The organism is Pseudomonas sp. UBA6276, from assembly GCF_002438365.1.
Lineage (GTDB): Bacteria > Pseudomonadota > Gammaproteobacteria > Pseudomonadales > Pseudomonadaceae > Aquipseudomonas > Aquipseudomonas coleopterorum.
In genome coordinates, this window is sequence record NZ_DJUS01000051.1 from 388 (window position 1) to 41,507 (window position 41,120).

A 41,120-nucleotide genomic window follows, 5' to 3' on the forward strand; every position below is an offset into this window, starting at 1 on the left:
GCGGGCTCTGCCCGCGAAGGGGGCGCCGCCGATCGTGATGTCTGCTAGCGCACCGGCAGGATCGGGTTGCTCAGACGTTCCAGCAGGGTGTCCTGTGCACTGCGGGCATTCTGGTTTCCGGTCGGCGTGTTGCGCACGTAGCGCCCGTCGGCCTGCAGGATCCAGGAATGGGTGTTGTCGGTCAGGTAGCTCTCCAGCTCCTTCTTGACCCGCATGATCAGCTTCTTGCCTTCAACCGGGAAACAGGTCTCCACACGCTTGTCGAGGTTGCGCTCCATCCAGTCGGCGCTGGACAGGAACATCTGCTCCTCGCCACCGTTGAGGAAGTAGAACACCCGCGTGTGCTCCAGGAAGCGCCCGATGATCGAGCGCACATGGATATTGTGCGACACCCCGGGAATGCCCGGCCGCAGGCAGCACATGCCGCGCACCACCAGATCGATGCGCACGCCGGACTGGCTGGCCTTGTACAGGGCGCGGATGATCTTCGGATCGGTCAGCGAGTTGAACTTGGCGATGATGTGCGCCGGCTTGCCATCAAGCGCGTACTGAGTTTCGCGCGCGATCATGTCGAGCATGCCCTTCTTCAGCGTGAAGGGTGCATGCAGCAGCTTTTTCATGCGCAGCGTCTTGCCCATGCCGATCAACTGGCTGAACAGTTTGCCGACGTCTTCGCACAGTGCATCGTCCGAGGTCAGCAGGCTGTAGTCGGTGTACAGCTTGGCGTTGCCGGCGTGGTAGTTACCGGTACCCAGATGCGCATAGCGCACGATTTCACCGCCCTCGCGACGCAGGATGAGCATCATCTTGGCGTGGGTCTTGAACCCCACCACACCATAGATGACCACCGCGCCAGCGGCCTGCAGGCGGCTGGCCAGCTGCAGGTTGGATTCTTCATCGAAGCGCGCGCGCAATTCGACGACTGCGGTCACCTCCTTGCCGTTGCGCGCGGCATCCACCAGCGCATCGACGATCTCGGAGTTGGCACCGCTGCGGTACAGCGTCTGCCGCACGGCCAACACATGGGGATCCTTGGCGGCCTGGCGCAGCAGATCGACCACCGGCGTGAACGACTCGAACGGGTGCAACAGGAGGATGTCCTGCTTGCTGACCACGCTGAAGATGTTCTCGCTGTTCTGCAGCAATTTCGGAATCTGTGGCGTGAACGGCAGGTATTGCAGTTCTGGGTGGCTGTCCAGACCGGTGATGCTGAACAGACGCGTCAGGTTGACCGGCCCGTTGACCTGATAGAGCTCGGTCTCGGACAGGTTGAACTGCTTGAGCAGGTAGTCGGACAGATGCTTGGGGCAGGTGTCGGCCACTTCCAGGCGTACCGCATCACCGTAGCGCCGCGAGAACAACTCGCCGCGCAGGGCACGCGCCAGGTCTTCGACGTCTTCGGTGTCGACCGACAGGTCGGCGTTGCGGGTCAGGCGGAACTGGTAGCAGCCCTTCACCTTCATGCCCTGGAACAGGTCATCGGCGTGGGCATGGATCATCGAGGAGAGGAAGACGAAATTGTCGCCTGGCCCACCGACGTCCTCGGGCACCTTGATCACGCGTGGCAACAAGCGCGGCGCCGGTATGATCGCCAGGCCCGAATCACGGCCGAAGGCGTCGATGCCTTCGAGCTCGACGATGAAGTTCAGACTCTTGTTCACCAACAGCGGGAACGGGTGTGTGGGATCCAGCCCGATCGGCGTGATGATCGGGGCGATTTCATCGCGGAAATAACGACGCACCCAGGTCTTGAGCTTGGTCGTCCAGTGCCGGCGGCGAATGAAGCGAACCTGATGCTTCTCCAGCTCCGGCAACAGGATGTCGTTGAGGATCGCGTACTGGCGATCGACGTGCCCATGCACCAGCTCGCTGATTCGCGCCAGCGCCTGATGTGGCTGCAGACCATCGGCCCCGGCCTGTTCACGGGCGAAGGTGATCTGCTTCTTCAGGCCCGCCACGCGGATCTCGAAGAACTCGTCGAGGTTGCTGGAGAAGATCAGCAGAAACTTGAGCCGCTCGAGCAGCGGATAGGATTCATCCAGTGCCTGCTCCAGCACGCGGATATTGAACTGCAGCTGCGACAGCTCGCGATGGATGTACAGACTGCTGTCGTCCAACCCTGGCACGACGATGTGCGGCGCCGGCGCAAGGGCCTCGCTCGGGTGCGCGGGTTCGACGATGGCTTCTATGACCAACGGCGCTTCTACCGGGGTTTCGACCACCGGCTGGTCTTGAGTGAGAGCGACTTGCGTCTGGGCTTCGTTGTTCATCTGGCGTTCCCGGGGGCGTAACTGCCCTCTGCAATTGAGCGGCACGGATCGCGTAATGCGTCAGGATGCCATTGGCGCCTGCACGCTTGGAAGGGGGGCGCGACAGTTATAAGCATCGATTATGACGTTCGCATGACAGGCCTGGCCGCATACACATGCTGTCTACGATCTCAGGTTGACAAGCATTGTTCACGACAAGACACATTTGGACACTTTCATGTATGTCCCTGAAGGGTTAGGCTGCGCATTCACTTCGCCAGCATCGATAAAATGCTCCAACAATTCCTGAACGATTTTGGCTATTTCGCCCTGTTCCTCGGCACGTTCTTCGAAGGCGAGACCATTCTGGTCCTGGCCGGATTCCTGGCGTTCCGTGGCTACATGGATATCAACATGGTTGTGGTGGTGGCCTTCTTCGGCAGCTACGCAGGCGACCAGCTCTGGTATTTCATGGGCCGCAAGCATGGCCGCAAGCTGTTGGCGCGCAAACCCCGCTGGCAGCTGCTAGGCGACCGTGCGCTGGAGCATATCCGCCGGCATCCGGACATCTGGGTCCTCAGCTTTCGCTTCGTCTATGGCCTGCGCACCGTCATGCCGGTGGCCATCGGCCTGTCGGGCTATCCCCCGCGACGCTATTTGCTGCTCAACGGCATTGGCGCGGCGGTGTGGGCCACCGCACTGGGATTGGCGGCCTATCATTTCGGCTCGTTCCTGGAACACATGCTGGGCAACGTGAAGAAATACGAGCTGTGGGTGCTGGGTGCGCTGGTACTGATCGGCGCCTTGCTGTGGATACGCCGCCGCATCAAAGCGGCCCGCATCGCCCGCCAGGCTCGCCTGCAACCCCCTGCAGTCACGCCAGCGCCCAGCGACGAACAGCCCTGATCGCCGACTCGAACTGAACACGCGACGCCGATCGGGATCCATGCTACTGAAACAGCGGACAGAATCGGAGTTCGACATGACCAAGAAAATCGCGGTGATCCTTTCCGGCTGTGGCGTCTATGACGGCAGCGAAATTCAGGAAAGCGTGATCACCCTGTTGCGTTTGGACCAACGTGGCTGCGAAGTGCAGTGCTTCGCTCCCGACGTTGCCCAGAAGCACGTGATCAACCACCTCAGTGGCGAGGAAATGCCCGAATCACGCAACGTGCTGGTGGAATCGGCGCGGATCGCCCGTGGCGAGGTGAAGGACATCGCCCTGGCCAATGCTGACGACTTCGATGCCTTGATCGTCCCCGGCGGTTTCGGCGCGGCAAAGAACCTGTCTTCCTTCGCCAGCGACGGCGCCGCCTGTTCTGTGAACCTGCAGGTGCAGGCACTGGCCGAAGCCTTCGCCGAAGCACGCAAGCCGGTTGGCCTGATCTGCATCTCGCCGGCACTGGCCGCCAAGATCTACGGACCCGGCGTGACCTGCACCATCGGCACCGATGCCGATACCGCGCAGGCCATCGAGAAGATGGGCGGCACTCACCAGGAATGCGAAGTGACCGAGATCGTCGAGGACACCGCGCGCAAGCTGGTCAGCACGCCCGCCTACATGAGCGCAAAGACCATCAGCGAAGCCGCTGCCGGTATCAATAAACTGGTGGATCGGGTGATCGAGCTCACCCAGGCCTGAGTGCTGCTGTACAGGCAGGTCTAGGGGTCTGGGTCCGCATGGTAGTGATCGGCCATGAAATCGACAAAGGCGCGGACCTTGGCTGGCAGATGCGCGGCGCTAGGGTAGAGCGCGTAGTAGCTACGCGCTCCCAGCGTCACCTCTGGTAATACCCGCACCAGGCGCCCGGCGCGCAGATCGCGCGCAACGGTTGCCAGGGTGAAGGCGGCAATCCCCATGCCCGCGACAGCGGCCGTGTGCAACGCGGCAATGCTGTCGCTGCGCAGTTGCCGTCCGGCGTCCACACTTTGCACCGTCTGCTCACCCATGTGCAGTTGCCAGTGTGCTTCATCGGCATAGGCCAACAAACTGTGCGCCAGCAGATCGTCCACGCCTCGAGGCAATCCACGGCGATACAGGTAGGCCGGCGAGGCGACCAGCACCATGGGTGACACGGTCAGCAAGCGCGCGACCATGGTGCTGTCGGACAACGGCGGGCCACTGATGCGCAGGGCAACGTCGAAACCGTCGGCCACCAGATCCACCAAGGGATCCGAGCACGACATGTCCAGCTGGATATCCGGGAAGCGCTCCTGAAAAGCCGGCAACCAGAACGGCAGTTCCAGTGTTCCCAACACGAGCGGAACGCTGATACGCAAGCGACCGGAGGGCTGCTTGTGTACGCGCGCTTCCTCGGCTGCGGCATCGACCCGCTGCAGGATATCGACACAGGCCGTGTAGTAGCGTTTGCCCGCATCCGTAAGGCTCAGCTGCCGTGACGTCCGGTTGAGCAGCCGCGCACCCAGCTCGCTCTCCAACTGCTGCAATTGCCGGGATACCGTCGAATGAGTGGTCTCCAGGCGCTCTGCTGCGCCGGTGAAACTGCGTGTTTCCACCAGGCAACGGAAGATGCGCATTGCGAGCAGTTGATTCATTCAGGGCTCAACGTACAGGTAACGCCTGGATCTGCGCGGTGCTCAGCACATCGCCGAAGGTGTCTTCGATTTCCGCCAGCGCGGCTGCGTGCAGTGCCTTGTCATCAACGCTCTGGCCGTTGAAGCGGGTAATGCTGCGGGTCGCCGACGCATCGGACGCTACCACCACGTTATAGCCCAGCGGCACCGCGTCGCGGGCAGCGCCTGCCACACATGCATGAGTCATCAGGCCAGCGACCAGGACAGTATCGATGCCACGAGCCTTGAGCTGAGTGTCCAGATCGGTACTGGCGAAAACGCTGACCGTATTCTTGCGCAACACCTGATCAGTGGCACGGGGCTGCAGGCGTGGGTGAAACTTCACTGTTTCACCACCCTCGGCGAACAGTGCCGACCCCGCAGGTGCAACGTGTTGCACGTGGAACACCGGGATCTTGTGGCGATCGGCGTAGCCAATCAATTCCTGGGTATTGGCCAGAGCGGTGGGACCGTCGGGAATCGGCATCTTGCCGGTGAAGTACTCGTTCTGAAAATCGATTACCAGCAGCGCCGTCTTGCCGGCAGGAAGGTGCTGCACGGGCGCCGCACCGAACATTGCCCGAATGGTCGGTTGGTTAGGAGTCTCGGTGCTTGCGCCAGCAGAGCCGACGCCTGCGGCAAGCAGACCGGCACACAGCAAACGGCGGGGGAAAGCGAACATGGGCGGTATCCTGTCAGAAGTGAGCGCCCAGTCTAGGGTTGGCACTGCCCTGCTCCCAGACTGAAACCGCAACACGATCTGTGCAGCCACCGCACAGATCGGGTTCAGGCAGGCACTCGGCGCAAGGTCGCGAGCAACGTCGCAGCGGCCACGAACAGTCCCGCGAAGGTACGGTTCATGCGCCGCTGCTGACGGGGCGTGCGCAACAGGCGCAAGACCTTGGCCGCAAGCCCCGTGTAGCCGGCCATGACGATCAGGTCCACGGTTATCATGGTCGCTGCAATGGTCAGGTATTGGGCCAGCAGTGGCGCGTGTGGATTGATGAACTGTGGTAGTACCGCAAGCATGAACACCAGTGCCTTGGGGTTGCCGACGTTCACCAGAAAGCCTCGAAGAACCAGACTGGACGCTTTGCCTGTCGGCTTTTGCTGGGTTTCTTCACTGATGTCGGCGGGCAACGCACGCCACTGCTTGACGGCCAGATAGAGCAGATACAGCACACCAAACCACTTGATGGCCTGGAACGCCGTGGCGGACGCTGCCAGCACGGCCCCGACGCCCGCGGCGATGATCACGATCTGCAGGAGCAGCCCCAACTGCAGGCCAATTGCATTCCAGTAACCGCGCAGGAAACCGTGCTGCAGGCCGCTGGACATTGACGCAATGGCCCCGGCACCCGGTGAAAGGCTGATGATCCAGCACGCAGCAAAAAAGGCCAACCAGGTTTCCAGCAACATACGGACCTCGACGCTTGAATAGGGACAGCCTAAGGTAAAGCGGCGCAGCGAATTTGGCTATGGGCCTGTGACGGCGGCCCGGCATCGCGCCGCAGCGTCAGCCCAATGCCTCGAGTTGTGCCTGCATGTCTTCGAGCAGCTCCAGCGCTTCCATCCACTGCTCCTCCAGCTCGCTCTCGCGAACCTTGAGCTTGGCCTGCTGAGCAAGCTGATCGCGCAATTCATCCTTGCGCGCGGCCTCGTAGAGCGCGCTGTCGGACAAGGCCGCTTCTATCTTCGCCAGCTTCTCGTGCACCTCACCCAGATCGCGCTCCAGCTTGTCGGCCTGGCGTTTGTGCGGGGCCAACTGCTGACGCAAGGCAGCGGCAGCCTGGCGCTGGGCTTTCTTGTCGGTCTTGTCGGGATTGACCGGGGTGTTGCTGGCCGGGGCATGCCGTTGACGATAATCAACCAGCCAGCGCGCGTAGTCGTCCAGATCGCCATCAAACGTCTCGACCTTGCCATCGGCCACCAGCAGGAAGTCGTCCGTGGTGCTCTTGAGCAAATGCCTATCGTGGGACACCACCAGTACCGCGCCACTGAATTCCTGCAGGGCCATGGTCAGGGCCAGGCGCATCTCCAGGTCCAGGTGGTTGGTCGGTTCATCGAGCAGCAACAGGTTGGGCCGCTCCCAGGCGATCAAGGCCAGCGCCAGGCGCGCTTTTTCACCGCCGGAGAAATTCAGCACTGGCTCGTCGATGCGCGCACCGCGGAAATCGAAGCCGCCGAGGAAATCGCGCAGCACCTGTTCCCGCTCGGTAGGCGCCAGGCGTTGCAGATGCAGCAACGGGCTGGCCTTGCTGTCCAGAGAATCAAGCTGGTGCTGGGCGAAATAGCCCACCACCAGATTCTCGCCACGCACCAGGCGCCCGCCGATGGGCGTCAGCTCACCGGCGAGGTTCTTGATGAGGGTCGACTTGCCGGCGCCGTTGGGGCCCAGCAAACCAATGCGCGCACCGGGTGCCAGTTGCAGCTTGACCTTCTCCAGCACAGCCTTGTCGCCATAGCCGAGGCGACCTTCGGAGAGGTCGAGCAACGGGCTGGAAATCTTCACCGACTCGCGGAAGACGAAATCGAAGGGCGAGTCGACGTGCGCCGCCGACAGCTCCTCCATGCGCTCCAGGGCCTTGATCCGGCTCTGAGCCTGGCGCGCCTTGGTGGCCTGGGCCTTGAAACGGGCGATGTACTTCTCCATGTGCGCCCGCTGCGCCTGCTGCTTCTCGTACGCTTGCTGCTGCTGCGCCAGGCGTTCGGCGCGGGCACGTTCGAAGGCGCTGTAGCCACCGCGATACAGGGTCAGCTTCTGTTGTTCGACGTGCGCAACATGATCGACCACCTCGTCGAGGAAGTCGCGGTCGTGGGAAATCAACAGCAAGGTGCCGGGATAGCCTTTCAGCCAGTCTTCGAGCCACAGGATGGCATCAAGGTCCAGGTGGTTGGTCGGCTCATCGAGCAGCAACAGGTCGGAGGGGCACATCAAGGCCTGCGCCAGGCTCAGACGCATCCGCCAGCCACCGGAAAAATCACCGACCTGACGGTCCATCTGCTCGTTGCTGAAGCCCAGCCCGGCCAGCAGCTTGCGTGCACGCGCATCGGCGGTATAGCCATCGGCGCTGTCGAGCTCGGCATGCAAACGAGCCTGGGCGGCGCCATCCTGCCGAGCTTCGGCGTCGGCCAGGGCATGCTGCACTTCGCGCAGACGTACATCGCCGTCGAGCACATAGTCGACCGCAATGCGTTCGAGGGTATCGACTTCCTGGCGCATATGGGCGATGCGCCAGTCGGCAGGCAGGTAGCAATCGCCCGAGTCGGGCGCAAGCTCGCCGCGCAACAGGGCGAACAGGCTGGATTTGCCGGCACCGTTGGCACCGATGAGACCGGCTTTCTGACCGGCGTGCAGAGTCAGCTCGGCATCTTCTAGCAGACGCTGCGGGCCACGCTGTAAAGTGAGGTTCTGAAGTCGGATCATAATGGCGGCGAAGTCTACCAGCTTCCTTGCCCACTGGCGCGAGTAGCACGATGCACGATGAATTATGGGAGTTTGCCTTGAAGCTCTATGCCCGACCGGGCATCGAGGCCGCCTGCCTGCAGTTGCAGGCAGAAGGCGCCAATGTGTGCCTGCTGCTGTGCGGCGCCTGGCTGGGTGCCAGAGGCGTGGCCTGTTCGCATGAGCGTGTGATGCTGCTGCAGGCGATCGCCACGCCCTGGCACGATGAGGTCGTGCGACCACTGCGCGAGCTTCGCCAGCAGTGGCGCGCAAAGGCCATGCATGATCCCGAGCTGATGCCGCTGCGTGAATCGATCAAGGCGCTGGAACTCAATGCCGAGCGCCAGTTGCTGCAGCGCCTGCACCGCCAAGCCGCTCCGTGGCTCCTTGCCGCGGAACAGTCCAACATGACTTGGCTGCCCGCCCTGCTACCGGCGCCGGCTGCAGGCGTCAGCGATGCATTGCGGACACTGAGCGTGGCAGCCCGCGACACTCAGGCCTCGCTGGACGACGCGCCACCTTTGTCTGGCTGACCGGCCACGGCTTGAGCATCTGACTCGGTTGCGCTCGTATGAACGGCTGCCGCCAGCGACTTGGCGGCGGCAGGCTTCCTTGCAGGCCGGGCGGCAGGCTTGGCAGGCGCCTTCGCTTCGGGCTTGACCGCTGCGCCTGGCGCGGCGAGGGCCTTGCGCGTGGTGCTGCGCGAAACAGCAGGTTTGCTTGCAGTGGCGGCGGCAGCGGCTCGGGTGGTCTTGCTCGCTGCCGGCTTGGCTGCGGCACGCGCGGTCGAAGCTGTCGGACTGGTTTTGGCTGGGGTACGAGCAGCAGGCTTGGTCGCCGAGCTGGCAGGCTGAGTGACGGATGCCGTGGTCACCTTGGGCTTGGCCGAACGGGTTTCGATGGCCTTGCTGGCCGCTTCGCGGACACGACCCACGCCGGCTGCCAGCTTCAGGCTCTCCTGGGCATCGCGCTTGAGCTCGACGATGTAGGCGCGGGTTTCGGCCTGGCGTTCCTTGAGATCGTCGAGCAGCTCCTCGAGTTCGCTCACCGAATCATGCGCCTTGGCCTGTTTCTTTTTCTTGCCGGCGGCAGCGGCGTCCTGCACTTTGGTGCGCGACTTGTGCAGTTTTTCCTGAGCCTTGCCGCGTTGCTTCTCGAGCTTGGCGAGCAGTTTTTCAGCATCGGCCAAGGCTTGGGAACATGCACTTTCAAGGTGCTCGAGCAAACTGCCGGACAGCTGTTGCAGCAAATGCAGCGGGGTGTTTACAGGCTTCTTGTTAGCCGACATAGCTTACCTCCGGGCCGATGGGTTGAGGCTCATACTAGACCTGAGACCGTAGAGCCGCCAGAACATGTTGACCGTACCTGCCAGCCCCCGTTGCGCACTCGGTGGCATAATCGCTCGATGCTCGGTCTGTCTTGTTCTGGAGAACCCCCATGTTGTCTCGCCTGCTGCTGTCGTTGTCCCTGGTGCCGTTGTCGCTGGTGTGGTCGCAAGCGCACGCTGCGCAGGGTACACCGGATGATGGCCACGACCTGGCCTATAGTGTGGGTGCCAGCTTGGGCGAACGCCTGCGTCAGGACGCCCCCGGCCTTCAACTGGACGCCTTGGTCAAGGGCTTGCAGCAAGCCTACCGGCAGGAGCCGCTGGCCTTGAGCGATGAGCGCATGGGCCAGCTACTGGCTCAATACCAGGCGCAGGCGGACAAGGCTGACACCGGCCCGGACACGGAAAAGGCGCAGGCGGCCGAGCGTCGCTTCATGGCCGGCGAGCGGGCCAAGGCTGGTGTGCGGGAGATCTCGGACGGGGTGCTGATAACCGTACTCGAACCTGGGGCAGGCAGCCCTGCCACGGCCGATGAGCGCGTGCAGGTTCAATACATGGGGAGGTTGCCTGACGGCAGCGTGTTCGACCAAAGCAACCAGCCGCAGTGGTTTCGCTTGAACAGCGTCATCGAAGGCTGGCGTACGGCACTGCAACAGATGCCTACGGGTGCGAAATGGCGCGTGGTGATTGCCTCTGCCCACGCCTATGGTGCCGAGGGCGCAGGGGATCTGATCCCCCCCTACACGCCACTCACTTTTGATATCCAACTGTTGGCCACGGCCCCATAGGGCCGCGTCTGACGCCCATCACGCCTGAGCGACGGATTCTTCCTTGTGAGCGTTGTGCAGCACTTCGATCAGGCAATCCTCGAGCTCGAAGCGCTCGTGCAGCAAGCGCCCCAGTTCCTTCAGCTTTTCCAGGATGACGGCGGCATCGGAGCAGTCGCCCTTGTCGCAGTAGTCGTTGAAGTCGAGGGCTTTCTGGGTGATCTCGTCGATGCGTGGCCAGATCGTATCGGCCAGCTCCAGACCACGCTTGTCGTTGAATGCCTTGGCTTCGTCGGTCAGTTGCTCGTAGATCTCGAAATGGCCTGCCGAGGTGTAGTCGACCAGCAAACCGCAGAAATCCTGAAGCCTCTTGCGATCCTCGACCAGCGCCTGGGGCGTATCGCCCAGTGCATCGAAGGCCTTGATCAGCTCGTTGCGTTCCTGCAGCCAGCGATCGATCAGCAGGTGAACTCCGCCCCAGCGTTCCTGGGCATTCTTGCAGCTTTCCAACATGATGAGTGCTTCCCTTGTGGGTCATGCCCGGCGTCGCACTCCTGTATCACAGGAAGCAGGGCTCGGACCGATTCGCGGTCTGTGACGGCGAATGTCGATGTACGTGCAGGGGGAGATTATGCCCGTGCGCCAGTGGCATCAAGGTACGCATCGGATAAAGTTCATACAAGTGTTTAATCGTGGCAATACCGGAACGAATGCCGGATTTGCGGGCCTCGCCCCCTGTTCCACGAACATGTCGCGGAACAGGGGTGCATCACCCTGAGCACTTAGGCCTGAAAGTGCGTTAGAGCGGGCGAACCGTGGTCGGCAGCGGCGCGGCCAACAGGCGCTCGTCGAGCAGCCCGAGACCTTCCTGGAACAGCAGGTTGCTGCGCTCGGTATCGCCGAGCTGGGCCAGCAGGCGGGCCAGCTCCGCACAGGTTTCCGGGCTGCGCTGCAGACGCAGGCTGCTTTCCAGGTAATCGCGTGCCTTGCCCCACAGACGGTTCTGCAGACACAGGCGGCCGAGTGTCAGCAACAGCCCGGCGTCATCGGTGTGTTGCTTGAGCCAACCTTCGGCGGTCTGCAACTGGCGCGCCGGATCGTTGCCGATGACCAGGCCGTACAGGCGAGCCAGGTGCGTGTCGTATTGACGCTTCTGCGCGGTACGCAGGACCTCTTCGGCCTGGGTCTGCGCACCTACCTGCCGCAACTGCTCGGCATAGGCAAGGACCAATGCAGGCTCCTTACGCTGCGCCGAACTCAGTGCCTGCCATGCGCGCTCGAGTGCAGCCAGGCCCGCTTCGCCCTGACCTTGATCCGGTGCCGATACATGCGCGGCCACGCTGAGGTTCTCGCCCCAGGCACGCCGTTCCAGTTCGGCCAGCTCGGCCGCTGGCAAGGCTTTGTCCTTGCGCAGTTGTGGCAGTAGCTTCACCACGGCAGCCCAGTCTCCACGTTGCTGATGCACGCGTTGCAATTGACGCAACACCTGCACATTGCGCGGATGACGCTCGTGCATGGCCTGCAGGGTTTGCAGGGAGCCGTCGCTGTCGCCGCGATCGCTCTGCAGTTGGGCATGGCTCAAGGCAATCGCCAATTCGGCTTGTGGCTGACGTGCCAGGGCCTGTTCGAGCAGGCTGTCGCTGTCTTCGTAGCGGCCCAGCTCGTTGGCTGCGCGGGCTGCGCCCAGGTAATACAGCAGGGGCTGACGTTCGTGTTCGGCGGCGTGCTGCAGGTGCTTCTGAGCGCTGGCCCAGCGTCCTTCGGCCAGGTCCAACTGGCCCTTTTCGATGGCAGCCTGCACGCGGCGACTGCGGTTGCGGCCCGACCATGGATTGACCACGCGGCCGGAGGTAACCACCACGCTGATCAGCAGGTAGATGATGAATACCAGCAGCACCAGCACCAGCAAGGCCAGCAACGTGGTCCACAGGCCGGATTCGTAGCGCATCACATGGGGGTAGTCGATCAGCACGTAGCCTGGGTGCTTGGCCACGGCCAAGCCGAGCCCGACCATGGCGGCGATCACCAGAAACAGGATCACGTAGAACCGTTTCATGGCTGGCTCTCCGCAGCGCCTGGCGTGGCTTCGGTCGATTTCTGCAGGCCTTCGACCGGCGTATGGCGGCGTTGCAGGTAGGCCTGGATGGCATTGAGGCTGGCATCCAGATCAGGTGTGGTGACCGACACCGGCTGACTCTTGAGTGCGGTCAGCTGTTCGATCATGGCTTGGGTGTGGCCGTTTTCGCGGTTGAACCCTGCGATGAGAATGCTGCGTGCGTCATCCAGCGCTTGCGTATAGACCTTGCCCTGACCGTTGAGCGCGGCCCATTGCGCCTGTTCCAGTGCAAGGCTCAGAGCCAGGCGAACCTGGTTCAGGCTTTGCCCGGCCAGCAACGGACGGATGCTGTCATCGGGGTTGAAGTCGACGCGGAAGAACCCGGAAATCTTGTTCCACCACTGACGCCAGCGGGTCTCGCCTTCAGGCGAAGTGCCTTGCGCGGCGTCGGCGGCTGCCTGAAATTCCGGGGCCAGGGCCGTCAACTGCGTTGCCTGCTCGCGCAGTGCGCTCAACTGCAGGAACAAGCCGGTGCGGTCGGGCTGGGTTGTGCCTTGCAGCGACGCCAGGCTACGGGTCAATTGTTCGCGAGCGGCGAAGGCTTGTGGGTCATCCTGCTCGCGCAGGATTTCGTCGGCGCCCTGCACCAGTGCCTTGGCGCTGGTGACATCCTGCAGCGCAGACAGACGCAGGCTGGCCAGGCGCAGCAGATGCTCGGCCTCGGCCAGGCGCCAGTCCTTGCGGCTGGCACCCAGCACGGTTTCCAGGCGTTGGCTCAGACGCTGCTGGTCGCCCTGCAACTGCGCGACCAGACGGCGGCGATCTTCCAATTCGTTGGCATCGGGCAACTGCGCCAGGTCGGCGCTGAGTTGCCGTTCGTTGTGCTCCAGGGTCAGCGTCTGCGTGGCGAGCCCTTCGATCACTCGCGACTGCTGCTGATGACCGGCGGTGAGCGTGCGCACCTGCCACACGCCCCAACCCGCGGCAGCGAGGCCAGCGGCGGCCAGCAGCAGCGCGATGATCGCCAAGCCATTGCCATTGGCCGAGCGCTGAGGCGGCACGGCGGCTGGCTGTTCGAAAGGCGCCTTCGGGGCGCTCTGCGTCTCGTCTTTGGGCAAGGCTGTTTCGCTCACGTGTCCATCCTTTGCATTGGGGCGCGCCCGCCAGGCTGGCGGTCGCGCCTTACGATCTGGGTGCGGTCTGCGTGTGCAGCGCCGCCAGCAACGCCGAAGTGCTGGCACCTCGGCAATCCACAACATTCAAAGCGCCAACGTCACGCGCCAGCGCCGCCACCCGCGGGCTGGGCACGAACAGTGGCAGGGCGCGGATCGCCGGCCACTGCTCACCTGCCAACTGGTGCAAGTGTTGAAAACCCTGCCCACTGCTGACCACCACGGCGTTCAAGCGTTCCGATTCGATACGGGTCGCCAGCGTACCCGGCGGGTAGACCGGAATGCTGCGTCGATACAGTTGCAGATACTCCACCGCTGCGCCTTGGTCGCGCAAGTGTTCGGCCAGCGCCTCGCGTCCACCCTCGCCACGAATGATCAGCACACGTGGATGAGGGCTGATCAAGGCGGTGCGCAATTGGGCCAGATTCAGCAGGGCTTCGCTATCGTCTCCTGTTTCAGGATACGTCACGTGCAGCCCGCGCTCTTCGAGAATGGCTGCCGTGCCAGCGCCGACGCTGAACCAGGCAGTCTGGCCAAGGCTGGCAGGTGCTTGCTGCAGTGCCAGGCGCGCGGCGGGTTTGCTGACCACGATCACTGCGTCGTATTGACCAAGGTTGGCCAGCATTTGCCGCTGGCTATCACTCGACGGCAGAGGCTCGATTGCCAGAAGCGGCAAGCTTGCTGCGAACACACCCTCTTCGCGCAGCGCCTGAGTTTGCTGCGCGCACTCGTCGGTGGGCCGTGTCAGCAACACTCGCCAAGGGCTCAAGGATGACCTGCCTCGCCGTACACCGCACGCAGGATGTCGTCGGCGCCCTGCTCCAGCAACGCCTCGGCCACCTGTACGCCCAGCTGTTGCGCATCGGCCAGTGGTGCCCGTGCCTGGGCATGCAGCAAGAGCTGCCCGGCCGGATCACCCACCAGGCCGCGAAGCCAGATCTGTTCGCCTTCGAGCACCGCATAGCAGGCGATGGGCACCTGGCAGCCACCATTGAGGTGCTTGTTCAGGGCACGCTCGGCGCTGACGCGGAATTCGGTATCGCGATGATGCAACGGCCCCAGCAGCGCATGGATCTCGCTGTCGTCCGTCCTGCATTCGATACCGACCGCGCCCTGGCCGCCTGCAGGCAGGCTATCCTCGACGCTGATGCTGGTGGTGATGCGATTTTCGAAGCCTAAGCGGATCAGGCCGGCGGCGGCGAGGATGATCGCATCGTATTCACCGGCATCGAGTTTGGCCAACCGGGTATTGACGTTGCCCCGCAGGAAGCGGATCTGCAAGTCGGGGCGGCGCGCCAGCAGTTGGGTTTGACGACGCAGGCTGGAAGTGCCGACGACACTGCCGGGCGGCAACGCTTCCAGGCTGTCCCAGGCATTGGAAACGAAGGCATCGCGAGGGTCTTCCCGTTCGCAGATGCAGTACAGACCCAGCCCTTTGGGAAAGTCCATCGGCACGTCTTTCATCGAATGCACAGCGATGTCTGCCGTGCCTTCGAGCAAGGCAGTTTCCAGTTCTTTGACGAACAGCCCCTTGCCGCCGATCTTCGACAATGGCGAATCGAGCAGCTTGTCGCCGCGACTGACCATCGGGACCAGACTGACCTGAAGACCGGGATGGGCCTGCTCCAGTCGAGCCTTGACGTACTCGGCCTGCCACAGGGCAAGGGCACTTTTACGGGTGGCGATGCGGATTTCGCGAATGGGCATGAATCGATCCGTATGAAGATTAGCGGACGATGATACCAGCTGTGCGGCAGGCCGCGCCCAGTCAGCCAGACTGGGCGCGGCCACTGGAGCCCTAGAGGTGCTGCATCATCTTGCGCACGCCGGCGACATGGCGTCGGCTGACGATCAGCGCGTCACCGTTGAGGCCTTTCAGGTAGAGCTGAAAGTGGCCCAACGGTGTGCGTTGCAGGCGCTCGATGCGCTCGCGGGCCACCAAAGCATTGCGGTGAATGCGCACGAAACGATCGCCGAACTCGTCTTCCAGTGCCTTGAGCGGCTCGTCGAGCAGCACTTCGCCACCCTCGTGGCGCAGGGTCACGTACTTGTGGTCGGCGATGAAGTAAATCACCTGGTCCAGTGGAATCAGCTCGATGCCTTTACGGGTTCGCGCACTGATGTGGCTGCGCGGACCGGTACCGGCCTCGGCAGCAGGACGAGTCAGTGCAGCCAACTGCACACGGTTGGGCTTTTCAGCCTTTTTCAGTGCTTCGAGCAGGTGTTCGGAGCGCACCGGCTTGACCAGATAACCCACGGCGCTGACCTGGAATGCGTCCAGGGCGAACTCGTCATGGGCGGTGCAGAACACCACCGCTGGAGGCGTGTCGCGCTCGCACAGCTTGGCGGCGACTTGCAGCCCGTCCAGGCCCGGCATGCGAATGTCGAGCAAGACCACATCAGGCTTCTGCGCCTCGATCATGCTCAGGGCTTCTTCACCATTGCTGGCACCGGGTTCGAGCACATTATAGCCCTCGAGCTCGCCAACCAATCGGCTCAGGCGCTCGCGGGCAAGGGGTTCGTCATCAACGATCAGGACATTCATATAGCGCTGGATTCCTGCGTGAGTCTCGCACATGGATAACGTAGACAAGTGAAGTGACGACCGTCACGGCGATTCACGCTAAGACTTGCGCGCGGACCGAAAAGTGCCGCAAGTCGAGCGCCAATGTTCGCCAGTGCCTGCTGGGTTCCGCCCGAGGCGTGCCCCTCGGCGGCTTCTTGGTAGGGATTGCTGATGGTCAATATGAACTCTCCCCCTTTATAGTCGGCCTCCACGCTGACCACCCCACCCGAAATCAAAGGGGCGATGCCATGTACCAGCGCATTTTCCAACAATGGTTGCAAGGTTAGTTGAGGGATCGGCAGATCATCCGGGATTGTTTCGATCCTCCAGTGCAACTGTAGACGCTCGCCGAGACGATATTGCTCAATCGATAAATAACGTTTGGCCAATTCAACTTCGTCCCGCCACATGACCAGGCTGTTGGGCTGGGCGAGACTGGCGCGGAACAGGTCGGACAGGTTGAGCACCGCCTGCTCGGCCTTCACCGGATCGCTAACCACCAGGCTGGCGATGCTGTTCAGGCTGTTGAACAGGAAGTGCGGACGAATGCGCGCCTGCAAGGCCTGGATGCGCGACTGCAGTTCAGCCTGCTGCTGGCGCCGCCACTGGCTCTGCAAGTAGAAGTAACGCAGCAGCAGTGCCGACATGATCAGCCCGATGAGGGCATGACGCAGGTATCGGTTGACCTCCACGGTCGGCGTGTCGAGCCCGCCCAACTGGAAATAGTCGATCACCGCTGTGCCTGTCAGGGTCAGCCCCACCACCAATGCGCAGCACAGGCTACCTGCCATGCCTGGGCGCAGCCGCGCCAGCCAGGGGCGCAGGGTACAGAGCAGGCCCGCCGAGAGCAGGACGATCCACTGCACGAACAGTGACGTCAGCGCCAGGCGCACCCAGTTGAAGCCCGGATTCATGGGCTCGGCCAGCACCAGCACGAACACCAGCAACTGCGCCAGTACGATCAGCATCAGCAAGGCCTGGGGCAGGCAGAGCTCGGGCAGGAAAAAGTCCGGCTCGGGAGGGTTCGACGGCTTGCTGAACATGTACGGTTCCTGGCTGCTGTGGTGTGTTGCGGGCCTCTTCGCGGGCAGAGGGCTCGTCGCCCGCCCTGATCTCACAGGACGAAACTCATCCGCATCACTGTGGGAGCGGGTCTCTGCCCGCGAAGACGGTTTTCGATTCACCGATGAAACCGGATCTGCAACACAGAGACAGCTTCTCCCCGACAACTGTCCGCCAGCCAACACCCCTTCAACAAACTGCCCCGTCAGTCCATCCAGCAAAACCCGCAAAGCCCCGCAACTGCGGGGTGGGGCAGTCGGCATGGCTTGTGCAATCACCCCTTGTGAGCTTCAGCATCGACACAAGGCGCAGCCCGACCCATGCCAGACATTCATCCGCGTTCTTCTGCAACACCCCATGGCGGTATCGCTTGGGCCAGCCTGTTAGCCGTCAGCTTCCTGTTGAGCGGTTGTGACAACCATCCCACCGCTGCGGCACGCACCGATACCCCGGTCAGCGGCGGCACGCTCATCTATGCCACCGACCGCGAACCGACCTGCCTGGACCCGCACGTCGCCGGCGACATGCCGCAAGTGTTTCTCGCCCAGCAAGTCCTCGACTCGCTGGTGTCGATGGACGCCGAGGGGCGTATCGGACCTTGGCTGGCAAACAGCTGGGACATTTCGCCCGATGGCCTGACCTACACCTTCCACCTGCGCGATGACGTGCGCTTCACCGACGGCACGCCGTTCAACGCCGCAGCGGTCAAGGCCAACCTCGACCACATGGCCAACCCCAAGACCCAGTCGAGCACCGCCGGCGGCTACATCCGTCAGTACCAACGCACCGATGTGCTCGACACCTATACCGCTCAGGTGCACCTGGCTACACCCTACGCGGCGTTTCTGGAAGTGCTGGCGCAGGGCTTCCTCGGTATCGAATCGCCCCAGGCCCTGCTGCGTCCGCGCGACGTCAACTGCGAAAGCCCGGTCGGCACCGGCCCGTTCAAGGTGGCGCGCTGGGACCGGCAAAGCCAGGTGGTGCTCGAACGCAACCCGCACTACAACTCGGCGCCGCCCACGGCCCAGCATCAGGGGCCCGCGTACCTGGATCGCATCGTCTGGAAGTTCATCCAGGAGCCTTCCGTACGGTTCGCGTCACTGCAGGCCGGTGAAGTGGACGTGATCGAAGTGCTGCCGCCCGAGTCCCACGAAGCGGCCCGCCGCAACCCGGACCTGCAACTGATCATCGCCCAGCGCCCCGGCAACCCTACCAACGGCACGCTGAATATCCGCCGCGCGCCGTTCAACGATATCAAGGTGCGTGAAGCCTTCGTGCGCAGCGCCGACATCGACGGTGCCTTGAAAAGCGTCTACTTCGGCGAGTTTCCCCGCGCCGGTGGTCCGTTGAGCAAAGCCACCCGCTTCTACAGCCCCGACTTCGAACACGCCCAGGATTACGACCCGGCGCGCGCCGCGCAACTGCTCGACGAGGCCGGCTGGACCGGCCGTGACGAGGAGGGCTATCGCCTCAAGGACGGCAAGCGCCTGCAGGTGACGGTGGTGCTGGGCAATCGCACGCCGCCGTCGGAATTCACCCTGTGGGAGCAGGTGCAGGCCACCACGCGGCAAGCCGGCATCGAGCTGATCATGGAGCAGATGAGCGATGTGCAGGCGACCAAGCGCCAGGCCGATTGGGATTACGACATCCGCGTTGGCTACTGGAACACCAACACCGCCGACGTGCTGCGGATCATCTTCAGCAGCGCGTTCATCCAGCCTGTTGGGGTGGGCGGCTATCACCAGAACACCGCAGGCTTCAGCGATCCGCAGTTCGACGAGCTGGTGCAACAGGCTCTGGCCACCCAAGACCCCAGCCAACGCCAGGCGTTGTACCACCAGGCGCAGGCCGTCGCCTCCAGCCAGTACCTGCAACTGACCACCTACCCACAAAGCACCCGGCTGGGCATCTACAAGACGACCCAGGGGGTTCGTCTGGAAACCTCGCTGGCGGTGACCTACCTCTATGACGCCTGGGTGAACAAATGACCACGACAGCTTTAACCGTTTCGTCCCTGGACCCCCGCCGCCAGCGCTTGATTCGTCTGGGCCGCCGCGCCGCCGTGCGCCTGGGCAGTGGGCTGCTGGTGTTGTGGGCCGTCGCCACGCTGACCTTCTTCGCCCTGCGCCTGATGCCGGGCGATCCGGTACAGGCCATCCTGGGTGGACCCAGCGGCAACCCGACCCCGGAGACCGTCGCCGAGGTCACCCGCGAGTACGGCCTGGATCGGCCCCTGGCGGTCCAGTACGGGCTGTATCTGGTGCGCCTGGTGCAGGGCGACCTGGGGGTTTCCTATTCCCAGCACATGCCGGTTACGCGGGTACTGGCCGAGCAGGCCGGGCCGACCCTGCAGCTGACCTTGAGCGCACTGGTGCTGGCCTGGCTGCTGGTGCTGGCCCTGACCGTGTTCACCGCCGGCCGCCGCAGCTGGGTCGGGCGCCTGGCGTCCCTGGCTGAAACCCTGTGCGCGGCCCTTCCGCATTTCTGGCTGGGCATCGTGCTGCTGGCGGTGTTCGCCTTCGGCTTGCGCCTGTTCCCACCGGCGGGCAGCGACGGCTGGCGGACCCTGGTGCTGCCGACGATCGCGCTGGCGGTGCCGCTGGCCGGTTTCATTGGCCAGGTGACCCGCGAATCCCTGGAACTGACCCTGGATCAGCCCTTCGTGCTGACCGCGCGCACCCGTGGCCTGAGCGACGCGGCGGTACGCTTCAAGCACGCGCTGCGGCATGCCGTGCTGCCCGGCGTGTCGTTGTCCGGATGGGCGATCGGCGCGCTGATCAGCGGCGCCGTGGTGATCGAAGTGATCTTTTCCCGCAGGGGGCTGGGCCGTCAGTTGTATCAAGCGGTGCAGTTGCAGGACTTGCCATTGACCATCGGCATCAGCCTGGTGGTCGCGGCCGGTTATGTGCTGGCCAACATTCTGGTCGACCTGGTGTACCAGTGGATCGACCCACGGCAGAAGGAAACCCTGGCATGAGCGATCTGATTCTGGAAAGCCCGGCGCTGCCGCTGCGCACTCAACGTCGACCCCGTCGGATCCGTCTGGGTGCGAGCCTGGCCATCGGTTTCCTGGCGGTGGTGATCGTGGCCGCGCTGGCACCGCAGCTGTTCGCGCACGGCGACCCGCTGGCCATCGTTCCGCGCGACGCCTTTCATCCGCCCGGTTGGGCACACTGGTTCGGCACTGACCAGTCCGGTCGCGACATCTACTCACGGGTGATCCACGGCGCGCGCCTGTCGCTGTTCGTCGGTTTGGCGGCGACGGCGCTGGCGATGAGTATCGCCATTGTTCTCGGCCTGCTCGGCGGCCTGGGCGGGCTGCGCACCGACCGCGGTGTGGGCTGGTTGCTGGAAGTCCTGTTCGCCTTTCCCAGCCTGGTGCTGGCGTTGCTGTTCGTGGCCATCTTCGGCAGCGGCATCGGCCCGCTGATCATCGCCACCGGCCTGGGCGCCGCGCCGGGGTATGCGCGGATGGTCCGTGGGCAGGTGCTGGCGGTGCGCAACGCCGGTTACATCGAAGCGGCACGCGCCCTGGGCCACCCGACTCGACGCATCATCTGGCGGCAGCTGCTGCCCAACGCCATGCGCCCGCTGATCGTCACCCTGACCATGGGTGTGGGGCAGGCCATCGTCTGGGCCTCGGCGCTGAGCTTCCTCGGCCTGGGCGCGCGGCCGCCCACGCCGGAGTGGGGCACCATGCTGTCCATGGGCCGCGACTTCATTGCTAACGCCTGGTGGCTGACGTTTTTCCCTGGACTGTTCATCGTACTCACCACCTTGTCGACCACGGTTGCCGGTCGCTATCTGCAACAACGCCTGGAGGGCCGCCTGACATGAGCCACAAGACGCTGATCGTCGAAGGCCTGAGCGTGGACTTCGCCGGGCAAAACGTGGTGCGCAACCTGTCGTTCACCCTGGAACCAGGTAAGACCCTGGCCCTGGTCGGGGAATCCGGCTCGGGAAAGAGCGTTACCGCGCGCAGCCTGATCGGCCTGGCCGGAGAGGGCGCACAGGTGCGGGCGCGGCGCCTGCAATACGGTGATCTCGATTTGCTGGCCTTGAGCGACCGCCAGTGGCGTCGAGTGCGCGGCAAGGACATTGGTTTCGTGTTGCAGGATGCTCTGGTTTCGCTCGACCCGCTGCGGCCGGTCGGCAAGGAAATTCTCGAAGTGCTGCAGACCCATGGTTGTGGCGATCGTGCTTCCCGTGCCACGCGGGTGCTGCAACTGCTGGAACGGGTCGGGGTACCAGAACCGGCCCTGCGCGCCAGACAGCGCTCGGGAGAATTGTCCGGCGGACTGCGTCAGCGTGCGTTGATCGCCAGCGCCCTGGCGCTCGATCCGGGCCTGGTGATCGCTGACGAGCCGACCACCGCATTGGACGCCACCGTACAGGCGCAGATTCTCGGTGTACTGCAGGCGATCAAGGCCCAGGGCAGTTCGTTGTTGATCATCAGTCACGATCTGGCGGTGGTCGCGCAACTGGCCGACGAGGTGCTGGTGTTGCAGCACGGTGAAGTGGTGGAGCAGGGCAGCATGCACCAGGTGCTGACCGCGCCGCGCCATCCCTACACCCGCAGCCTGCTCGATGCGGTTCCGGCGGAGCATGAACGCGGTACCCGCCTCAGCCCTGGTCAACCTGCCGCCAAGCTTGCCCGCGCGCCACGGCTCGATCAGCCCGTGCTGTTGCACGCCCGTGGCCTGGGCAAGCGCTATGTCGGGCCTGACCAGCAGGTGCGCCAGGTGGTCGACGGCGTTGATTTCAATCTGCGCGCCGGCCAGACCCTGGGCATCGTCGGTGAATCCGGTTCGGGCAAGACCACCGTGGCGCGCATGGCCTTGGGACTGCTCGAAACGGACGACGGCCAGGTGCGCTTCCTCGATCAACCCTGGAACGGCAGCGCCGATGCACGCGTCGCCGAGAGCCAGCGCCGGGCGCTGCGACGTGACATCAGCGTGATCTATCAGGACCCGCTCAGTTCGTTCGACCCGCGCTGGAGCGTCGGGCAGATTCTCGCCGATGCGTTGGACGTGGCCGGCGTCGCAGCGCCTGACCAGGCACCTCGTATTCGTCACTTGCTGCAGCAGGTGCGCTTGCCTGCCGAGCTGGCAACGCGACGGCCCCTGCAACTCTCCGGTGGCCAGCGCCAGCGGGTGGCGATTGCCCGAGCCATTGCCAGCAACCCCAAGGTGATTGTCTGCGACGAGCCGGTATCGGCGCTGGACGTCTCGGTCCAGGCCCAGGTGCTGGACCTGCTCGCCGACCTGCAAGCCGAACTGGGCCTGGCCTACCTGTTCATTTCCCATGACCTGGGCGTCATCCGTCATGTCAGCGACGAGGTGCTGGTGATGCGTCATGGTCAGGTGGTCGAGCACGCGCCGGTCGAGCAGTTGTTCGAGTCGCCGCAGCACCCGTACACCCAACGCCTGCTCGGCGCCGTGCCACGCCTGCCCAGCGCTGGCGTGGCGCTGCAGGTCCCGCCACTGGAGCCGGAAAACGCCGTGCTGCTGTTCGATGAATCCCGCTTGTGGAAGATCGCCATTTGAAGGCGTCGCGCTGCTCCTTCCATCCATTTCCAGACAGGAACCCTTCATGACTCACGCTGCCAACGTCACGCCTTCCCCTTCACCCGTAGCGCCACTGAGCGTGGCGCAATTGCTGGCACGTGCCGAGCAGTTGCTGCCGGCCATCGCTGCCGGCGCCGCTGCGCGCGAGCGTGACCGGCAACTGCCCTACGAGGCCGTCGCACAGATCGCCCAAGCGTTGCTCTATACCCTGCGCATTCCCACCCGCTATGGCGGCCCCGGCGGCTCGGTGAAGGACGTCATCGGCCTGCTGGTGCGGATCGCTGCGGTGGATTCCAATGTCGCCCAAGCCTTGCGTCCCGGCTTCGCGTTCATCGAAGGGCTGCTGGTGTCTCGGGCCGAAGGCGCCGAGCAGGAGCGTCAGCTCTGGTTCGCCCGTTACCTGCAAGGCGCGGTGCTGGGCAACGCCGGTTGGGAAGTCGGCGGCGCCAACGGTGCTATCAGCGCCCGCATCGTGCGTGAAGGCGATCACTACCGGGCCAACGGCAGCAAGTTCTACAGCACCGGCTCGCTGTACGCCGACTGGATCAGCGCGGTGGCGCTGGACGAGCACGACCAGCCGCTGTCGTTCATCCTGCCCCGCGACCGCGAAGGGCTGGTGCTGCTGGACGATTTCGACGCCATGGGCCAGCGCCTGACCGCCAGTGGCACGACGCGGCTGGACAACGTGCAGGTCTATGCCCACGAGGTGCGCACGCGCACGGTGGAGGAGGGCAAGCGTACCCTGGTGACGCCATTCCTGCAGTTGTTCCTGGCGTCGGTGCAGGCCGGAATCGCCCGCAATGCGTTGAACGATGCAGTGGCGTTCGCACGCCATCATGCGCGTCCGATCAAGCACAGCAGCGCCGAGCAGTCGGTGGATGATCCTTATGTGGCGCTGAGCGTGGGCGAGATTTCGGCGCGTGCCTACACCGCGGAGGCGGTGGTGCTCAAGGCTGCCGAAGCGATCGATCGCGCCTGGGCGGCGGGGCTCGATCCGGCGGCGGTGGACGAGGCCGCGATCGAAGTGGCGCAGGCGCAATACATCGCCGCCGAATGCGCGCTCAAGGCGGCGGAACGGGTGTTCGATGTGGGCGGCGCCTCCACGACCGGGCGCGGCCATAACCTGGACCGGCACTGGCGCAACGCCCGCACCGTAGCCAATCACAACCCCCGCGACTGGAAAGCCGCAGCAGTCGGCACCTGGCAGCTCAAAGGCACACCGCCCCCGACCTCCGGGCTTTTTTGAGCGCCTTCACAACCCCCCTGTGGGAGCGGGTCTCTGCCTGCGAAGAATCCACCGCGGTGTTCCTGAACCACCGCAGCGATTTCTTCGCGGGCAGAGACCCGCTCCCACAAGTTCGCGTCTGCCCAGTCATCCACTTATCACACGGTCCCTACAAAACCCTCAGATCGACAACCGGAGAGCCCGCACCTCTGGTTGATCCGCCACCGAGCGCCTTTTGTTCACCGCCAGCTCGCCCATCTTGATCAGCCGCGTGCGGGTGACGTTGCGGCTCAGGCCGAGCAGGTTGGCGGTGTGCACCTGGTTGCAATGGCTGAACCGATAGGCCGAACGCAGCAGGGCATCCTCGACCTTCTCGTGCAGATCGCCCACCTGCTCGTCGAACAGCCGCTGGAATAGCCGATCCAGTGACGCCTCCACCGAATCGTCCACCGCCGGACTGTCATCGGCGCGCTCGATGCGCATGTTCGACAGGCGCAGGTCATCGCGCTCGATCACGCCGTTGCGGCAGATCAGCAAGGTGTGATGAATGACGTTTTCCAGTTCGCGAATGTTGCCCGGCCAGCTGTAGTGGCGCAGCTTGTGCTCGGCGTCGGCCGACAATGTGGCGCGTTCGTAACCCAGGCGTTTGCAATACACCTCGAGGAAATGCCGGGTCAGCGGAATGATATCGCCAGGCCGTTCGCGCAGCGGCACCAGTTCCAGACTGACCACATCCAGGCGGTAATAGAGGTCTTCGCGGAAGTGGCCGGCATTGATCGCCTTCTCCAGCAAGACATTGGTTGCCGCCAGTACCCGCACATTGATCGGAATGCTCTTGCGCGAACCCAGGCGTACCACTTCACGCTCCTGCAGCACGCGAAGCAGCTTCACCTGAATGGGCATCGGCAGGTCGCCGATCTCATCGAGAAACAAGGTCCCGCCGTTGGCCTCCTCGAACCATCCGGCCTTGGCCGCCAGGGCACCGGTAAATGCGCCTTTTTCGTGGCCGAACAGTTCGGCTTCCACTAGCGACTCGGAGAACGCGCCGCAGTTGACGGCCACGAACGGCTTGTTGCGTCTTGCGCTGAGGTTGTGGATATGGCGCGCGACCAACTCCTTGCCAGTACCGGTTTCGCCGATGATCAACACACTGGCTTCGCTGGGCGCGACCTGTTCGAGATGGGCCAGCAACGCCTTGGATTTCGGGTCTTCGAACACCTGGGCAGTGGCACGGATGGAGGTGGCGAGGGCGGGCGATGGGGGAAGTGTCAAAAGCTGCATGGCGGCGCCTTCAAGGTGCGGATAAAAAGAAAGGGATCGAGCGGTAAAACACGGAATGAAGGCGATACTAATGGATATAAAAAACGATCGTTAAATACCTTATGAGCATTAGCTTATGTCGTGTCGCGCAATGAGCATGCGCTGCGCATCGCCATTGATCCACCGTCCGCTGCATGATGTGAAAACTGCAACCCGATCATTTGATTGAAGAAAATCGCGATGCTTAGGCCCGTTCAGTGTTGCCTGAGCAACAGTCAAGTTGGCCAAGTGTTCATAGGCCAACAGCAATTACAAACCAGCCGATCCGTCAGTGTGCCTTATGCCGGATTGAAAGCTTGGAATAACAAACAATTACTTTTCGAACTAGCGGAGTTTGAACATCATTCGCCCGCCGAAGAGGCCGATTGGACTCGCTTCTTCACGATCACCCGTCAACAGGAGCAACTGATGAACAACCTCAAGGCCGCCCTGGAGGTGCGGTGGCATCCGGTACCCGGCGAATTGCTCGACCTGGGCCGGGTGTTCCGGGAACCCTTGGGCGAGCTGCGCCTGCAACGTGCGCCCAAGCGCATCCTCGGCCGCCGCGAGGCGCCATTGCTGGGCGTGTTCGCGCTGGTACTGCATGGTGCGGTGATCTACTGGATCAGTCAGACGCCAACACCGGTACTGCCCACAGTGCCGCCAGAAATTCCACCCATGACGATCGAATTTTCCCAGCCTGCGCCACCGCCGGTGGTAGAGACGCCACCGCCGCCGCCCGAGCCGGTCGCGCCGGTTGTCGAACCGCCACCGCCTGTCGAGGATGAACTGGCGGCCAAGCCAGCACCACCACCACCGCCCAAGCCAAAGCCTCAGCCCGTGGTCAAGAAGCCGGTACCCAAGCCGGTGGCCAAACCGGTTGTGCAACCGCCTGCACCGCAGCAACCCGTGGCCGCACCGACGCCGCCTGCACCTGCGGCACCACCTGCGCCGCAACCGCTGACACCGGCTTCGGCCAATGCCGGCTACCTGCACAATCCGGCGCCCGAATATCCCGCCCTGGCCATGCGTCGCAACTGGGAAGGGACCGTGCTGTTGCGGGTTCACGTGCTGGCCAGCGGCAAGCCCAGCGAAATCCAGGTGCAGACCAGCAGCGGTCGCAGTCAGCTCGATGACGCGGCACTGGCAGCGGTGAAGCGCTGGAGCTTCGTTCCGGCCAAACGGGGTGCCGACCCGGTCGATGGCTGGGTCAGCGTACCGATCGATTTCAAATTGCGCTGATCGACTTTTTTGCTGCATGAAGCGGGCTACCTGACAAAAGGCGCATCGCACCACCCAACGCCTTGCTACAGAGAGCCTCACCATGAATCTTCTGACAGAATCTCCCTTCACCTCCGTCGAGCACTCGGTCATCTGGCTGCTCATCCTGTTTTCCGTCGCCACCTGGGGGCTGGCATTGCTCAAGAGCCTGCAGTTCGCTCGGCTCAAGGGCCAGGATCGCAAGTTTCACAAGCAGTTCTGGGCGGCATCGAGCCTGGATTCGGCGGCCCATCTGGCTCAGGAACAACCCGGTGCAGCGGCTCGGGTCGCGCAGTCGGGCTACGCGGCCATCCAGGTCAACGAGCAGGCGCAAACCGACCTGAGCCAGTCGATCAATCATCAGGATCGCCTCGAGCGCGCCCTGCGCCAGCAGATCGTACGTGAGCGGCGCTCGTTGGAAACGGGCCTGGCGGTGCTGGCCAGTATCGGCAGTACCTCGCCGTTCATCGGCCTGTTCGGGACGGTCTGGGGGATCATGTCGGCGCTCAAGGGCATCAGCGCGGCCGGCTCGGCGAGCCTGGAGACAGTGGCGGGCCCCATAGGCGCGGCGCTGGTGGCCACTGGCGTGGGGATCGCCGTCGCGGTGCCAGCGGTGCTGGTCTACAACTATTTCCTGCGTCGCCTGAAACTGACCGCCGCCGACCTCGACGATTTCGCCCATGACTTCTACAGCCTGGCGCAGAAGCATTCCTTCCGCGTGCTGCAACATCCGGCCCTGACTCGCAGCGGTGCTGCGGCTTCGGGCCACAAAGTGAAGGAGGCGTCCTGACATGGCCTTTTCCACTCAAGACACGGACGAGGTGCTCAGCGAGATCAACGTGACGCCTTTGGTAGACGTCATGCTGGTGCTGTTGGTGGTGTTCATCGTCACCGCGCCGTTGCTGACCAATTCGATCCCGATCAACCTGCCCAAGACCGAAGCGGTGGCGCCTGCCGAACAGAAGGACCCGCTGGTGGTGAGCATCGACGGGCAGGGCAAACTGTTCATCAACAAGGACGAAATCCAGCCGGACCTGCTCCAGACCAACCTGCAGACCGCCAGGCAGAAAGACCCCGATGTGCGCGTACAACTGCAGGCCGACGACGGCGTCAACTATGGCGAAGTGGCCAGGGCCATGGCCTCCATCGAAAAGGCAGGCATCACCAAACTGGCGGTGATCACCGCCAAGTAGCAGCCGATTTGATGTGGGAGCAGGCTCTGCCCGCGAAGGCAGCGATGCGGAGTCATTTCGCGGGCAGAGACCCGCTCCCACAAGTTCACTCCCACACTGTGGGAGCGGGCTCTGCCCGCGAATGCTTCACCGCACACTACCTGAAACACTGCGGCGCTCTTCTCGCGAGTAGCCCGCAGCCAAACCTGGAAGCCAATCCAATGTGGCAGCATGGAACCCACCGCTGTGCGAGGCAGTCCAGATCTGCACCACGCACACAGGGAACCACGCCGTGAAAGTAGGCATCATTTCCGACACCCATGGCCTGCTGCGGCCCGAGGCCGTGGCAGCGCTGCAGGGTTGTGAACGGATCATTCATGCTGGCGACATCGGCAAGGGTGATATCGTCCAGCACCTGGCTGCCATCGCTCCGGTGCAGGTCGTTTCGGGCAACAACGATGTCGGCATGCCATGGGCCGATTCGGTGGCGGATGTGCTGCATTTCGACCTCGAGGGCTGGCCCACCTTGCTTATTCACGACATGGCCGACGTACCCGCCGCATTGCGCAGCGACACCCGCCTGGTCATTACTGGCCATTCGCACAAGCCGCTGATCCAGTGGCGCGGCGAGTGCCTGTACATCAACCCCGGCAGCGCCGGCCGCCGCCGCTTCAAGCTGCCGGTCACCCTGGTCGTGCTCGACGTGCAACCCCACGCCCTGCAACCGCAGCTGATCGACCTGCTGCCTTGAACCGAACGCTCAACGCACCAGCGAATCCGAGCCGATCTCGGCAATGGATTTGGCCCCGGTCAACACCATGGCCACGCGCATTTCCTTTTCGATCAGATTCAGCAGATTGCTCACGCCCGCACCGCCAGCCACCGCCAGGGCATAGATGAAGGCGCGGCCCAGCAAAACCGTATCGGCGCCCAGCGCAATCATGCGCACCACATCCAGCCCGCTGCGGATACCCGAGTCGGCCAGTATCGCCAGATCGCCCTTCACCGCATCGGCGATTGCAGGCAGGGCTCGGGCGCTGGACAGCACGCCGTCGAGCTGGCGTCCGCCGTGGTTGGAGACGACGATGCCATCGGCACCGAAACTCACGGCATCGCGGGCGTCCTCGGGGTCGAGAATGCCCTTGATGATCATCGGTCCATCCCAGAATTCGCGGATCCACTCAAGGTCCTTCCAGGAAATCGACGGATCGAAATTGCTGCCCAGCCAGCCGATGTAGTCGGCAAGCCCGGTAGGGTTGCCACGGTAGGTGGAGATATTGCCCAGGTCGTGCGGCCGGCCGTGCAGGCCCACATCCCAGGCCCAGGCCGGGTGCGTCACCGCTTGCCACATGCGCCGCATCGGCCCGTTGGCGCCGCTCATGCCCGAATGCGCGTCCCGGTAGCGTGCCCCGGGCACCGGCATGTCGACGGTGAAGACCAGCGTCTTGACCCCGGCGGCGCGAGCGCGCTCCAGGGCGTTCTTCATGAAACCGCGATCCTTGAGCACGTACAGCTGAAACCACATCGGCCGGGAAATGGCTGGCGCGACTTCCTCGATCGGGCAGACCGACACCGTCGACAGCGTGAACGGAATGCCCTTGGCATCCGCCGCCTTGGCCGCCTGCACTTCGCCACGACGGGCAAACATGCCACACAGACCGATCGGCGCGAGCGCCACCGGCATGGCTAGGGTTTCACCGAACAACTGCGTTTCCAGACTCAACTCGGACATGTTGCGCAGCACCCGCTGGCGCAGGGCGATATCGGCCAAGTCGCTGACGTTGCGCCTGAGCGTGTGCTCGGCGTAAGCGCCGCCGTCGATGTAGTGGAACAGAAAGGGCGGCAGGCGACGTTGCGCGGCGGCGCGGTAGTCGGTGGAAGCGGAAATGATCATGGGCGCGTCATCCCCCGCACAAGGAGGGCAGGCTGGGCCACAGGTGTCATTGGCATGGTTCGGGTTCCCCGATTGTTGTTGCAGGTCTGCCAGCAGTGATTCTGAATTGGTATGACCAATTTACAATCCGTTGGCTACAGATTAAGAGCGGCGCAGGGCGTCTGTCAATTTGCCCGCCTGCGGGGATGTTCGGCGAGAGGAATACACGCCACGGTGGTCTATCGGCTACCTACCTGAACACCAGGCCTTCACACCCATGAACACCCCTCGCATCGGCTTCGCCTGCCAATACCGACATTCGATTCGCGCCCTGACCCTGGCCGAATTGAAGCTCATCGAAGGCGCCTACAACCCGCGAACCACCACCCTGCGCTGGATGAACAGCGTCGCCACCCAGGTGGCCCACGAGAAACTTCAGGAAGTGATCACCCACAACCTGCAAGCACAGCTGCAATTGCTCGATTACGTGGCGCAGCTGCCCGAAGCCCTGCGCATGCTGCGCCTGAGCAGCGACCTGCTGCCGTTCTACAGCCATCCGCAGGTGGCAGCGTTCTACCAGCAGCCCGAACGTCAGGCCTGGCTGGCCGAGCGTTTCGCGCAGATGGGCGATCGCGCGCGCAGTGCCGGTATTCGCCTGTCTTTCCACCCCGGTCAGTTCTGCGTGCTGGGCTCGGACAAACCCCCGGTGGTGGAAAACAGCCTGGCGGAATTCGAGTACCACGCCGACATGATCCGCATGATGGGCTACGGCGTGCAGTTCCAGGATTTCAAGTGCAACGTGCACATCGCCGGTCGCCTCGGTGCAGAAGGCATCCGCGCCATCTGGCCGCGTTTGTCGGAGGTGGCGCGCCGCTGCATCACCTTCGAGAACGAAGAGAAAACCTACGGCGTCGACGACTGCCTGCAACTGGCCGACCTGGCACCGGTGGTGCTGGATATCCACCACTGCTGGATCAACGAGAACGACTACATCGCCGTGGACGATCCCCGCGTGGATCGCATCATTGACAGTTGGCGGGGCGTGCGGCCGGTCATGCATTACTCGCAGCCTCAGGAGCGCCTTCAGGAACTGGGCTTCACCGCCGAGCAGAAGCTGGAGATGGAGACGTTGCTGCAGGTCGTCTCCAAGCGTGACCTCTATGGCCACAGCGAACTGATGTGGAACCACTGGACCAACCGCTACGCCCTGCAGTTTCTCGAGCGCTTCGACATCATGTTCGAAGCCAAGCACAAGAATCAGGCGACCCTGGCGTTCTACCAGAGTTACATGCTGTAACCACTGCGCCCCCCCCAGGAGGCCGAACCCAGAGCGGTGGCATGGGTCTGCATTGATGACTATCGACGCCTGCACACTCGAGGAATCCTTGCATGACGCCCACGCCGGTTACCGCTGTTTCCCTGCTGCACACCCGTGGACCACGCCGATGACGGATCAAGCGACCCACTCACTGGCCTTCGACCATTTCGAACTCGACGACGAGCAACGCCGCGAAGCGCTGTTCACCTTGGCCAACGGAGTGATCTCGTGGCGCGCATGTTCGCCCGAAGCCTGCGCCGTGCCGCGTCCAGAGGGGCATTACCCCGGCCTCTACCGTGCAGGCTGGTACGACGATGCCGCGCGCCAGGTCAACGGCACCACGACCCATATTGCGGCCTTGGTCAATCTGCCCGACCCCTTTGGCCTGACCTTTTCGCTGAACGAGCAGCCATGGTTCGAGCTTGCCGAAGACACCCTGCGCAGCTATCACCAGCACGTCGACATGCAGCGCGGTGTACTGACCCGTCGGTTGTCGTTGCTGCTGGGCGGGACACCGGTCGAGCTGGTAGAGACCCGCTTCGTCAGCCTGGCCAATGCGCAACTGGCGGTGCTGCGCTGGGAGCTGCACGCGCAGACACCGCTGACTGGCCTTCGCGTGCGTGCGACGCTGGACAACAGCCGCGGCAACTACCTGATCGAGCGCGACCGCGACTACGAAGGCCGACGCCTGCGCAGCCATCGCTGGGAGCACCTGCCCGACGGCCGGGCAGGGGTGGTGGCGACCCTGGAGGACCCATCGCGCAAGGTGGCGGTGGCGGTGCAGACCGTAGCGCCGTGCCAGTGGCAGGGTCAGGTGGTGGACGATCGCCTGGTGCAGGAGGGTACGGTGGAGTGGCCCGAGCAAGGCCCGCTGGTACTGGAAAAGCGCGTGATCGTGCAGGTCGATGACGAATTCCATGGCCTGTCCAGCAGCATGGCGGCACTGCCCGACGCCCCCTATGCAGCGTTACTGACCGCCCACCAACAGGCATGGCAGGACACTTGGGAATACGGACGTATCCGCGTGGCCGATCCGGCAGTGGATCATCCACTGCAGTTCGCCGGATGGCATATCCAGCAAACGGTTTCGCCGTTGAGCATCGGCCGTGACCTGGGCTTTCCGGCGCGCGGCTGGCAGGAAGGCTATTTCGGCCAAGTGTTCTGGGACGAATTGTTCGCCTTTCCACTGTTCGCCACCCACCGTCCGGAACTGGCCAGTTCACTGCTCGACTACCGCCACGCACGCCTGCCGGCCGCGCGGCGTCGGGCGGCCCGATTGGGCTACGGCGGTGCCATGTTTCCCTGGCGCAGCGCCCACGACGGCGAAGAGCAGACCCAGCCGTTCCAGTACTACCCGCTTTCCGGCCACTGGGTGCCCGACCCCACGCACTTGCAGCGCCACATCGGCTCGGCCGTGGCCTACGACGCCTGGACGCTCTACCTGGCGACCGGCGACGAGCAGCAACTGGCCGGCAAGATCGGTGATCTGATCATCGAAGTCGCGCGTTACTGGGCCAGCGTGGCCCGCTATGACGAGTCTCGGCAACGCTATGTCATCGAAGGTGTGATCGGCCCTGACGAGTACCACAACGCTTACCCCCATGCCGAGCAACCGGGCCTGGACAACAACGCCTACACCAACCTGATGGCCGTCTGGACCCTGTGCCGCGCGCTGGACGTGCTACAGCGATTGCCCACCGTCCTGCGCGAGGACCTCGTCGAGCGCCTGGCACTGCGCCCCGACGAGGCATCGCACTGGGAGCATGTCAGCCGCAACATGTTCCTGCCGTTCACCGCCGATGGCGTACTCGACCAGTTCGAGGGCTTCGACAGGCTGCAGCCCGCGCCGGACGAGTGGAAGCGCGAAGACAATCCGCGCCTGGACTGGATGCTCGAAGCCCAGGGCGATCACTGCGACCATTATCAGGTGAGCAAACAGGCCGACACCCTGATGCTGTTCTACTTGCTGTCACAGGATCAGTTGCAGGCGCTGTTCGACCGCTTGCGCTACCCATTCGACAGCGATATCGCGCAGCGGACCATGGACTATCACCTGGGCCACGTCTTCCACGAATCCAGCCTGTCGAAAACCGTCTGCGCCGGTGCGCTGGCCCACACCGACAGCGACGCTTCGTGGACGTACTACCAGCATTGCCTGCGCACGGATCTGGACGCCAAGTCCGACAGCGGAGTCCGCGAGGGCGTGCACCTGGCGGCGATGTCCGGCGCGCTGGACGTCATGCAGCGGCATTATCTGGGCGTGTGTCCGGCGGTGGAAGGGTTGCGGGTGTTCCCGACGCCACCGCACGGCCTGGGCGACGTCAGCCTCGCCGTGCAGTTTCATGGACAATGGGTGGACGTGACGCGGGTCGATGAAGTGATCACCGTGCACCTGCGGGCGCTGTCGACCCAGGCGATTACCTTGATTCACGCGCTGGGCACGGAACAGCTCGAACCCGGTTCGTCGGTCAACCTTATCGGCTGAGTTCAGCGGGCGGCGAATACGGCTTCAGGACGCCTCATCGATCGGCGCAATCAGCTCGGCACCCTGATTGCGCACGTTGCCAACCGCCTTGCCCACCGCGTGCCATCGAAAGTCGGCCACCGGCCGGCCTTCGTGCTGGGCGATCTCGATACTGCGCTCGGCACTCAAGTCGGCTTCCAGCCACTCCTGTGCCTGCTCCGGCGCCAGCACTACCGGGCGGCGGTCGTGGATGTCGACCATGCCTTCATTGCTGGCATCGGTGATGATCACGAAACCATCGCCTTCACCAGGCTCAAGCCCCGACGTGACCTGGGCGAGGGCGGCGAAGAACATCGGCTTGTCGTCCGCAAGATGAATGAACCAGGGTTGTTTCTTCTTCGGGTCATCGGCGTCCTTGACCCACTCATACCAGCCGTTGGCGGGTATCAGCACGCGGCCGTTGGGCCACAGCTGCTTGAAGAACTTTCCCGTCGCGACCGTCTCGACCCGCGCGTTGATCGGGGCAGGGCGCTTGCCCTGGGCCCAGAACGGCGCCCAGCCCCACTTCACCGAATCGATCGACAGGCCCTGCTCGGTGCCCTGCAACACCATGGCCCGCTGCGTCGGCGCGATGTTGTAGCGCACCTGCGGCTGCGGGTCGACATAACTGATGACCTGCTGACGCGGGGCCAATTCACGCAGATAGACGTCCATCGCTTCGTACATCGAGTAGCGACCACACATGGTGTTCTCCGTCAGATTGTCGCGGTCTCTTGTTGACCTCCAAGGTCGTACAAAGTTAACTGTATATTCGTACAGTATCAATACCAGGCAATCCCATGATCACTATTCTTGGCCCGCTCGCTCCGGGCAGCACCGCGCATCCGCTGTATTCATTCAAGGTCCCGGCCGGTTTTCCTTCGCCCGCCGCCGACCATATGGAGCAGCGCATTTCGCTGGATGAACTGCTGGAGATCCGCGCACCGCACATCTACCTGGTGCGCATCCAGGGCGACAGCATGCAGGGCGCGGGGATCTTCTGCGGCGACCTGGTGATCGTGGACCGCTCGATCGAGGCCGAGCATGGCCATGTCGTCATCGCCGCGGTGAACAGCGAACCCATGTGCAAGCGTCTGCACAAGCGCGGTCGCGAGGTGATCCTCAAGTCGGCCAATCGCGAGTACCCGCCGCGCTACATCATGGAAGGCGACGAGCTGTTGATCTGGGGCGTGGTGACCTTCAGCGTACGTGCCCATGAAAAGGAATGAACCGGTCTTCGCGCTGATCGACTGCAACAGCTTCTACGCCAGTTGCGAACGGGTGTTTCGTCCGGATCTGGCCAAGACGCCGATCGTGGTGCTGTCCAACAACGATGGCTGCGTGATTGCCCGATCGGCCGAGGCCAAGGCGCTGGTGAAGATGGCGTCGCCGTATTTCCAGATCAAGGACCTGCTGCGCCAGCACGGTATCGTGGCGTTTTCTTCCAACTACGCGCTGTACGGCGACATCAGCGAACGGGTGATGTGCATCATCGAGTCCATGGTGCCGGCCCTGGAGGTCTACAGCATCGACGAAGCGTTCGCCGACCTCACCGGCATGCACCAGGACCTGGACGCACTGGGCCGCGACATTCGCGAACAGGTCTACCGGCGCACCGGCATACCGGTAGGGGTTGGAATTGCCGGCACCAAAACCTTGGCCAAACTGGCCAACCATGCCGCGAAGAAATGGCACAAACAGCTGGGCGGGGTGCTGGACCTGCGCGAAGCCGGTCGCCGTGATCGCCTGTTGAAGGTCACCCCGGTGAGCGACGTCTGGGGCATTGGCCGCAAGATGAGCGCACACCTGCAGGGCATGAACATCGCCACCGCCTGGGACCTGAGCTGCGCCGATCCGGCCTTGTTGCGCAGCCGCTTCAGCGTGGTGATCGAAAAGACCGCCCGCGAACTGGGCGGCACACCGTGCCTGGCGCTTGAAGACCCCGATCCGCCCAAGCAGGAAATCTGCTGCAGCCGGATGTTCGGCAAGCGCCTGACCGAGATCGCCCCGATCCGCGAGGCGGTGGCCAGCTATGTGATGCGGGCCTCGGAGAAGCTGCGTGCGCAACGTTCGTTGTGTCGGCAGCTGCGTGTGAGCATTCGCACCGGCATGCTCAACCCACTGGAAGCCAAGTACGCCAATGGCGTGGTGGTACAACTGCCGTACCCCACCGACGATGTACGCCTGTTGACCAAGGCAGCGGTGCAGGGCCTGGAATTCATCTTTCGCAGCGGCTTCACCTACAGCAAGGCCGAAATACTCCTGCTGGGCCTGTGCCAGCGCGGCGAGTTCACCGACGACTTGTTCGCCAGCGCCCAACCGGCCACCGCCGAACGCCTGATGCAGGTGCTCGACGCGGTCAACGGCCGCTGGGGCAGAGGGACTTTGCGTCCAGCGGCTGTGCCGACCAACCCGGACTGGGGCATGCGTCGGGAGATGATGAGCCAGAGTTATACGACGCAGATCGAGCAGTTGTGGACGATCAGGGGGTGAGTGTTCCGCCGTCGGGGTCGAGCATGGGCACATCCTCATCGGCACGATGAACAGCGAACCCATGTGCAGGCAACAACACCAACGTTGACCCACAACCAGGGACGAAAGGTGACGTGTCATGCCGGGATTAGACAACGCCCGGTTGTGGCTATCTATTCCTGCGACCCACACAGCTCCTGGCAACGACCGGAGAGTGCGCCGATAAACAGGCCTCCCTTACGATGGCCGCCGTCCGCTTTCGTGATGCGCTTATTCATATCGCCGGCTACGTGAGGCTGGGAAATGGATGCGGGTGTGAAGCCCACGTTCCTTCCTGGCATATTATCGGGCATGGCTTAGCCGCCCGGTTCGAGGGGATTGCTGGGCGACACATGGTAACCCACGGTCTGATATCTGAGCCGTATCTGACGCCTCGTCGTGTAGACACTGCCCCAAAGCAGCAGAAAGCCAAGGAGGCTGAGCCATGCTGACCAAGAACCCTTGCCCGAAGAAATGCAAGGTCCCACCTGCAGGGCCTCATTCGTGCCTACAGAGAGCTTTCAGGCCTAGTGCAGCCCTGACTGTACAGTTGGCAGAAATCAAAAGGTTTTGCAGATGTTGAAAGATGTTCGTTGCGGTAAGTGCAACAAACTACTGGCCCGAGCGGCCGGTGTAACACAGCTCCAGATCAAGTGCTCCCGGTGTGGAGCGCTGAATCATGTGAGGGCCTTGAGCTCCGAGCTATCGCCTTTGAGCGACATGCAAGCGAAATCATTCGCGAAAGTCATTTAGTTCAAAAGGTATTTTTTTATGGGTAACACAGTCGAACTACCAGCAAGCTACGTGTACGCATACGGACCGTCCGGGATTTCCAGCGGACTGAGCAATGTGCCTATGCCCTCAGGCCCATCCAAACCTGACCAACACCGATCGTTTTTGGCAAGTGGTGGGATCAGAAAAGTTTTCGCAAACGGACAAGGTTTGTTTGCAACTGCGAATCAAGGTGACAGCCAGGGGGCGCTACAGGCATGTTTTGACGGTCTTGTAGGACTGACCGAAGAGCAATTTAAAAGCCAGCTCCGCCTTCATTCTGATTGTCAGAAGTACATGCTCTCAACGTTGGTTAGTTCCAGAGGTTATGTGTCTGGAACTGGAAATGCCGGTGAAGTTGATTACTCAACTGCTTACTTTCGAATAATGTCGGGCAAAAAATATTCTCAAAAAGTTATTGATAGTCAATATTATGATTTTTACGGTACCCCACTGATGCCAATTGCCGGAATTTACTACTGGCTTTTCGGAGGTGGTAAAACCCGCTATGTGAACATTGGGTCTCTTGGGCTCGCTATGGTTCCCTCTGATTTCAAGCCTGTTATGGATGCTGTGGCAACGAAAGGGCCTGGGACGTACGCCATCAATGATCAGTTTGAGTACAATGCTTTCCGGTTCATGCTCAACCTCTATGCTGCTGGCCTGATCGGTCGCATCAGTGGTAACGTAAGCGGTACTCTTAACATCGGATCTGACGGTAGCTGGCAATTTGACGGGTATTACACGTTGAAGCCAGATGCATATGATGCAGACCATAGCAACCGAACGTACATGCAGGAAAAGCTCACGGATTTCCTTAGATTTTTGGGCGATAGATTTGGATACAATAACTATCTGATCGTCATAGAAGGCAGTCAGAAAATTAGCTTCAGTGGTCGAAAATAAAGGAGTCCTATGCGCCAAGGTATCTTCATCGGTGCTGCATTGCTAGCAGCATTAGCTGGCTGTGATGATAGCGGCGATATGTTTTGCCCTGACAAAGGTCGAGATTTTTTTGATCAGTCCGTCAAGGCTTACTTCACAAAACACCCACCTGTAGAAGGCATTGAGAACGTCAAAGTTCTGTCAGGTGCCACTTACGACACTGCGACCAATTGGTGGGTGGTCCCTGTAGACGTAGGCGAGGATAAGTGGAACGCGCTATTGAGCTGTGACGGGCATTTGGAGCTGTCTGGTCGATAGTAATTCTAAACCATGGTGTTTGATGGTACCCGCCTGAGAGTGCCTGTACTTGGATTTTAGTGCGGTATCTGCTGTGGCCAGCTTCTAGCCTTTATGGGTGGAGGCTCCTTGAAACCCATGCAGGCCGCACTATATTCACGATCAACGCACTGGCAAGAATGAGGGCAAAGCCAATGATTGTGCTGGCTGGAGGTTTTTCACCAAAATAGGTCATGGCCAACACAACAGAAATGACAGGTGAAAATAAAGTCGCGTAGCTTGCGTATTCGGCGCTCTGAAGTTTGATCAGGTAGAACCAGATATAAAAAACGATCGCGCCCCCAACGATGCCCATAAACAGAATCGCCGCAGCAGCAGATAACGACAAGCTTCCAGGAAACGCCACGATTTCGGTGGGCCAATCTAGAAATAGCGGGGACACCAGGAAGGTGCAAAAGCAACCGAAGGTGACCTGCCAGAATACTTTCACCCGAAAATCTATATCGGTCTTCAATCGCTGGGCGATGAGGGAACCGATCGACCAGGAGAGGGCGCTTGACAGGATGATCAAGTGGCTTGAAGAAAATTCAAGTTTTCCGATAATCAACCAGATGCCTATTGAGCAGAACGTCAGTGAAGCAATGGAAAAACCATCGAGTTTACGATTGAGTATCATCGCAAAAAAAGAGGTAAAACAAGGCATTGTATAGATTAGGGAAGTGGAGTCGGAAATGCTTAGGTGCTCCAATGCTATATTGTTTAAAACCGGAACGAGAAAAACATTTGGAGCTGCGATAATGAAAAGCTTTAGATAAAGCATGGCGTCTAAGGTGGTGCTGAGGGCATTCACAGGTTTCCAAAATACGGCGTAGAGGAAAAGAACACTGATAAAAGCGCATGCCAACCGGAATGGCCAAGCGCCCAAGGCCTGAACACCAATCTTTGAAACCGGCAAGCCAGCGCCCCAGATCAGCGCCATGACAGCTATAAGGAATACGCTTTTTTGAAAGGGCGACATTATCTGATCAACCATAACGAGCAATGAGGGCGATCCGGTTTTGAGCCTGGGGCGCCGTTACTATTGATGAAGGCTGCTGAATTTTTTGCTGCGCTGGTGTTTATAGGGTACGAGTCGGCGATTCGTTTTTTTGTTTTGCATCGAGTTGTTTCTCCAGGCTCCAGAATCGGTTCTCGATTTTTACTAAATCTTTGATTTGACGAGGAAGTCCTGTCAAGTTCAGTTATTGCACAGCAGTAGCATGAGTTCGCGATAGCTCGATCGATGCTCAGCAATGAGCATGGGTTGAAGCTTGTTCCTACACACGCTGAACGCTGACACCCAGCCGTGCTGCAAGCCTTGCCAGATTGGCTCGATCCAGGCCAAGGCTCCTGGCGGCGGCAGTGACATTGCCTCGATGCTGGATCAATGCGCTTTCCAGAAGCTCTCTTTTGTAATCATCCACGGCGGCCTTGTAGTCGACAGGCGTAGACCGAGTGGGGTCAGGCGACTCAGGGAGTTCTGCTTCCACTGTTTTCGCCGCCGGCAGGTCGAAGTCGTCTGCCATCAGGACGAGCATGTCTTTACGGGCTGAACCTGAAACCCGCTTTTTCGCCTTCAGCACGGCCCTGGCGATCTGGTGTTCCAACTCGCGAACATTGCCGGGCCACACGTAGTGACCGAGCGCCTGTTTGGCGGGGGCGGCGAACCTGACCGGGGGCAGTGCCATGCGGTACCGGTTTTCTTCGGCGAACGCGCCTGCCAGCAGAAGAATGTCCTCCTTGCGCTCTCGCAGCGGCGGCACGCGCAGCGGATACACGGTCAGGCGATGATAGAGGTCGGCGCGAAAGCGGCCGGTCCGAACTTCTTCAGCCAGGTCTCGGTTGCTCGCGGCCAGCAGCCGGATATCGACCACATGGGAACGGTCGGACCCTACGCGCTGTACATCACCGCCTTGCAGCACCCGGAGCAGCTTGGCCTGCACCGACAGCGGCAGCTCGCCGATCTCGTCGAGGAACAGTGTGCCCCCACTGGCCATCTCGAATTTGCCCAGGCGATTCTCGACGGCGCCTGAAAACGCGCCTTTGACGTGCCCGAACAGTTCGCTTTCGACAAGGTGTTCAGGCAAGGCGGCGCAGTTGACGCTGATCATCGGCTTGTCGGCGCGGTGAGAGTGGCTGTGGAGCCGACGCGCCACTAGCTCTTTGCCGACCCCCGTTTCACCGGTAATGAGAACGGTCAGTTCACTGGGTGCCACCAGGTCGATTTCCCCCAGCAACTGTTTGAATGCCTCGCTGGTGCCGATCATCCGCTGAGGCCCGCCCTGGTGAGCCAGTCGGTAGGCATCGGCGCGCTTGCGTTCACCCTCGAGGGCGCGCATCAATTGGTCGAAATGCCCGGCGGCCACCACGGTGGCGGCAGCCAGGCGCGCGAACGTTTCCACTGTCTGCAGATCGTCTGCGGAGAATTGACCCACCTTCAACGCGTCCAGGGTCAGGACACCCCAGATCTTTTCGTTGATGCGCAGGGCGCAGCCCATGCAGTCGTGCACCGGCAACGTGCTGGCGCCGATAAGGCCGTCGTAGGGGTCTGGATAAGGACAGTCGGGCGGAAAGAGTATCGCGCCCGGTGCCTCGATGATCGCTTTCAAGCGCGGGTGGCTGTCCACCGGGTACCGTCGGGCCATGGCATCGACCGCCAGTCCATGGGCGGCTTCGGGTATCAGCACGTGATCTTCAAGACGCAGGATGGCGACGGCATCGGTCGGCACCAGCTGCCGTAGCGCATCGAGCACACGCTGGTAACGGTGTTCTGCGCTGATCTCGGCCGTGAGGTCACCCAGCAGGGGTAGAAGCGCCCGGAGCGCGCGTGATGACTGAGTCGAAATGACCTTATCTTTCATATTTGAGTCTTTTTAACCGAGTCGAAACGACTCTCAGAAACCAGCCGTAGCCTGATTTCGTTGGGTTTTTTTGATGGCATGACGGTTGCTTTGACGATATCACTAATCGGCATCCGGAGTTCACATGCTCACTCAAGCTCAGCGCGACATCATCAAGGCAACCATCCCGCTCCTGGAAACGGGGGGTGAGGCATTGGCGACCCATTTCTACACCATCATGCTGGACGGTCATCCAGAGGTTAGACCGTTGTTCAACCAGGCGCATCAGGCGAGCGGATCGCAACCTCGGGCGCTCGCCAACGGCGTGCTGATGTATGCCCG

The 41,120-nt window shown here is 62.2% G+C and carries 38 protein-coding genes and 1 pseudogene; 21 read left to right on the forward strand and 18 right to left on the reverse strand.

Annotation, left to right across the window (positions count from 1 at the left end; translation table 11 throughout):
- Window positions 1–44: 44 nt before the first annotated feature.
- Complete coding sequence (gene ppk1, locus B2V21_RS05785; protein ID WP_049860302.1) at window positions 45–2,270, reverse strand: polyphosphate kinase 1; 2,226 nt, start codon at window positions 2,268–2,270, stop codon at window positions 45–47.
- Window positions 2,271–2,540: 270 nt separating this feature from the next.
- Between ppk1 and B2V21_RS05790 the strand changes: the two genes are divergently transcribed.
- The gene (locus tag B2V21_RS05790; protein WP_049860303.1) at window positions 2,541–3,155 is read left to right on the forward strand and encodes a DedA family protein; all 615 of its coding nucleotides are present in this window, start codon (window positions 2,541–2,543) and stop codon (window positions 3,153–3,155) included.
- Window positions 3,156–3,231: 76 nt separating this feature from the next.
- On the forward strand, window positions 3,232–3,891 hold the full coding sequence (gene elbB, locus B2V21_RS05795) for an isoprenoid biosynthesis glyoxalase ElbB (protein WP_056844751.1): 660 nt from the start codon (window positions 3,232–3,234) through the stop codon (window positions 3,889–3,891).
- 20 nt (window positions 3,892–3,911) lie between these two features.
- On the opposite strand, the gene B2V21_RS05800 is transcribed toward elbB, so the two are convergent.
- From B2V21_RS05800 to B2V21_RS05815, 4 genes are all read right to left on the reverse strand, one after another.
- The gene (locus B2V21_RS05800; protein ID WP_286916297.1) at window positions 3,912–4,805 is read right to left on the reverse strand and encodes a LysR family transcriptional regulator; all 894 of its coding nucleotides are present in this window, start codon (window positions 4,803–4,805) and stop codon (window positions 3,912–3,914) included.
- Between the two features lie 7 nt (window positions 4,806–4,812).
- Window positions 4,813–5,505: a cysteine hydrolase family protein gene (locus tag B2V21_RS05805; RefSeq protein WP_049860306.1), complete on the reverse strand. Its 693-nt coding sequence runs from the start codon at window positions 5,503–5,505 to the stop codon at window positions 4,813–4,815.
- 104 nt (window positions 5,506–5,609) lie between these two features.
- The gene (locus tag B2V21_RS05810; protein WP_049860307.1) at window positions 5,610–6,242 is read right to left on the reverse strand and encodes a LysE family transporter; all 633 of its coding nucleotides are present in this window, start codon (window positions 6,240–6,242) and stop codon (window positions 5,610–5,612) included.
- Between the two features lie 97 nt (window positions 6,243–6,339).
- Window positions 6,340–8,250 carry an ATP-binding cassette domain-containing protein gene (locus B2V21_RS05815; RefSeq protein WP_286916298.1) on the reverse strand — a complete coding sequence of 637 codons (1,911 nt, stop codon included), beginning with the start codon at window positions 8,248–8,250 and terminating at the stop codon, window positions 6,340–6,342.
- A gap of 50 nt (window positions 8,251–8,300) precedes the next feature.
- On the opposite strand from B2V21_RS05815, the gene B2V21_RS05820 reads away from it, so the two are divergent.
- Window positions 8,301–8,801, forward strand: coding sequence for a TIGR02444 family protein (locus B2V21_RS05820; protein ID WP_056844755.1), 501 nt, complete (start codon window positions 8,301–8,303; stop codon window positions 8,799–8,801).
- Here B2V21_RS05820 and B2V21_RS05825 read toward each other — a convergent pair.
- Window positions 8,762–9,556, reverse strand: coding sequence for an AlgP family protein (locus B2V21_RS05825; protein WP_286916299.1), 795 nt, complete (start codon window positions 9,554–9,556; stop codon window positions 8,762–8,764). The genes B2V21_RS05820 and B2V21_RS05825 overlap by 40 nt on opposite strands.
- Before the next feature lie 152 nt (window positions 9,557–9,708).
- On the opposite strand from B2V21_RS05825, the gene B2V21_RS05830 reads away from it, so the two are divergent.
- Window positions 9,709–10,383: an FKBP-type peptidyl-prolyl cis-trans isomerase gene (locus B2V21_RS05830; protein ID WP_376787069.1), complete on the forward strand. Its 675-nt coding sequence runs from the start codon at window positions 9,709–9,711 to the stop codon at window positions 10,381–10,383.
- Between the two features lie 18 nt (window positions 10,384–10,401).
- Here B2V21_RS05830 and rsd read toward each other — a convergent pair whose 3' ends face one another.
- The 7 genes from rsd to B2V21_RS05865 all read right to left on the reverse strand — a co-directional run bounded on the left by rsd (window position 10,402) and on the right by B2V21_RS05865 (window position 17,199).
- Window positions 10,402–10,875 carry a sigma D regulator gene (rsd, locus tag B2V21_RS05835; RefSeq protein ID WP_122742980.1) on the reverse strand — a complete coding sequence of 158 codons (474 nt, stop codon included), beginning with the start codon at window positions 10,873–10,875 and terminating at the stop codon, window positions 10,402–10,404.
- A 286-nt stretch (window positions 10,876–11,161) separates the two neighbouring features.
- On the reverse strand, window positions 11,162–12,418 hold the full coding sequence (locus B2V21_RS05840; protein WP_286916301.1) for a heme biosynthesis HemY N-terminal domain-containing protein: 1,257 nt from the start codon (window positions 12,416–12,418) through the stop codon (window positions 11,162–11,164).
- Complete coding sequence (locus tag B2V21_RS05845) at window positions 12,415–13,551, reverse strand: uroporphyrinogen-III C-methyltransferase (protein ID WP_049860314.1); 1,137 nt, start codon at window positions 13,549–13,551, stop codon at window positions 12,415–12,417. The genes B2V21_RS05840 and B2V21_RS05845 overlap by 4 nt, the downstream gene beginning before the upstream one ends.
- A gap of 49 nt (window positions 13,552–13,600) precedes the next feature.
- Window positions 13,601–14,359, reverse strand: coding sequence for a uroporphyrinogen-III synthase (locus tag B2V21_RS05850; RefSeq protein ID WP_286916302.1), 759 nt, complete (start codon window positions 14,357–14,359; stop codon window positions 13,601–13,603).
- Window positions 14,356–15,297, reverse strand: a complete 942-nt coding sequence (gene hemC, locus B2V21_RS05855) for a hydroxymethylbilane synthase (protein ID WP_286916303.1) — start codon at window positions 15,295–15,297, stop codon at window positions 14,356–14,358. Before hemC ends, B2V21_RS05850 begins: the two co-directional genes overlap by 4 nt.
- 91 nt (window positions 15,298–15,388) lie before the next feature.
- A complete protein-coding gene (locus B2V21_RS05860) occupies window positions 15,389–16,135 on the reverse strand; it encodes a LytR/AlgR family response regulator transcription factor (protein WP_286916304.1) in 747 nt (248 codons plus the stop codon).
- Window positions 16,132–17,199: a sensor histidine kinase gene (locus B2V21_RS05865; RefSeq protein ID WP_286916305.1), complete on the reverse strand. Its 1,068-nt coding sequence runs from the start codon at window positions 17,197–17,199 to the stop codon at window positions 16,132–16,134. Before B2V21_RS05865 ends, B2V21_RS05860 begins: the two co-directional genes overlap by 4 nt.
- A gap of 339 nt (window positions 17,200–17,538) precedes the next feature.
- On the opposite strand from B2V21_RS05865, the gene B2V21_RS05870 reads away from it, so the two are divergent.
- From B2V21_RS05870 to B2V21_RS05890, 5 genes are read left to right on the forward strand one after another with little or no spacing between them, the layout of a single operon-like run.
- Complete coding sequence (locus tag B2V21_RS05870) at window positions 17,539–19,206, forward strand: ABC transporter substrate-binding protein (RefSeq protein WP_286916306.1); 1,668 nt, start codon at window positions 17,539–17,541, stop codon at window positions 19,204–19,206.
- A complete protein-coding gene (locus B2V21_RS05875) occupies window positions 19,203–20,195 on the forward strand; it encodes an ABC transporter permease (RefSeq protein ID WP_286916307.1) in 993 nt (330 codons plus the stop codon). Before B2V21_RS05870 ends, B2V21_RS05875 begins: the two co-directional genes overlap by 4 nt.
- Window positions 20,192–21,055 carry an ABC transporter permease gene (locus tag B2V21_RS05880; RefSeq protein ID WP_286916308.1) on the forward strand — a complete coding sequence of 288 codons (864 nt, stop codon included), beginning with the start codon at window positions 20,192–20,194 and terminating at the stop codon, window positions 21,053–21,055. Before B2V21_RS05875 ends, B2V21_RS05880 begins: the two co-directional genes overlap by 4 nt.
- A complete protein-coding gene (locus tag B2V21_RS05885; RefSeq protein WP_286916309.1) occupies window positions 21,052–22,764 on the forward strand; it encodes a dipeptide ABC transporter ATP-binding protein in 1,713 nt (570 codons plus the stop codon). The genes B2V21_RS05880 and B2V21_RS05885 overlap by 4 nt, the downstream gene beginning before the upstream one ends.
- A gap of 46 nt (window positions 22,765–22,810) precedes the next feature.
- A complete protein-coding gene (locus tag B2V21_RS05890; RefSeq protein WP_286916310.1) occupies window positions 22,811–24,031 on the forward strand; it encodes an acyl-CoA dehydrogenase family protein in 1,221 nt (406 codons plus the stop codon).
- A 159-nt stretch (window positions 24,032–24,190) separates the two neighbouring features.
- Here B2V21_RS05890 and B2V21_RS05895 read toward each other — a convergent pair whose 3' ends face one another.
- Window positions 24,191–25,291 (reverse strand): sigma-54 interaction domain-containing protein, encoded by a 1,101-nt coding sequence (locus tag B2V21_RS05895; protein ID WP_043190278.1) that lies wholly within the window; start codon window positions 25,289–25,291, stop codon window positions 24,191–24,193.
- 447 nt (window positions 25,292–25,738) lie between these two features.
- On the opposite strand from B2V21_RS05895, the gene B2V21_RS05900 reads away from it, so the two are divergent.
- From B2V21_RS05900 to B2V21_RS05915, 4 genes are all read left to right on the forward strand, one after another.
- Window positions 25,739–26,551, forward strand: coding sequence for an energy transducer TonB (locus tag B2V21_RS05900; RefSeq protein ID WP_286916311.1), 813 nt, complete (start codon window positions 25,739–25,741; stop codon window positions 26,549–26,551).
- Window positions 26,552–26,633: 82 nt separating this feature from the next.
- Window positions 26,634–27,359 carry a MotA/TolQ/ExbB proton channel family protein gene (locus B2V21_RS05905; RefSeq protein ID WP_049860036.1) on the forward strand — a complete coding sequence of 242 codons (726 nt, stop codon included), beginning with the start codon at window positions 26,634–26,636 and terminating at the stop codon, window positions 27,357–27,359.
- 1 nt (window position 27,360) lies between these two features.
- A complete protein-coding gene (locus tag B2V21_RS05910) occupies window positions 27,361–27,762 on the forward strand; it encodes an ExbD/TolR family protein (RefSeq protein WP_049860037.1) in 402 nt (133 codons plus the stop codon).
- 271 nt (window positions 27,763–28,033) lie between these two features.
- Complete coding sequence (locus tag B2V21_RS05915) at window positions 28,034–28,492, forward strand: metallophosphoesterase family protein (RefSeq protein ID WP_056842444.1); 459 nt, start codon at window positions 28,034–28,036, stop codon at window positions 28,490–28,492.
- Window positions 28,493–28,501: 9 nt separating this feature from the next.
- On the opposite strand, the gene lldD is transcribed toward B2V21_RS05915, so the two are convergent.
- The gene (lldD, locus tag B2V21_RS05920) at window positions 28,502–29,635 is read right to left on the reverse strand and encodes an FMN-dependent L-lactate dehydrogenase LldD (RefSeq protein ID WP_090357754.1); all 1,134 of its coding nucleotides are present in this window, start codon (window positions 29,633–29,635) and stop codon (window positions 28,502–28,504) included.
- A gap of 256 nt (window positions 29,636–29,891) precedes the next feature.
- Between lldD and uvsE the strand changes: the two genes are divergently transcribed.
- Together uvsE and B2V21_RS05930 are read left to right on the forward strand one after the other, a co-directional pair.
- The gene (gene uvsE / locus B2V21_RS05925) at window positions 29,892–30,911 is read left to right on the forward strand and encodes a UV DNA damage repair endonuclease UvsE (protein WP_049860040.1); all 1,020 of its coding nucleotides are present in this window, start codon (window positions 29,892–29,894) and stop codon (window positions 30,909–30,911) included.
- Window positions 30,912–30,966: 55 nt separating this feature from the next.
- A complete protein-coding gene (locus tag B2V21_RS05930) occupies window positions 30,967–33,417 on the forward strand; it encodes a glycoside hydrolase family 65 protein (protein ID WP_286916312.1) in 2,451 nt (816 codons plus the stop codon).
- 24 nt (window positions 33,418–33,441) lie between these two features.
- Here B2V21_RS05930 and B2V21_RS05935 read toward each other — a convergent pair whose 3' ends face one another.
- Window positions 33,442–34,140, reverse strand: a complete 699-nt coding sequence (locus B2V21_RS05935) for an SOS response-associated peptidase (RefSeq protein ID WP_286916313.1) — start codon at window positions 34,138–34,140, stop codon at window positions 33,442–33,444.
- Between the two features lie 95 nt (window positions 34,141–34,235).
- Here B2V21_RS05935 and B2V21_RS05940 point away from each other — a divergent pair, with 95 nt between their 5' ends.
- From B2V21_RS05940 to B2V21_RS05965, 5 genes are all read left to right on the forward strand, one after another.
- The gene (locus tag B2V21_RS05940) at window positions 34,236–34,664 is read left to right on the forward strand and encodes a LexA family protein (protein ID WP_056842449.1); all 429 of its coding nucleotides are present in this window, start codon (window positions 34,236–34,238) and stop codon (window positions 34,662–34,664) included.
- Window positions 34,651–35,928, forward strand: coding sequence for a translesion error-prone DNA polymerase V subunit UmuC (gene umuC / locus B2V21_RS05945; RefSeq protein WP_286916314.1), 1,278 nt, complete (start codon window positions 34,651–34,653; stop codon window positions 35,926–35,928). Before B2V21_RS05940 ends, umuC begins: the two co-directional genes overlap by 14 nt.
- A 594-nt stretch (window positions 35,929–36,522) precedes the next feature.
- The gene (locus tag B2V21_RS05955; protein WP_286916315.1) at window positions 36,523–36,699 is read left to right on the forward strand and encodes a Com family DNA-binding transcriptional regulator; all 177 of its coding nucleotides are present in this window, start codon (window positions 36,523–36,525) and stop codon (window positions 36,697–36,699) included.
- A gap of 18 nt (window positions 36,700–36,717) precedes the next feature.
- Window positions 36,718–37,623: a lipid II-degrading bacteriocin gene (locus B2V21_RS05960; RefSeq protein WP_286916316.1), complete on the forward strand. Its 906-nt coding sequence runs from the start codon at window positions 36,718–36,720 to the stop codon at window positions 37,621–37,623.
- 9 nt (window positions 37,624–37,632) lie between these two features.
- On the forward strand, window positions 37,633–37,920 hold the full coding sequence (locus tag B2V21_RS05965; protein WP_286916317.1) for a hypothetical protein: 288 nt from the start codon (window positions 37,633–37,635) through the stop codon (window positions 37,918–37,920).
- A gap of 91 nt (window positions 37,921–38,011) precedes the next feature.
- Here B2V21_RS05965 and B2V21_RS05970 read toward each other — a convergent pair whose 3' ends face one another.
- Both B2V21_RS05970 and norR read right to left on the reverse strand, forming a co-directional pair.
- On the reverse strand, window positions 38,012–38,917 hold the full coding sequence (locus B2V21_RS05970) for a DMT family transporter (RefSeq protein ID WP_286916318.1): 906 nt from the start codon (window positions 38,915–38,917) through the stop codon (window positions 38,012–38,014).
- A gap of 298 nt (window positions 38,918–39,215) precedes the next feature.
- Window positions 39,216–40,799, reverse strand: coding sequence for a nitric oxide reductase transcriptional regulator NorR (gene norR, locus B2V21_RS05975; RefSeq protein ID WP_286916319.1), 1,584 nt, complete (start codon window positions 40,797–40,799; stop codon window positions 39,216–39,218).
- Window positions 40,800–40,923: 124 nt separating this feature from the next.
- Between norR and B2V21_RS05980 the strand changes: the two are divergent.
- A pseudogene (locus B2V21_RS05980) lies at window positions 40,924–41,120 on the forward strand (globin domain-containing protein); the annotation flags it as partial.

What these genes read in the sequence shown, in the direction of transcription:
- B2V21_RS05840 (WP_286916301.1), bottom strand. Translation starts at nt 12,418, where the DNA reads ATGAAACGGTTCTACGTGATCCTGTTTCTGGTGATCGCCGCCATGGTC.
- uvsE (WP_049860040.1), top strand. Translation starts at nt 29,892, where the DNA reads ATGAACACCCCTCGCATCGGCTTCGCCTGCCAATACCGACATTCGATT.
- B2V21_RS05965 (WP_286916317.1), top strand. Translation starts at nt 37,633, where the DNA reads ATGCGCCAAGGTATCTTCATCGGTGCTGCATTGCTAGCAGCATTAGCT.
- elbB (WP_056844751.1), top strand. Translation starts at nt 3,232, where the DNA reads ATGACCAAGAAAATCGCGGTGATCCTTTCCGGCTGTGGCGTCTATGAC.
- B2V21_RS05935 (WP_286916313.1), bottom strand. Translation starts at nt 34,140, where the DNA reads ATGTGTGGTCGCTACTCGATGTACGAAGCGATGGACGTCTATCTGCGT.
- B2V21_RS05900 (WP_286916311.1), top strand. Translation starts at nt 25,739, where the DNA reads ATGAACAACCTCAAGGCCGCCCTGGAGGTGCGGTGGCATCCGGTACCC.
- B2V21_RS05870 (WP_286916306.1), top strand. Translation starts at nt 17,539, where the DNA reads ATGCCAGACATTCATCCGCGTTCTTCTGCAACACCCCATGGCGGTATC.
- B2V21_RS05895 (WP_043190278.1), bottom strand. Translation starts at nt 25,291, where the DNA reads ATGCAGCTTTTGACACTTCCCCCATCGCCCGCCCTCGCCACCTCCATC.
- B2V21_RS05860 (WP_286916304.1), bottom strand. Translation starts at nt 16,135, where the DNA reads ATGAATGTCCTGATCGTTGATGACGAACCCCTTGCCCGCGAGCGCCTG.
- B2V21_RS05880 (WP_286916308.1), top strand. Translation starts at nt 20,192, where the DNA reads ATGAGCGATCTGATTCTGGAAAGCCCGGCGCTGCCGCTGCGCACTCAA.
- B2V21_RS05800 (WP_286916297.1), bottom strand. Translation starts at nt 4,805, where the DNA reads ATGAATCAACTGCTCGCAATGCGCATCTTCCGTTGCCTGGTGGAAACA.
- B2V21_RS05890 (WP_286916310.1), top strand. Translation starts at nt 22,811, where the DNA reads ATGACTCACGCTGCCAACGTCACGCCTTCCCCTTCACCCGTAGCGCCA.
- B2V21_RS05910 (WP_049860037.1), top strand. Translation starts at nt 27,361, where the DNA reads ATGGCCTTTTCCACTCAAGACACGGACGAGGTGCTCAGCGAGATCAAC.
- rsd (WP_122742980.1), bottom strand. Translation starts at nt 10,875, where the DNA reads ATGTTGGAAAGCTGCAAGAATGCCCAGGAACGCTGGGGCGGAGTTCAC.
- B2V21_RS05815 (WP_286916298.1), bottom strand. Translation starts at nt 8,250, where the DNA reads ATGATCCGACTTCAGAACCTCACTTTACAGCGTGGCCCGCAGCGTCTG.
- B2V21_RS05865 (WP_286916305.1), bottom strand. Translation starts at nt 17,199, where the DNA reads ATGTTCAGCAAGCCGTCGAACCCTCCCGAGCCGGACTTTTTCCTGCCC.
- umuC (WP_286916314.1), top strand. Translation starts at nt 34,651, where the DNA reads ATGAAAAGGAATGAACCGGTCTTCGCGCTGATCGACTGCAACAGCTTC.
- B2V21_RS05960 (WP_286916316.1), top strand. Translation starts at nt 36,718, where the DNA reads ATGGGTAACACAGTCGAACTACCAGCAAGCTACGTGTACGCATACGGA.
- B2V21_RS05970 (WP_286916318.1), bottom strand. Translation starts at nt 38,917, where the DNA reads ATGTCGCCCTTTCAAAAAAGCGTATTCCTTATAGCTGTCATGGCGCTG.
- norR (WP_286916319.1), bottom strand. Translation starts at nt 40,799, where the DNA reads ATGAAAGATAAGGTCATTTCGACTCAGTCATCACGCGCGCTCCGGGCG.
- B2V21_RS05805 (WP_049860306.1), bottom strand. Translation starts at nt 5,505, where the DNA reads ATGTTCGCTTTCCCCCGCCGTTTGCTGTGTGCCGGTCTGCTTGCCGCA.
- B2V21_RS05790 (WP_049860303.1), top strand. Translation starts at nt 2,541, where the DNA reads ATGCTCCAACAATTCCTGAACGATTTTGGCTATTTCGCCCTGTTCCTC.
- B2V21_RS05820 (WP_056844755.1), top strand. Translation starts at nt 8,301, where the DNA reads ATGCACGATGAATTATGGGAGTTTGCCTTGAAGCTCTATGCCCGACCG.
- ppk1 (WP_049860302.1), bottom strand. Translation starts at nt 2,270, where the DNA reads ATGAACAACGAAGCCCAGACGCAAGTCGCTCTCACTCAAGACCAGCCG.
- B2V21_RS05955 (WP_286916315.1), top strand. Translation starts at nt 36,523, where the DNA reads ATGTTGAAAGATGTTCGTTGCGGTAAGTGCAACAAACTACTGGCCCGA.
- B2V21_RS05825 (WP_286916299.1), bottom strand. Translation starts at nt 9,556, where the DNA reads ATGTCGGCTAACAAGAAGCCTGTAAACACCCCGCTGCATTTGCTGCAA.
- B2V21_RS05875 (WP_286916307.1), top strand. Translation starts at nt 19,203, where the DNA reads ATGACCACGACAGCTTTAACCGTTTCGTCCCTGGACCCCCGCCGCCAG.
- B2V21_RS05810 (WP_049860307.1), bottom strand. Translation starts at nt 6,242, where the DNA reads ATGTTGCTGGAAACCTGGTTGGCCTTTTTTGCTGCGTGCTGGATCATC.
- B2V21_RS05905 (WP_049860036.1), top strand. Translation starts at nt 26,634, where the DNA reads ATGAATCTTCTGACAGAATCTCCCTTCACCTCCGTCGAGCACTCGGTC.
- B2V21_RS05885 (WP_286916309.1), top strand. Translation starts at nt 21,052, where the DNA reads ATGAGCCACAAGACGCTGATCGTCGAAGGCCTGAGCGTGGACTTCGCC.
- B2V21_RS05930 (WP_286916312.1), top strand. Translation starts at nt 30,967, where the DNA reads ATGACTATCGACGCCTGCACACTCGAGGAATCCTTGCATGACGCCCAC.
- hemC (WP_286916303.1), bottom strand. Translation starts at nt 15,297, where the DNA reads ATGCCCATTCGCGAAATCCGCATCGCCACCCGTAAAAGTGCCCTTGCC.
- lldD (WP_090357754.1), bottom strand. Translation starts at nt 29,635, where the DNA reads ATGATCATTTCCGCTTCCACCGACTACCGCGCCGCCGCGCAACGTCGC.
- B2V21_RS05940 (WP_056842449.1), top strand. Translation starts at nt 34,236, where the DNA reads ATGATCACTATTCTTGGCCCGCTCGCTCCGGGCAGCACCGCGCATCCG.